At 71.7% G+C, this 55,634-nt stretch carries 57 protein-coding genes (2 of these 57 running past the window's edge); 41 read left to right on the forward strand and 16 right to left on the reverse strand.

What is annotated here, in order from left to right:
* Positions 1–720: the final stretch of a signal recognition particle protein gene (gene ffh, locus ACZ66Z_RS26625; protein WP_469937886.1), read on the forward strand. Its footprint begins 834 nt before the window's first position; the window shows 720 of its 1,554 coding nt (coding positions 835–1,554); the start codon falls outside the window, past its left edge; the stop codon is at positions 718–720.
* Positions 721–852: 132 nt separating this feature from the next.
* The gene (gene ftsH / locus ACZ66Z_RS26630) at positions 853–2,781 is read left to right on the forward strand and encodes an ATP-dependent zinc metalloprotease FtsH (RefSeq protein ID WP_469937887.1); all 1,929 of its coding nucleotides are present in this window, start codon (positions 853–855) and stop codon (positions 2,779–2,781) included.
* A 157-nt stretch (positions 2,782–2,938) separates the two neighbouring features.
* Here ftsH and ACZ66Z_RS26635 read toward each other — a convergent pair whose 3' ends face one another.
* The gene (locus tag ACZ66Z_RS26635; RefSeq protein WP_469937888.1) at positions 2,939–3,664 is read right to left on the reverse strand and encodes a methyltransferase domain-containing protein; all 726 of its coding nucleotides are present in this window, start codon (positions 3,662–3,664) and stop codon (positions 2,939–2,941) included.
* A gap of 375 nt (positions 3,665–4,039) precedes the next feature.
* Here ACZ66Z_RS26635 and ACZ66Z_RS26640 point away from each other — a divergent pair, with 375 nt between their 5' ends.
* From ACZ66Z_RS26640 to ACZ66Z_RS26720, 17 genes are all read left to right on the forward strand, one after another.
* The gene (locus tag ACZ66Z_RS26640) at positions 4,040–4,633 is read left to right on the forward strand and encodes a hypothetical protein (RefSeq protein ID WP_030690647.1); all 594 of its coding nucleotides are present in this window, start codon (positions 4,040–4,042) and stop codon (positions 4,631–4,633) included.
* 154 nt (positions 4,634–4,787) lie between these two features.
* The gene (gene rpsP, locus ACZ66Z_RS26645) at positions 4,788–5,231 is read left to right on the forward strand and encodes a 30S ribosomal protein S16 (protein ID WP_015036470.1); all 444 of its coding nucleotides are present in this window, start codon (positions 4,788–4,790) and stop codon (positions 5,229–5,231) included.
* Positions 5,232–5,233: 2 nt separating this feature from the next.
* Complete coding sequence (locus ACZ66Z_RS26650) at positions 5,234–5,473, forward strand: RNA-binding protein (protein ID WP_020868149.1); 240 nt, start codon at positions 5,234–5,236, stop codon at positions 5,471–5,473.
* Between the two features lie 111 nt (positions 5,474–5,584).
* Positions 5,585–6,163: a ribosome maturation factor RimM gene (gene rimM / locus ACZ66Z_RS26655; RefSeq protein ID WP_469937889.1), complete on the forward strand. Its 579-nt coding sequence runs from the start codon at positions 5,585–5,587 to the stop codon at positions 6,161–6,163.
* Complete coding sequence (trmD, locus tag ACZ66Z_RS26660; protein ID WP_469937890.1) at positions 6,160–6,981, forward strand: tRNA (guanosine(37)-N1)-methyltransferase TrmD; 822 nt, start codon at positions 6,160–6,162, stop codon at positions 6,979–6,981. The genes rimM and trmD overlap by 4 nt, the downstream gene beginning before the upstream one ends.
* A 127-nt stretch (positions 6,982–7,108) precedes the next feature.
* A complete protein-coding gene (gene rplS, locus ACZ66Z_RS26665) occupies positions 7,109–7,459 on the forward strand; it encodes a 50S ribosomal protein L19 (protein ID WP_015036473.1) in 351 nt (116 codons plus the stop codon).
* 69 nt (positions 7,460–7,528) lie between these two features.
* Positions 7,529–8,320 carry a signal peptidase I gene (gene lepB, locus ACZ66Z_RS26670; protein ID WP_469937891.1) on the forward strand — a complete coding sequence of 264 codons (792 nt, stop codon included), beginning with the start codon at positions 7,529–7,531 and terminating at the stop codon, positions 8,318–8,320.
* On the forward strand, positions 8,313–9,290 hold the full coding sequence (lepB, locus tag ACZ66Z_RS26675; RefSeq protein ID WP_469937892.1) for a signal peptidase I: 978 nt from the start codon (positions 8,313–8,315) through the stop codon (positions 9,288–9,290). Before lepB (ACZ66Z_RS26670) ends, lepB (ACZ66Z_RS26675) begins: the two co-directional genes overlap by 8 nt.
* The gene (gene lepB / locus ACZ66Z_RS26680; protein WP_469937982.1) at positions 9,259–10,194 is read left to right on the forward strand and encodes a signal peptidase I; all 936 of its coding nucleotides are present in this window, start codon (positions 9,259–9,261) and stop codon (positions 10,192–10,194) included. Before lepB (ACZ66Z_RS26675) ends, lepB (ACZ66Z_RS26680) begins: the two co-directional genes overlap by 32 nt.
* 74 nt (positions 10,195–10,268) lie before the next feature.
* On the forward strand, positions 10,269–11,036 hold the full coding sequence (gene lepB, locus ACZ66Z_RS26685; RefSeq protein WP_469937893.1) for a signal peptidase I: 768 nt from the start codon (positions 10,269–10,271) through the stop codon (positions 11,034–11,036).
* Positions 11,033–11,656 (forward strand): NUDIX hydrolase, encoded by a 624-nt coding sequence (locus ACZ66Z_RS26690; RefSeq protein WP_469937894.1) that lies wholly within the window; start codon positions 11,033–11,035, stop codon positions 11,654–11,656. Before lepB (ACZ66Z_RS26685) ends, ACZ66Z_RS26690 begins: the two co-directional genes overlap by 4 nt.
* A gap of 55 nt (positions 11,657–11,711) precedes the next feature.
* Positions 11,712–12,020, forward strand: coding sequence for a DUF2469 domain-containing protein (locus ACZ66Z_RS26695; protein WP_005311352.1), 309 nt, complete (start codon positions 11,712–11,714; stop codon positions 12,018–12,020).
* Between the two features lie 132 nt (positions 12,021–12,152).
* Positions 12,153–12,518: a YraN family protein gene (locus ACZ66Z_RS26700; RefSeq protein WP_469937895.1), complete on the forward strand. Its 366-nt coding sequence runs from the start codon at positions 12,153–12,155 to the stop codon at positions 12,516–12,518.
* On the forward strand, positions 12,518–14,131 hold the full coding sequence (locus ACZ66Z_RS26705; protein ID WP_469937896.1) for a YifB family Mg chelatase-like AAA ATPase: 1,614 nt from the start codon (positions 12,518–12,520) through the stop codon (positions 14,129–14,131). Before ACZ66Z_RS26700 ends, ACZ66Z_RS26705 begins: the two co-directional genes overlap by 1 nt.
* On the forward strand, positions 14,128–15,369 hold the full coding sequence (gene dprA / locus ACZ66Z_RS26710; protein ID WP_469937897.1) for a DNA-processing protein DprA: 1,242 nt from the start codon (positions 14,128–14,130) through the stop codon (positions 15,367–15,369). Before ACZ66Z_RS26705 ends, dprA begins: the two co-directional genes overlap by 4 nt.
* A gap of 251 nt (positions 15,370–15,620) precedes the next feature.
* A complete protein-coding gene (whiG, locus tag ACZ66Z_RS26715; RefSeq protein WP_190159812.1) occupies positions 15,621–16,457 on the forward strand; it encodes an RNA polymerase sigma factor WhiG in 837 nt (278 codons plus the stop codon).
* A 52-nt stretch (positions 16,458–16,509) separates the two neighbouring features.
* Positions 16,510–17,076 (forward strand): TetR/AcrR family transcriptional regulator, encoded by a 567-nt coding sequence (locus ACZ66Z_RS26720; RefSeq protein WP_469937983.1) that lies wholly within the window; start codon positions 16,510–16,512, stop codon positions 17,074–17,076.
* An 84-nt stretch (positions 17,077–17,160) separates the two neighbouring features.
* Here ACZ66Z_RS26720 and ACZ66Z_RS26725 read toward each other — a convergent pair whose 3' ends face one another.
* Positions 17,161–17,610 carry a murein hydrolase activator EnvC family protein gene (locus tag ACZ66Z_RS26725; protein ID WP_469937898.1) on the reverse strand — a complete coding sequence of 150 codons (450 nt, stop codon included), beginning with the start codon at positions 17,608–17,610 and terminating at the stop codon, positions 17,161–17,163.
* Between the two features lie 255 nt (positions 17,611–17,865).
* Between ACZ66Z_RS26725 and rpsB the strand changes: the two genes are divergently transcribed.
* The 10 genes from rpsB (at position 17,866) to ACZ66Z_RS26775 (ending at position 28,278) form a co-directional block, all read left to right on the forward strand.
* Entirely contained in the window at positions 17,866–18,762 is an 897-nt protein-coding gene (gene rpsB, locus ACZ66Z_RS26730) for a 30S ribosomal protein S2 (RefSeq protein ID WP_469937899.1), read from the forward strand.
* Between the two features lie 102 nt (positions 18,763–18,864).
* A complete protein-coding gene (gene tsf, locus ACZ66Z_RS26735; RefSeq protein ID WP_469937900.1) occupies positions 18,865–19,701 on the forward strand; it encodes a translation elongation factor Ts in 837 nt (278 codons plus the stop codon).
* Positions 19,702–19,864: 163 nt separating this feature from the next.
* Positions 19,865–20,629, forward strand: coding sequence for a UMP kinase (gene pyrH, locus ACZ66Z_RS26740; protein ID WP_469937901.1), 765 nt, complete (start codon positions 19,865–19,867; stop codon positions 20,627–20,629).
* A gap of 94 nt (positions 20,630–20,723) precedes the next feature.
* Complete coding sequence (frr, locus tag ACZ66Z_RS26745; RefSeq protein ID WP_026057589.1) at positions 20,724–21,281, forward strand: ribosome recycling factor; 558 nt, start codon at positions 20,724–20,726, stop codon at positions 21,279–21,281.
* Complete coding sequence (locus ACZ66Z_RS26750; RefSeq protein ID WP_469937902.1) at positions 21,281–22,369, forward strand: phosphatidate cytidylyltransferase; 1,089 nt, start codon at positions 21,281–21,283, stop codon at positions 22,367–22,369. The genes frr and ACZ66Z_RS26750 overlap by 1 nt, the downstream gene beginning before the upstream one ends.
* A 79-nt stretch (positions 22,370–22,448) precedes the next feature.
* Entirely contained in the window at positions 22,449–23,555 is a 1,107-nt protein-coding gene (gene rlmN / locus ACZ66Z_RS26755) for a dual-specificity RNA methyltransferase RlmN (protein WP_093873864.1), read from the forward strand.
* A 214-nt stretch (positions 23,556–23,769) separates the two neighbouring features.
* Positions 23,770–24,861: a thiamine ABC transporter substrate-binding protein gene (locus ACZ66Z_RS26760; protein ID WP_469937903.1), complete on the forward strand. Its 1,092-nt coding sequence runs from the start codon at positions 23,770–23,772 to the stop codon at positions 24,859–24,861.
* Positions 24,862–24,914: 53 nt separating this feature from the next.
* Complete coding sequence (locus ACZ66Z_RS26765; RefSeq protein WP_469937904.1) at positions 24,915–26,528, forward strand: ABC transporter permease; 1,614 nt, start codon at positions 24,915–24,917, stop codon at positions 26,526–26,528.
* The gene (locus ACZ66Z_RS26770; protein ID WP_469937905.1) at positions 26,528–27,550 is read left to right on the forward strand and encodes an ABC transporter ATP-binding protein; all 1,023 of its coding nucleotides are present in this window, start codon (positions 26,528–26,530) and stop codon (positions 27,548–27,550) included. The genes ACZ66Z_RS26765 and ACZ66Z_RS26770 overlap by 1 nt, the downstream gene beginning before the upstream one ends.
* A gap of 80 nt (positions 27,551–27,630) precedes the next feature.
* Entirely contained in the window at positions 27,631–28,278 is a 648-nt protein-coding gene (locus tag ACZ66Z_RS26775) for a dihydrofolate reductase family protein (protein ID WP_469937906.1), read from the forward strand.
* Between the two features lie 82 nt (positions 28,279–28,360).
* Here the strand turns inward: ACZ66Z_RS26775 and ACZ66Z_RS26780 are convergent, their stop codons facing one another.
* The 5 genes from ACZ66Z_RS26780 to ACZ66Z_RS26800 form a co-directional block, all read right to left on the reverse strand.
* Positions 28,361–29,497: an LOG family protein gene (locus tag ACZ66Z_RS26780; protein WP_469937907.1), complete on the reverse strand. Its 1,137-nt coding sequence runs from the start codon at positions 29,495–29,497 to the stop codon at positions 28,361–28,363.
* A gap of 65 nt (positions 29,498–29,562) precedes the next feature.
* Positions 29,563–30,714: a hypothetical protein gene (locus tag ACZ66Z_RS26785; protein WP_469937908.1), complete on the reverse strand. Its 1,152-nt coding sequence runs from the start codon at positions 30,712–30,714 to the stop codon at positions 29,563–29,565.
* Positions 30,696–31,424, reverse strand: a complete 729-nt coding sequence (locus ACZ66Z_RS26790) for an ABC transporter ATP-binding protein (RefSeq protein WP_469937909.1) — start codon at positions 31,422–31,424, stop codon at positions 30,696–30,698. Before ACZ66Z_RS26790 ends, ACZ66Z_RS26785 begins: the two co-directional genes overlap by 19 nt.
* A 232-nt stretch (positions 31,425–31,656) precedes the next feature.
* Entirely contained in the window at positions 31,657–33,036 is a 1,380-nt protein-coding gene (locus tag ACZ66Z_RS26795; protein WP_469937910.1) for an aspartate aminotransferase family protein, read from the reverse strand.
* Entirely contained in the window at positions 33,021–33,527 is a 507-nt protein-coding gene (locus ACZ66Z_RS26800; RefSeq protein ID WP_469937911.1) for an Lrp/AsnC family transcriptional regulator, read from the reverse strand. The genes ACZ66Z_RS26795 and ACZ66Z_RS26800 overlap by 16 nt, the downstream gene beginning before the upstream one ends.
* A 190-nt stretch (positions 33,528–33,717) precedes the next feature.
* On the opposite strand from ACZ66Z_RS26800, the gene ACZ66Z_RS26805 reads away from it, so the two are divergent.
* The 3 genes from ACZ66Z_RS26805 (at position 33,718) to ACZ66Z_RS26815 (ending at position 37,074) form a co-directional block, all read left to right on the forward strand.
* Positions 33,718–35,154, forward strand: coding sequence for a gamma-aminobutyraldehyde dehydrogenase (locus tag ACZ66Z_RS26805; RefSeq protein WP_469937912.1), 1,437 nt, complete (start codon positions 33,718–33,720; stop codon positions 35,152–35,154).
* A gap of 142 nt (positions 35,155–35,296) precedes the next feature.
* Positions 35,297–36,460, forward strand: coding sequence for a polyamine ABC transporter substrate-binding protein (locus tag ACZ66Z_RS26810; RefSeq protein ID WP_469937913.1), 1,164 nt, complete (start codon positions 35,297–35,299; stop codon positions 36,458–36,460).
* A gap of 77 nt (positions 36,461–36,537) precedes the next feature.
* Positions 36,538–37,074 (forward strand): hypothetical protein, encoded by a 537-nt coding sequence (locus ACZ66Z_RS26815; RefSeq protein WP_469937914.1) that lies wholly within the window; start codon positions 36,538–36,540, stop codon positions 37,072–37,074.
* Here the strand turns inward: ACZ66Z_RS26815 and ACZ66Z_RS26820 are convergent.
* The 6 genes from ACZ66Z_RS26820 to ACZ66Z_RS26845 form a co-directional block, all read right to left on the reverse strand.
* Positions 37,040–38,203 (reverse strand): serine hydrolase domain-containing protein, encoded by a 1,164-nt coding sequence (locus ACZ66Z_RS26820; RefSeq protein WP_469937915.1) that lies wholly within the window; start codon positions 38,201–38,203, stop codon positions 37,040–37,042. The two genes, ACZ66Z_RS26815 and ACZ66Z_RS26820, sit on opposite strands and share 35 nt — an antisense overlap.
* A gap of 96 nt (positions 38,204–38,299) precedes the next feature.
* The gene (locus ACZ66Z_RS26825) at positions 38,300–39,004 is read right to left on the reverse strand and encodes a response regulator (RefSeq protein WP_469937916.1); all 705 of its coding nucleotides are present in this window, start codon (positions 39,002–39,004) and stop codon (positions 38,300–38,302) included.
* A complete protein-coding gene (locus ACZ66Z_RS26830; RefSeq protein ID WP_469937917.1) occupies positions 39,001–40,155 on the reverse strand; it encodes a sensor histidine kinase in 1,155 nt (384 codons plus the stop codon). The genes ACZ66Z_RS26825 and ACZ66Z_RS26830 overlap by 4 nt, the downstream gene beginning before the upstream one ends.
* The gene (locus ACZ66Z_RS26835) at positions 40,155–40,940 is read right to left on the reverse strand and encodes an SAM-dependent methyltransferase (protein WP_469937918.1); all 786 of its coding nucleotides are present in this window, start codon (positions 40,938–40,940) and stop codon (positions 40,155–40,157) included. The genes ACZ66Z_RS26830 and ACZ66Z_RS26835 overlap by 1 nt, the downstream gene beginning before the upstream one ends.
* Entirely contained in the window at positions 40,937–41,626 is a 690-nt protein-coding gene (locus ACZ66Z_RS26840; RefSeq protein ID WP_469937919.1) for a glycerophosphodiester phosphodiesterase, read from the reverse strand. The genes ACZ66Z_RS26835 and ACZ66Z_RS26840 overlap by 4 nt, the downstream gene beginning before the upstream one ends.
* A gap of 19 nt (positions 41,627–41,645) precedes the next feature.
* Positions 41,646–42,677: an adenosine deaminase gene (locus ACZ66Z_RS26845; protein WP_469937920.1), complete on the reverse strand. Its 1,032-nt coding sequence runs from the start codon at positions 42,675–42,677 to the stop codon at positions 41,646–41,648.
* A 75-nt stretch (positions 42,678–42,752) separates the two neighbouring features.
* Between ACZ66Z_RS26845 and ACZ66Z_RS26850 the strand changes: the two genes are divergently transcribed.
* Positions 42,753–43,436, forward strand: coding sequence for a DUF4190 domain-containing protein (locus ACZ66Z_RS26850; RefSeq protein ID WP_469937921.1), 684 nt, complete (start codon positions 42,753–42,755; stop codon positions 43,434–43,436).
* 59 nt (positions 43,437–43,495) lie between these two features.
* Here the strand turns inward: ACZ66Z_RS26850 and ACZ66Z_RS26855 are convergent, their stop codons facing one another.
* Positions 43,496–44,044, reverse strand: coding sequence for an NADAR family protein (locus ACZ66Z_RS26855; protein WP_469937922.1), 549 nt, complete (start codon positions 44,042–44,044; stop codon positions 43,496–43,498).
* Between the two features lie 175 nt (positions 44,045–44,219).
* Here ACZ66Z_RS26855 and ACZ66Z_RS26860 point away from each other — a divergent pair, with 175 nt between their 5' ends.
* The 8 genes from ACZ66Z_RS26860 (at position 44,220) to ACZ66Z_RS26895 (ending at position 53,899) form a co-directional block, all read left to right on the forward strand.
* Entirely contained in the window at positions 44,220–45,734 is a 1,515-nt protein-coding gene (locus ACZ66Z_RS26860) for a gamma-aminobutyraldehyde dehydrogenase (RefSeq protein ID WP_469937923.1), read from the forward strand.
* Between the two features lie 49 nt (positions 45,735–45,783).
* Entirely contained in the window at positions 45,784–47,031 is a 1,248-nt protein-coding gene (locus ACZ66Z_RS26865; RefSeq protein ID WP_469937924.1) for an ABC transporter substrate-binding protein, read from the forward strand.
* A 43-nt stretch (positions 47,032–47,074) separates the two neighbouring features.
* A complete protein-coding gene (locus tag ACZ66Z_RS26870) occupies positions 47,075–48,244 on the forward strand; it encodes an ABC transporter ATP-binding protein (RefSeq protein WP_469937925.1) in 1,170 nt (389 codons plus the stop codon).
* The gene (locus tag ACZ66Z_RS26875; protein WP_469937926.1) at positions 48,241–49,167 is read left to right on the forward strand and encodes an ABC transporter permease; all 927 of its coding nucleotides are present in this window, start codon (positions 48,241–48,243) and stop codon (positions 49,165–49,167) included. The genes ACZ66Z_RS26870 and ACZ66Z_RS26875 overlap by 4 nt, the downstream gene beginning before the upstream one ends.
* A complete protein-coding gene (locus tag ACZ66Z_RS26880; protein ID WP_469937927.1) occupies positions 49,167–49,961 on the forward strand; it encodes an ABC transporter permease in 795 nt (264 codons plus the stop codon). The genes ACZ66Z_RS26875 and ACZ66Z_RS26880 overlap by 1 nt, the downstream gene beginning before the upstream one ends.
* A gap of 37 nt (positions 49,962–49,998) precedes the next feature.
* Positions 49,999–51,417: an NAD(P)/FAD-dependent oxidoreductase gene (locus ACZ66Z_RS26885; RefSeq protein ID WP_469937928.1), complete on the forward strand. Its 1,419-nt coding sequence runs from the start codon at positions 49,999–50,001 to the stop codon at positions 51,415–51,417.
* A gap of 113 nt (positions 51,418–51,530) precedes the next feature.
* Positions 51,531–52,004: a hypothetical protein gene (locus ACZ66Z_RS26890; RefSeq protein WP_469937984.1), complete on the forward strand. Its 474-nt coding sequence runs from the start codon at positions 51,531–51,533 to the stop codon at positions 52,002–52,004.
* Between the two features lie 92 nt (positions 52,005–52,096).
* On the forward strand, positions 52,097–53,899 hold the full coding sequence (locus tag ACZ66Z_RS26895) for a chitinase (protein WP_469937929.1): 1,803 nt from the start codon (positions 52,097–52,099) through the stop codon (positions 53,897–53,899).
* Here ACZ66Z_RS26895 and ACZ66Z_RS26900 read toward each other — a convergent pair.
* Together ACZ66Z_RS26900 and gabT are read right to left on the reverse strand one after the other, a co-directional pair.
* Positions 53,835–54,599, reverse strand: coding sequence for a phosphatase PAP2 family protein (locus ACZ66Z_RS26900; RefSeq protein ID WP_469937930.1), 765 nt, complete (start codon positions 54,597–54,599; stop codon positions 53,835–53,837). The two genes, ACZ66Z_RS26895 and ACZ66Z_RS26900, sit on opposite strands and share 65 nt — an antisense overlap.
* A 100-nt stretch (positions 54,600–54,699) precedes the next feature.
* Positions 54,700–55,634 carry the 3' portion of a 4-aminobutyrate--2-oxoglutarate transaminase gene (gene gabT / locus ACZ66Z_RS26905; protein ID WP_469937931.1) on the reverse strand. It continues 400 nt past the right edge of the window, so 935 of the gene's 1,335 nt are visible here — the last part of the coding sequence; the start codon falls outside the window, past its right edge; its stop codon occupies positions 54,700–54,702.

The raw sequence follows: 55,634 nt of genomic DNA on the forward strand, positions 1-55,634 counted from the left end.
GAGAAACTGGACGACTTCGACGCGTTCCACCCGGACCGCATGGCGTCCCGCATCCTCGGCATGGGCGACATGCTCTCCCTCATCGAGAAGGCGCAGCAGACCTTCGACGAGGAAGAGGCCGCCAAGATGGCCTCGAAGCTCGCCTCGAAGAAGGGCGAGGGCTTCACGCTCGACGACTTCCTGGCGCAGATGGAGCAGGTCCGCAAGATGGGCTCCATCTCCAAGCTCCTCGGGATGCTGCCCGGCATGGGCCAGATGAGGGAGCAGATCGCCAACATCGACGAGCGGGAGGTCGACCGCATCGGCGCCATCATCAAGTCGATGACCCCGGCCGAGCGGCAGGACCCGACCATCATCAACGGCTCCCGGCGCGCCCGCATCGCCAAGGGCTCCGGCGTCGAGGTCAGCGCGGTCAAGGGCCTGGTCGAGCGCTTCTTCGAGGCCCGCAAGATGATGTCCCGCATGGCGCAGGGCGGCGGCATGCCGGGGATGCCGGGCATCCCGGGCATGGGCGGCGGCCCCGGTCGGCAGAAGAAGCAGGTCAAGCAGGCCAAGGGCAAGCGCAAGAGCGGCAACCCGATGAAGCGGAAGGCCGAGGAGCAGGCCGCCGCCGAGCGCCGCGAGCAGGCGCAGGCGGGCGGCGCGTTCGGCCTCCCGGCGGCGGGGCAGACCCCCAAGGACTTCGAGCTCCCGGAGGAGTTCAAGAAGTTCATGGGCTGATCGGTCCGGTATGAGGGGCCCGGGACGGTGCGAAACCGCCCCGGGCCCCTTTTCATCCCTCCGGACTGCCCGCGATGCCCGCTTCGTCCCGCTCTTCGATACTGGGGCCACTGCCGCCCCGAGGAGAGCCACGTGGCCAACCCCGTACCCCCGCGCGACCGGACCGATCAGCCCTGGCGCTCGGAAGGGGCACCGCCGCCCCCGTCGCCGAAGAAGAGGATGCCGGGAGGCTGGGGCGGCCTCGTCCTCACCGCGCTCGTCGTGTACCTGATCGCCAACATCGTGCTGTCGTTCTTCAACGAGGGCGACGGGCCGACGATCTCGTACACCGAGTTCGACAAGCAGGTCGCCGCCGGGAACGTCACCAAGATCTACTCCAAGGGCGACGCGATCCAGGGGCAGCTGAAGAACAAGCAGCCCGTCCCCGACGGCGAGGGCGACTACACCAAGTTCCAGACCCAACGACCGGCCTTCGCCGACGACGACCTCTGGGCGCAGCTGACCAAGCAGAACGTCGTCGTCACCGCCCGGCCCGTCGTCCAGGAGCGCAGCTTCCTCGCCAACCTCCTGATCTCGCTGGCGCCGATGCTGCTGCTCGTCGTGCTGTGGGTCTTCATCGCCCGCCGGATGAGGACCGGCATGGGCGGCGCGGGCGGCATGCTCGGCCGCAAGCAGCCGCCGAAACCGGTCGAGCTGGAGGGCGGCAAGCGCACCACCTTCGAGGACGTCGCCGGCATCGACGAGGTCGAGGGCGAGCTCAACGACGTCGTCGACTTCCTGAAGAACCCGCAGGCCTACCGCGAGATGGGTGCCAAGATGCCCCGCGGCGTGCTCCTCGCGGGTCCTCCCGGCACCGGCAAGACCCTGCTGGCCCGGGCCGTGGCGGGCGAGGCCGGAGTGCCGTTCTTCTCGGCCTCCGCCTCCGAGTTCATCGAGATGATCGTGGGCGTCGGCGCCTCCCGGGTCCGCGAGCTGTTCGCCGAGGCCCGCAAGGTCGCCCCCGCGATCATCTTCATCGACGAGATCGACACCATCGGCCGGGCCCGGGGCGGCGGCTCCGGGATGGGCGGCCACGACGAGCGCGAGCAGACCCTCAACCAGATCCTCACCGAGATGGACGGCTTCACCGGCTCCGAGGGGGTCATCGTCCTCGCCGCCACCAACCGCGCCGACGTCCTCGACCCGGCCCTCACCCGGCCGGGCCGCTTCGACCGGATCGTCCACGTCAACCCGCCCGACCGGGGCGGCCGCGAGGCCATCCTGAGGATCCACACCCGGGAGATCCCGCTCGCCAAGGACGTCGACCTGGAGCACGTCGCCCGGACCACCCCCGGCATGACCGGCGCCGAACTCGCCAACCTCGCCAACGAGGCCGCCCTCCTCGCGGTCAAGCGCGACCAGAAGGCCGTCACCCGGTCCGATCTGTCCGACGCCCTGGAGAAGGTCCAGCTCGGCGCCGAACGGCCCCTCGTGATGCCCCTGGAGGAGCGCCGCCGGACCGCGTACCACGAGAGCGGGCACGCCCTGCTCGGCATGCTCCAGCCCGGCGCCGACCCGGTCCGCAAGATCACCATCGTGCCGCGCGGCCGGGCCCTCGGCGTCACCCTGTCGACCCCCGACGCCGACAAGTACGCCTACACCGAGGACTACCTGCGCGGCCGGATCATCGGCGCCCTCGGCGGCATGGCGGCCGAGCAGGTCGTCTTCGGCGTCATCACCACCGGCGCCGAGAGCGACCTCGAACAGGTCACCAACATCGCCCGGGGCATGGCGGGCCGCTGGGGCATGAGCGAACGCGTCGGCCGCCTCACCGCCATCCCGAGCGACGCCCAGCAGGCGTATGGACTCTCCGCCGCCCCCGCCACCCTCGACACCGTCGACGAGGAGATGCGCCGCATCGTCGACGAGTGCTACGAGAGCGCCGTACGACAGCTCCACGAGCACCGCGACCGACTCGACGCCCTGGCCGAGGCGCTCCTGGCCAACGAGACCCTGGAGGAGGGGGCGGCCTACCGCGCGGCGGGGATCGTGCGCCGGGAGCCGGGGGAGGAGCAGGACTGAGGGGGCGCGGGCTGGATCCTGGATCCCACATCCCGGCTCCGGTGCTCCGATCCGCCGTCCTGGGTCCAGCACCTTGGATCCAACGCCCTGGATCCGATGTCCGGGATCCGACATCGCGGATCCCGGAGCCGACGTCCCGAATCCAGCACCTGACGGACTACGACACCCTGGCGATCACGTACCGGAAGACGTTCGGCATCCACACCGTCCCGTCCGGGCGGACGTACGGGGCGAGCGCCTCCTCGATCTCCTTCTCCACCTGGGAGGACTCCGTCGCCCGGACCGCCTCGTCGAAGGCGCCCGTCGACAGCAGCCCGCGCACCGCGCTGGCGCCGTCCGCGTACCCGAAGGGGCAGGACACCCGGCCCGAGCCGACCGGCCGCAGCCCCGCTGCGGCGACCAGCGCGTCCAGGTCGGTCCCCGGCGCGGTGCCGCGGTCCGCGAGCCTGGCCGCGACCCGTAGCACCGGCACCGTGGCGCACCGCTCCGGCGGCCCCCAGTCGGCGAGGACGACGGCCGTGCCCGGTTGGGCCGTACGGGTGAGCGCCCGGAGCTCGGGGAGGAGGCCGTCCGTCGCGTGGAAGGCCGTGATCACGTCGTACGGCAGGTCCTCCGGGGGCTCCTCCGTGACCGTCACGCCCTCCGGCAGCCGCTCCCTCGCCAGCTCCGCGCGCGCGTGGTCCCGGTCCGCGCCGGCGACCCGTGCTCCCCGTGCCGCGGCCATCAGGAGGGCCAGGCCCGAGCCGCAGCCCAGGCCGAGCAGCCGGGAACCCGCGCCCACGTCCAGGCGGTCGTACACCGCCTCGTAGAGCGGGACCAGCATCCGCTCCTGGATCTCGGCCCAGTCGCGCGCGGGGTGGTGCGGGACGAGCGTAGGTGTCATGGAAAAGCGCCCCAATCCGTGCTCGGACGACAGCCCCCCGTAGTCAGGGAACTGCGCATCCCGGGCCGCGTCCAGTGCTCGCGCCGGACGATTCGTCCGGGAGGGCGGTGCGCCGCCTTGCGCCTGGACCCGGTAGTGTCCTCGCCACGGTTTCCCCGCGCCGCTCCGGCCCCTCCGAGGGGCGCGCGCACCACGGCCGCGCGCCGGGGCGTATGCGCCACTACGCACCGGCTTGACGTCCCCTGCGTGACTCCTCCGCAGATCGGGGCACTGGCCCCGCGTCGGGACACATCAATGCCAACTGACGGGTACGTGCAAAATATTTGGGATGCCCCGGAATGGAACCCGGGGGCGCTTCGGCTCGTTGTACGCGACGTGAGCACGACACCACCTGTTCTCGCCGCAGAGCTGGCACAGGCGTGGGCCGACATTCAGCGGCACCACCCCGAGCTGCCCGATCTTGCCGCGCCCGAGTCCCTGATCGGAGAGTCCTCGTCCGCCTGCGGCGCCGAGCTCTCCTTCGAGCGACTGCTCCACGAGGCAGTCCACGGCATCGCCGCCGCCCGAGGTGTCCGCGACACCTCCCGCGCCGGCCGCTACCACAACCGCAGATTCCTCGCGATCGCCGAGGAGATGGGCCTCGACCATCCCGAGGAGCCGCACGCCAGCAGCGGCTTCTCCCTGGTCACGCTCAACCCCGAGGCCAGGCGCCGCTACCGGCCCACCATCGAGCGGCTCCAACGAGCCCTCAAGGCGCACACGGTCGCCACGGCCGCCGACACCAAGCGCTCCTTCCGCGGACCGGCCGCCCGGCACGGCTCCTCGGGCGGCGGCGTGCGCGTCAAGGCCGTCTGCGACTGCGGACGGAACGTGCGCGTGGTGCCGTCGGTGCTGGCCCAGGCCCCGATCGTCTGCGGCGGCTGCGGCAAGCCCTTCCGCATCCCCGAGACGGTGGGCGCCGCCAACTGAGTCGGCGGCGTGTGGCACAATGGCTAGCTGTACTCGACAGTCGCACAGGACCCCTCTCTCCTCCGGCTGACGCGTCCATCGGGCATCCGAGTACCGCAACCCCACGTGGCATCTCAAGTGCCCAACCACGTCAAGACCAGGAGACACCACTCCAGTGGCAGTCAAGATCAAGCTCAAGCGCCTCGGCAAGATCCGCCAGCCGCACTACCGCATCGTCGTCGCCGACTCGCGCACCCGTCGTGACGGTCGCGCGATCGAGGAGATCGGCCTCTACCACCCGACGTACAACCCGTCGCGTATCGAGGTCGACTCCGAGCGCGCGCAGTACTGGCTGTCCGTCGGCGCCCAGCCGACCGAGCCGGTTCTCGCCATCCTGAAGCTCACCGGCGACTGGCAGAAGCACAAGGGTCTGCCGGCCCCCGAGAAGGCTCTGCTCGTCCCCGCCACGAAGGAGGCGAAGCGCGCCTCGTTCGACGAGTTCGCGAAGACCCTCGAGGGCGGCGACGACAAGGGTGAGGCCATCACCCCGAAGGCCAAGAAGGCCGACAAGAAGGCGGACGAGGCCGAGGCCGCGTCCACCGAGTCGACCGAGGCCTGATCATGCTCGAGGAGGCTCTCGAGCACCTCGTGAAGGGCATCGTCGACAACCCCGACGAGGTGCAGGTCGCCTCGCGCAACCTGCGCCGGGGCCGCGTGCTGGAGGTCCGGGTCCACCCCGACGACCTCGGCAAGGTGATCGGCCGCAACGGCCGCACCGCGCGTGCGCTGCGCACCGTCGTGGGCGCCATCGGCGGCCGGGGGATCCGCGTCGACCTCGTCGACGTGGACCAGGTCCGCTGAGCAGGTCGGCAGCATCACCTTAGTTGTGCCGGCACGGGCCGGGGAGGGCTGAAGAGCCCGCCCCGGCCCGTTGTCGTACGTACGAGCTGTGTGACAGGAGAGTGTGGAGCAGTGCAGTTGGTAGTCGCGCGGGTCGGCCGCGCCCACGGCATCAAGGGCGAGGTCACCGTCGAGGTGCGGACGGACGAGCCCGAGCTCAGGCTCGGCCCCGGTGCCGTACTGCTCACCGATCCGGCCTCCGCCGGGCCGCTGACCATCGAGACCGGCCGCGTCCACAGCGGCCGGCTGTTGCTGCGCTTCGAGGGCGTCCGCGACCGCAACGCCGCCGAGGCCCTGCGCAACATCCTCCTCATCGCCGAGGTCGACCCCACGGAGGTGCCCGAGGAGGAGGACGAGTACTACGACCACCAGCTGATCGACCTCGACGTCGTCCTCGCCGACGGCACCGAGATCGGCCGGATCACCGAGATCTCCCACCTGCCGTCCCAGGACCTCTTCATCGTCGAGCGCCCCGACGGCACCGAGCTGATGATCCCCTTCGTCGAGGAGATCGTCACCGAGATCGACCTGGAGGAGCAGCGGGCCGTGATCGACCCGCCGCCCGGCCTGATCGACGACCGCGCCGAGATCGTCTCCACCCGGGACGAGGGCGAGGAGCCCGGCGACGAGGCCGCCGAGGAGCAGGCATGAGGCTCGACGTCGTCACGATCTTCCCCGAGTACCTCGAACCGCTGAACGTCTCCCTCGTCGGCAAGGCGCGCGCGCGAGGACAGCTCGACGTCCACGTGCACCACCTGCGGGACTGGACCCACGACCGGCACAACACGGTCGACGACACCCCCTACGGCGGCGGCCCCGGCATGGTCATGAAGACCGAGCCCTGGGGCGACGCGCTCGACCAGACGCTCGCCGACGGCTACGAGGCCGGCGCGCACGGCCCGGTCCTCGTCGTCCCGACCCCCAGCGGCCGCCCCTTCACCCAGGAACTCGCCGTCGAGCTCTCCGAGCGGCCCTGGCTGATCTTCACGCCGGCCCGCTACGAGGGCATCGACCGCCGGGTCACGGACGAGTACGCGACCCGGATGCCGGTCTACGAGGTCTCCATCGGCGACTACGTCCTCGCCGGCGGCGAGGCGGCCGTCCTCGTCGTCACCGAGGCCGTCGCACGCCTGCTGCCCGGGGTCCTCGGCAACGCCGAGTCCCACCGGGACGACTCCTTCGCCCCCGGCGCCATGGCCAACCTCCTGGAGGGCCCCGTCTACACCAAGCCCCCCGAGTGGCGCGGCCGGGCCATCCCCGACGTCCTCCTCAGCGGGCACCACGGCAAGATCGCCCGCTGGCGGCGCGACGAGGCCTTCCGGCGCACCGCGGCCAACCGGCCCGACCTGATCGAACGCTGCGACCCCGCCGCCTTCGACAAGAAGGACCGCGAGGTCCTCTCGATGATGGGGTGGGCGCCCGAGCCCGGCGGCCGATTTTGGCGCAAGGTCGAGGGCGTGGAAGAATAGGCCGCTGTCGTCCGTCCGGCGCGCGCCCCTGCCACAGGGGGAACGACGCCGCCAGAAACGGACGACGCCCCGAATCGTTCGAACGTACCGCTGATGACCTGTGGCATCAGCGAGGAAAGAGACCTCCATGGCCTCCCTGCTCGACCAGGTCAACGCGGGTTCGCTCCGCTCCGACCTCCCCGCCTTCCGTCCCGGCGACACCGTGAACGTCCACGTGCGCGTCATCGAGGGCAACCGCTCCCGCATCCAGCAGTTCAAGGGCGTCGTCATCCGCCGCCAGGGCTCGGGCGTCAGCGAGACCTTCACGGTCCGCAAGGTCTCGTTCTCCGTCGGCGTCGAGCGCACCTTCCCGGTGAACAGCCCGATCTTCGAGAAGATCGAGCTCGTCACCCGCGGTGACGTCCGTCGCGCCAAGCTCTACTACCTGCGCGAGCTGCGCGGCAAGGCCGCCAAGATCAAGGAGAAGCGCGACCGCTGAGCCCCGGCTCCCGGCACGCCCCACGCTTCCGACTCCCCGCACAGACAGGCCGGATAGGCTCTGCCAGCGATGGACACCGAAGCACAGCACACGGAGCGCGACCCCTCCTCCGACACGGATTCGTCCGGCACGGAGGAAGGGTCGCGCTCCGCGCGCGTTCCCGACGACACCGGGCGCACCTCCTCCTGGCGGCGCACCGCCCTCGTGGGCGGCGCCTGCGTGGCCTTCCTGCTGCTCCTGAGCCACTTCGTCGTCCAGCCGTTCCTGATCCCCAGCGGCTCCATGGAGCCGACGCTCCAGGTCGGCGACCGGATCCTCGTGAACAAGCTGGCGTACCGTTTCGGCAATGAGCCCGCCCGGGGCGACGTCGTCGTCTTCGACGGCACCGGCTCCTTCGTGGACGGGCAGCCCCGGGGCAATCCCGTCACCGGACTCCTGCACGACGGAGCGGCCGCCCTCGGCCTCGCCGAGCCCGACGAGACCGACTTCGTGAAGCGGGTCGTCGGCACCGGCGGCGACCGGGTCGTCTGCTGCGACAAGGACGGCCGGCTCACCGTCAACGGCGTCCCCGTCGAGGAGCGGTACGTGATGCTCGGCGACCGCCCCTCCAGCGTGCCCTTCGACATCGTCGTCCCGCCCGACAGGCTCTGGGTGATGGGCGACCACCGCAGCCAGTCCAGCGACTCCCGCGACCACCTCGGCAGCGCCGGCGGCGGCATGGTCCCCGTCGACGAGGTCGTCGGCCGCGCCGACTGGATCGCCTGGCCCTTCGGCCGCTGGTCCACCGTGCCCGGCACCGACGCCTTCGCCGCCGTACCGGCCCCGCCGGCCGGCGGACACGGAGCGGGAACCCATGGGTAGCCGGGGCCGCCCGCCCGGCGGGTCCGCCACCGGACAGGGCACGGCGCTGCCCGGGCGGGCCGAGCGCCGCAGGCTCGCCCGCAGGGTCAGACGGCGCCGCCAGCGCTCCGCGATCCGGGAGATCCCGGTCCTGATCACGGTGGCCGTGCTCATCGCGCTCGTCCTCAAGACCTTCCTGCTCCAGGCGTTCGTCATCCCCTCCGGCTCCATGGAACAGACCATCCGGATCGACGACCGGGTCCTGGTCGACAAGCTCACGCCCTGGTTCGGCTCGCATCCGCAACGCGGCGACGTCGTCGTCTTCAAGGACCCCGGCAACTGGCTCCAGCACGAGACCGCGCCGGCCGCCGACGACCCGATCGGCGTCAAGCAGGTCAAACAGGCCCTGACCTTCATCGGCCTGCTGCCCTCGGCCGACGACCGGGACCTCATCAAACGGGTCGTCGCCGTCGGCGGCGACACCGTCCGCTGCTGCGGCGAGGACGGGCGGATCACCGTCAACGGCGTGCCGCTCGACGAGCCGTACCTGCACCCCGGGAACCCGCCGTCGAAGATCCCCTTCGAGGTGAAGGTCCCCCGGGGGCGCGTCTTCGTCATGGGCGACCACCGCTCCGACTCGGCCGACTCGCGCTTCCACCTCGACGAGAAGGACCACGGCACCGTCTCCGAGGAACAGGTCGTCGGACGTGCCGTGGTGATCGCCTGGCCCTTCGCGCACTGGCGCACACTGGAGCAGCGGGAGACCTTCTCCGCCGTACCGGACGGCGGAGCCGGGACCGGAACCGCATCGGGTCCGTCGCATAGTGTGTCCCCGCGCAATCTGAACGGATTGCCCGGGCTCCCGACCCCTGCGGAACTTCTGCTCGTTATGGGAGTGGTGGGCCTGTCCCTGACCCGGGGCAGGCGTTCGCACGGACTGAGGAGTGGATGTGGGGGATTTGGCCGTCGGCGCACGATCCGGACACGATGAGCCCGAGAAGAGGGCCGACGGGGCCTTCGGCGACGACACGGCGGGTGGCGACGTGACGGGTGACGAGCAGGCGCAGCCGCCGGGCGGCGGCACGCCGGGCGAGGGCGACGACGAAGCGGTCCGCGGACCCGGCAGGCCCCCGAAGAAGCCGCGTTCCTTCTGGAAGGAACTGCCCCTCCTCGTCGGCATCGCCCTGGTGCTCGCCCTGCTGATCAAGACCTTCCTGGTGCAGGCGTTCTCGATCCCCTCGGAATCGATGATGAACACGCTCCAGAAGGGCGACCGGGTACTCGTCGACAAACTGACCCCCTGGTTCGGCTCCGAGCCCGAGCGCGGCGAGGTCGTCGTCTTCCACGACCCGGGCGGCTGGCTGGAGGGCCAGGAGGCCCCCAAGCCGAACGTCGTGCAGAAGTTCCTCAGCTTCATCGGCCTCATGCCCTCCGCCGAGGAGAAGGACCTCATCAAGCGCGTCATCGCGGTCGGCGGCGACACCGTCTCCTGCAAGGAGGGCGGCAAGGTCGTCCTCAACGGCGTGGCGCTGGACGAGAGCGCGTACCTCGCCCCCGGCGCGGTGCCCTGTCAGGACTCCTTCGGTCCGATCAAGGTCCCCGAGGACCGGATCTGGGTCATGGGCGACAACCGGCAGAACTCCCTGGACTCCCGCTTCCACCAGCAGCTCCCCGGCGGCGGCACCGTCTCGAACGACGAGGTCGTGGGCCGCGCCGTCGTGGTCGCCTGGCCGGTCACCCGCTGGGCCACGCTCCCCGTCCCCGACGTCTTCGACCAGCCCGCGCTCAACAAGGCCATGGCCGCCGCCCCCCTCGGAGCGGCCGGTCTCGCCGGAGCGCTCCCGCTGGTGCTGTGGCGTCGGAAGAAGCAGGCGGCACGGCATACCGCCGAGTAGTGACCCGCGGGTAGGGTGCCGTCCCGGACCGTCGACAGACCCGCGGTCCGCCGACAGACCTGCGGGGTGCGCACATGAGCGGAACCATACGGACCAAGGGCGGCCGCGGCCGCCTCGGCAGCGTGCTGTCGGGGCTGGCCGTGGCCGTCGGCTGTGTGCTGTTCCTCGGCGGATTCGTCTGGGGGGCCGTGCTCTACCAGCCGTACACCGTCCCCACCGACTCCATGACCCCGACCCTCGACGTCGGGTCCAAGATCCTCGCCCAGCGGATCGACGGCGACGAGGTGCGGCGCGGCGACGTCGTCGTCTTCGACGACCCCCTCTGGGGTTCCTCACCCATGGTCAAGCGGGTCGTCGCCGTCGGCGGCGACACCGTCGCCTGCTGCGACCGGGACGGGCGGCTCACCGTCAACGGCGCGCCCGTCGACGAGCCGTACCTGCGATCCGGCTCCGGTGGCCGCACGACCGCCTCGGGCCGGGAGTTCTCCGTGACCGTCCCCCCGGGCAACCTCTTCCTGCTCGGCGACGACCGGCACATCTCGATGGACTCCCGCTCGCACATGGAGGACGCCGGTCGGGGCTCCGTGCCCCGCTCCATGGTCGTCGGCAGGGTCGACGCCGTCGTCTGGCCCGCCAAGGGGCTCCTGGAGCCGCCCACGGGCTTCGCCGGCCTCCCGGGCGGCATCTCGCGGCCGGGCCCCTTCGAAGCGCTCCTCACGGCCGTCGTGGCCGGCACCGTCCTGATCCTGGGGGGATCGGCGTACGGGCCGGTGGCGCGCCGCCTGACCCGCCGCGGGTCCGACGGGGCGAAGCCGGGCGCGCGCGAGAGGGTGGAGGCATGACGGACACGGAGACCCCGGAGCCGGGGGCTGCGCCTCCGGGACCCGCGCCGGAGGCGGTGCTTTCGGCGGGTCCGGAACCCGCGCCGGAGGCGGCGTTTTCGGCGGGTCGGGAACCCGCGCCGGAGGCGGGCTCCGGGCGGCGGCGGGTCGCCCGCGTCATCCTGCTCGACCCGGACGACCGCATCCTGCTCCTGCACGGCCACGAGCCCGACGACCCGGACGACGCCTGGTGGTTCACCCCCGGCGGCGGCGTGGAGGGCGACGAGACCCGGGAGGAGGCGGCACTGCGCGAACTCGCCGAGGAGACCGGCATCACCGAGGTCGACCTCGGCCCCGTGCTCTGGAAGCGGTACTGCTCCTTCCCCTTCGACGGGCGCCGCTGGGACCAGGACGAGTGGTACTACCTGGCCCGCGTCCGCGGGACGGAGGCCCCGACCCGGCCGCGGGCCCTCACGGAACTGGAGACCCGCAGCCTCGCGGGGCTGAGATGGTGGACCTCCGCCGAACTGTCGGCGGCCCGTGAGACGGTGTACCCGACCAGGCTCGCCGAGCTGCTGCGCACGCTGCTCGACGAGGGACCTCCGGGTGCGCCGGTGGTTCTCGCCCCGGAAATCGTTTAGGGGCGCGTACGGCTGGCGCACAATAGGGGGACGCACGGCTGAAGGGGAACATGCCATGAGCGCCGAGGACCTCGAGAAGTACGAGACCGAGATGGAGCTGAAGCTCTACCGGGAGTACCGCGACGTCGTCGGGCTGTTCAAATACGTGATCGAGACCGAGCGGCGCTTCTACCTCACCAACGACTACGAGATGCAGGTGCACTCGGTGCAGGGCGAGGTGTTCTTCGAGGTCAGCATGGCCGACGCCTGGGTCTGGGACATGTACCGGCCCGCCAGGTTCGTCAAGCAGGTCCGCGTCCTGACCTTCAAGGACGTGAACATCGAGGAGCTCAACAAGAGCGACCTCGAACTCCCCGGCAGCTGAGGCCGCCGCCCGCGCCCCACCGGCCCGAATCACCCTCAGGGGTGATCGGGTTCTCCACAGCCCCCCGGCCCTCCACAGCGTCGCACGCGGTCCGCCGCACCCCGTCACAGTCGGTGACGGAGGTGGTACCGCATGAACAGGACCCAAGCCCTCGGACGGTACGGAGAGGAGCTGGCGACCCGCCGGCTCACCGCGACCGGCATGCACATCCTCGCCCGCAACTGGCGCTGCGGCCGGACCGGCGAGATCGACATCGTCGCCCGCGACGGCGACACCCTCGTCATCTGCGAGGTCAAGACCCGGCGCGACGGCCCCTACGAGCACCCGATGGCCGCCGTCACCCCCCGCAAGGCCGAACGGCTCCGCCGCCTCGCCGCCTGCTGGCTCGACCGCAACGACACCCCGGCCCCCGCCGGCGGCGTCCGCATCGACCTCGTCGGCATCGTCCTGCCGCGCAAGGGCGCCCCCGTCCTCACCCACGCCCAGGGGGTGGCCTGATGGGATTCGCCCGCACCTGCTCCGTCGCCCTCGTCGGCGTCGAAGGCGTCGTCGTCGAGGTCCAGGCCGACCTCGAACCCGGCGTCGCCGCCTTCGCCCTCGTCGGCCTCCCCGACAAGAGCCTCAGCGAGAGCCGCGACCGGGTCCGCGCCGCCGTCGTCAACTCCGGCGCCGAATGGCCCCAGAAGAAGCTGACCGTCGGCCTCAGCCCGGCATCCGTCCCCAAGGGCGGCAGCGGATTCGACCTCGCCGTCGCCGCGGCGGTCCTCGGCGCCGCCGAGCGGATCGACCCGCGCACCATCGCCGACCTCGTCCTCATCGGCGAACTCGGCCTCGACGGACGCGTCCGACCCGTCCGCGGCGTCCTGCCCGCCGTCCTCGCCGCCGCCGAAGCCGGATACGGCCAGGTCGTCGTCCCCGAACAGACCGCCGGCGAGGCCTCCCTCGTCCCCGGCGTCTCCGTCCTCGGCGTCCGCACCCTCCGCCAGCTGATCGCCGTCCTCACCGACGAACCCGTCCCCGACGAGGAGGCCTGCGAGGAGGGCCGACCCGACGCCATGCTCGCCGGACTCCTCGTCCCCGGCGCCGGCATCGGCACCGGACTCGCCGCCGAACCCGCCGAAGGCCCCGACCTCGCCGACGTCGCCGGCCAGCACCGGGCCCGCCTCGCCCTGGAGGTCGCCGCGGCGGGCGGCCACCACCTGCTCCTCTCCGGCCCGCCGGGCGCGGGAAAGACCATGCTGGCCGAGCGCCTCCCCGGCATCCTCCCGCCCCTCACCCGACAGGAATCCCTGGAAGTCACCGCCGTCCACTCCGTCGCCGGCATCCTCCCGCCCGGCGAACCCCTCGTCCGCCGCGCCCCCTACTGCGCACCCCACCACTCCGCCACCATGCAGTCCCTCGTCGGCGGCGGAAACGGCCTCCCCAAACCCGGGGCCGTCTCCCTGGCCCACCGCGGCGTGCTCTTCCTCGACGAAGCCCCCGAGTTCTCCGGCAAGGTCCTCGACGCACTGCGCCAGCCCCTCGAATCCGGGCACGTCGTCATCGCCCGCGCCGCCGGCGTCGTCCGCCTCCCCGCCCGCTTCCTCCTCGCCCTCGCCGCCAACCCCTGCCCCTGCGGCCGGCACACGCTGTACGGCGCCGGATGCGAATGCCCCGCCTCCCTCGTCCGCCGCTACCAGGCACGGCTCTCCGGGCCCCTGCTCGACCGCGTCGACCTCCGCGTGGAAGCCGAACCCGTCACGCGCGCCGACCTCCTCGGACAGGGCGGCCGGGGCGAGACCACCGCCACCGTCGCCGCCCGGGTCCACGACGCCCGGGCCAGGGCCGCCGCCCGTCTCGCCGACACCCCCTGGAGGGTGAACAGCGAGGTCCCCGGACACGAGCTCCGCACCCGCCACCTCGCCGCACCCGGCGCCCTCGCCGCCGCCGAGCGCGACGTCGAACGCGGACTGCTCACCGCCCGCGGCCTCGACCGCGTCCTCCGCGTGGCCTGGACCGTCGCCGACCTCGCCGGACACGACCGACCCGACAGCCAGGACATCGCCCTCGCCCTCGAACTGCGCACCGGCGTGGCCCGAGGCGTGCCCGTCGGAGCGGGAGAGCCCGCATGACCCCCGACCCCGCCCCCACCGCCCCGAGCGACTCCACCGCTCCCGCCACTTCCACCGCCCCGAGCGCGCCCACCGCTCCCGCCGTCCCCACCGACGAACGGCTGGCCCGTGCCACCCTCAGCCGCGCCGTCGAACCCGGCGACGAGCACGCCGGCCGGTGGCTCCGTCAGTACGGCGCCACCGGCTTCCTCGACCGCCTGCTCCACGCCGGGGACGGAGCCGCCCCCTTCCCCGGCACCGGAGCCAAACGCGTCGCCTCCTGGCGACGACGCGCCACCGACGCCCGCCCCGGCCACGACCTCGACGCCGTCCACGGCCTCGGCGGCCGCTTCCTCGTCCCCGGCGACCCCGAATGGCCACGTCAACTCGACGACCTCGGAGACTCCCGCCCCCTCGGCCTCTGGGTCCGAGGACCGGCCGACCTGCGCACCTGGGCCCTGCGCTCCGTCGCCCTCGTCGGCGCCCGCGCCTGCACCCCGTACGGCGCCCACACCGCCGCCGACCTCGCCGCCGGCCTCAGCCGGCAGGGCTGGGTCGTCGTCTCCGGAGCCGCCTACGGCATCGACGGCGCCGCCCACCGGGGCGCCCTCGCCGCCGACGGCGCCACCGTCGCCGTCCTCGCCTGCGGCGTCGACACCCCGTACCCCCGCGGTCACGACCGACTCATCCGACGCATCGCGGAACAGGGCCTCGTCATCAGCGAGTTGCCGCCCGACAGCCACCCCACACCCAGCCGCTTCATCCTCCGGAACCGCGTCATCGCCGCCCTCACCCGAGGCACGGTCGTCGTCGAGGCCCAGCACCGCAGCGGCTCCCTCGTCACCGCCCGCGCCGCCGGGCGCCTCGGCCGCCACACCATGGGCGTCCCCGGCCCCGTCACCAGCGCCCTCTCCGCCGGCGTCCACGAACTCCTGCGCGGCGACGCCACCCTCGTCACCGATGCCGACGAGATCGTCGAACTCGTCGGCGACATCGGCCAGCTCGCCCCCGCGCGCCGCGGCCCCCTCCTGCCCCGCGACCTCCTCGCCCCCGCCACCGCGCACGTCCTCGAAGCGGTCCCTGCCCGCGGCCCCACACCGACCACCGTCATCGCCCGCCGCGCCGGCACCACCCCCGACGACACCCTCGCCAAGCTGTACGAACTCCACTCGCTCGGCTTCGTCGAGCGTCACGGGGAGGGATGGAGGTTGACGAACACCGCGACAGAAGCGTCGAACGCGCGGCGAGGCGGTCCTTGACCCGGAGCATTCGGGTGAAAGGCTGACGGAGATGAACAACCGAGTTCTCCCGGCCGCGTCCGGGGGGCCGACACGCGCCACGGCCCCGGTTCGAAGATGTGGCCGACGGCCTCCACCCGGAGCGGCGCGATCCGCCGATGTTCGCGCACTGCGACGGCGCACTCACGCTACGCTCACGAGGATTCCCTCCAGGACACCTTTCAGGACACCCACTCCGACACACCCGACAGCAGAACGGCTCAAGGCGACGCATGCCCCAGCACACCTCCGGGTCTGACCGCGCTGCGGTGCCCCCAGCAGCCCGGGGCACCGTGCGACCGTCCGCACCGACCTCGCTCGACGAGCTGTGGCGCTCGTACAAGGACACCGGCGACGAGCGGCTGCGGGAGCAGCTGATCCTCCACTACTCACCGCTCGTCAAATACGTCGCGGGACGGGTCAGCGTGGGGCTGCCGTCCAACGTGGAGCAGGCCGACTTCGTCTCCTCCGGGGTCTTCGGCCTCATCGACGCCATCGAGAAGTTCGACGTCGAGCGCGCGATCAAGTTCGAGACGTACGCCATCACCCGCATCCGCGGCGCCATGATCGACGAGCTCCGTGCCCTGGACTGGATCCCGCGCTCGGTCCGCCAGAAGGCCCGCAACGTCGAGCGCGCCTACGCCACCCTCGAAGCCCAGCTCCGGCGCACCCCCTCCGAGAGCGAGGTCGCCGCGGAGATGGACATCACGCTGGAGGAACTGCACGCCGTCTTCAGCCAGTTGTCCCTGGCGAACGTGGTGGCCCTGGAAGAGCTGCTGCACGTCGGAGGCGAGGGCGGCGACCGCCTCTCCCTCATGGACACCCTCGAGGACACCGCCGCCGACAACCCCGTCGAGGTCGCCGAGGACCGCGAGCTGCGCCGACTGCTCGCCCGCGCCATCAACACGCTTCCCGAACGGGAGAAGACCGTCGTCACGCTCTACTACTACGAGGGCCTGACCCTCGCCGAGATCGGCCACGTCCTCGGCGTCACCGAGAGCCGCGTCAGCCAGATCCACACCAAGTCCGTCCTGCAGCTCCGCGCCAAGCTGGCCGACGTCGGGCGCTGACCTTGCGGGCCGGTCGTACAGTGGAGCCGTGCCCAGGATTCGAGCGGCCTCGGTGGCCGAGCACCGGACGATGCAGCGCGGCGCCCTCCTGGACGCCGCGCGTTCCCTGCTGTCCGAGGGGGGTACGGAGGCGCTGACCTTCCCCGCCCTCGCCGAGCGCACGGGCCTGGCCCGCTCGTCGGTCTACGAGTACTTCCGGTCCCGCGCCGCCGTCGTCGAAGAGCTCTGCGCCGTCGACTTCCCCGTCTGGGCCGCCGAGGTCGAGGCCGCCATGGCCGGCGCGGAGACGCCGCACGGCAAGGTCGAGGCGTACGTCCGCACCCAGCTCGACCTGGTCGGGGACCGGCGCCACCGGGCGGTCGTCGCCATCTCGGCGAGCGAACTGGACGACGGCGCCCGCGAGAAGATCCGCGCGGCCCACGGCGGACTCGTCACCATGATCGTCGAAGCCCTCGCCGCCCTGGGTCAGCCCCAGCCCCGCCTGGGCGCCATGCTGCTCCAGGGCGTCGTCGACGCCGCCGTCCGCCGCATCGAGCTCGGCGCGGCCGAGGATCCCGCGGACATCGCCGAGGCGGCGGTCACGATGGCCCTCCACGGCGTCGCCGGCCCCCAGGCCTGACCGATCAATCAGCGGGGGGGGATCCCCCCCCCGCCCCCTCCCCCCACCCCTCCCTCCCCTCTCCCCCGCCCCTCCAGTTCGTGATCAGTTTCTGAGGGGGAGCAGGCGTGACGGGGGCCTCCTCGTCAGGAGGAGGGGGTTCAGGTACTCCTCGCCCCTGAGGAGGCCCCAGTGGAGGCAGGACGCCGGGCAGTGGGTGCCCTCCGCGACCCGGGCGATCGGTGTGCCCGGCGACACCCGGGTGCCGGGTGGTACCAGGGGGGTCACCGGGGTGAAGGTGGTGCGCAGCGGGGGAGTGCCGGTGCCCGGGAGGGTCAGGGTGACGGCGCCGCGGCCGCCCACCGGGCCCGCGAAGGCGATCGTGCCCGCGGCCGGGGCGAGCACCGGGGTGCCCGGGGGTGCGGCGAGGTCGACGCCGCGGTGACCGGCGGCGTACGGGCCGGGCGGGGGCTGCCAGCCGCGGAGGATCTCCGGCGGGGGAGGGCCCACCGGCCACAGGAGGGCCACGGCGAGGAACACGGTCGTCAGATGCATGGGGGAAGACTCTCCCGGCCGTGCGGGCCGGGAGGGGCGCGGGCGGTATCTGTGGATCGCTCGCCCGTTGTGGACAGCGTCGTCACCCAGTGCTCCCGGGGTCCCGTACACTTCCTATGGCGACTCGGGTCACCGGGTCGACTTCGCACGCCCCGCCATCCTTCCTCGAGGCGGGTGGCAGCGCCTTTCGGTCCTTCGCGGCACGGCGCGCCGGGGCGTCAGGAACACAACCGAGAAACTCAAGGAGATACGGCCATGGCCGTCGTCACGATGCGGGAGCTGCTGGAGAGCGGCGTCCACTTCGGTCACCAGACCCGTCGCTGGAACCCGAAGATGAAGCGCTTCATCTTCACCGAGCGCAACGGCATCTACATCATCGACCTGCTCCAGTCGCTGTCGTACATCGACCGCGCCTACGAGTTCGTCAAGGAGACCGTCGCGCACGGCGGCTCCATCATGTTCGTCGGTACGAAGAAGCAGGCCCAGGAGGCCATCGCCGAGCAGGCGACGCGTGTCGGCATGCCGTACGTCAACCAGCGTTGGCTCGGTGGCATGCTCACCAACTTCTCCACCGTCTACAAGCGTCTGCAGCGCCTCAAGGAGCTCGAGCAGATCGACTTCGAGGACGTCGCCGCCTCGGGTCTCACCAAGAAGGAGCTCCTGGTCCTCTCCCGCGAGAAGGCCAAGCTGGAGAAGACCCTCGGTGGTATCCGCGAGATGCAGAAGGTGCCGAGCGCCGTCTGGATCGTCGACACCAAGAAGGAGCACATCGCCGTCGGTGAGGCGCGCAAGCTCCACATCCCGGTCGTCGCGATCCTCGACACCAACTGCGACCCCGACGAGGTCGACTACAAGATCCCGGGCAACGACGACGCGATCCGCTCCGTCACCCTGCTCACCCGCGTGATCGCCGACGCCGTCGCCGAGGGCCTCATCGCCCGTTCCGGCGCCGCGACCGGCGACTCGAAGCCGGGCGAGAAGGCCCAGGGCGAGCCGCTCGCCGAGTGGGAGCGCGACCTGCTCGAGGGCGAGAAGAAGGCCGACGAGGCCGAGGCCCCCGCCGCCGAGGCCGCCCCGGCCGAGGCCGAGGCTGCTCCGGCCGAGGCCGAGGCTGCCGCCGAGGCTCCGGCCGCGGACGCCGAGCAGGCCTGACCCTCCAGGACCTTCGGGTGACGACGGCGGGGGCCCACGAAGCCCCCGCCGTCCACCCGTGGACCCGCCCGATCTTTCAGACTTCGAGAGAGAAACAGACTCATGGCGAACTACACCGCCGCTGACGTCAAGAAGCTCCGCGAGCTCACCGGCGCCGGCATGATGGACTGCAAGAAGGCCCTGGACGAGGCCGACGGCAACGTCGACAAGGCCGTCGAGGCGCTCCGCATCAAGGGTCAGAAGGGCGTCGCCAAGCGCGAGGGCCGCTCTGCCGAGAACGGCGCCGTGGTCTCCCTCATCGCCGACGACAACACCTCCGGCGTCCTCGTCGAGCTGAAGTGCGAGACGGACTTCGTCGCCAAGGGTGACAAGTTCCAGGCCGTCGCCGCCGAGCTGGCCAAGCACGTCGCCGCCACCGCCCCGGCCGACCTGGAGGCGCTGCTCGCCTCCGAGATCGAGGCCGGCAAGACCGTGCAGGCGTACGTCGACGAGGCCAACGCCAACCTCGGCGAGAAGATCGTCCTGGACCGCTTCGCGCAGTACGCCGACGGCTTCGTCTACGCGTACATGCACCGCACGATGCCGGACCTCCCGCCGCAGATCGGTGTCCTCGTCGAGTTCGACAAGGCCGCCGCCGAGGTCGCCAAGGGTGTCGCCCAGCACATCGCCGCCTTCGCGCCGAAGTACCTCACCCGTGAGGACGTCCCGGCCGAGGTCGTCGAGACCGAGCGTCGCGTCGCCGAGGAGACCACCCGCGCCGAGGGCAAGCCCGAGGCCGCGCTCCCGAAGATCGTCGAGGGTCGCGTGAACGGCTTCTTCAAGGACGCGACGCTGCTCGGCCAGCCGTACGCCCTTGACAACAAGAAGTCCGTCCAGCAGATCCTGGACGAGGCCGGTGTCACCCTGAAGCGCTTCACCCGCATCAAGGTCGGCATCTGAGTCCGTACGCGAACGCGACGGACACCGGACCCCGGTAGGGTCTGAAGCAGTCGTCCGCGCACGCGCAGGACGACCGCAGATCTGACGAGGAGGCCATTGCCGTACGGGATACCGCGAGGACCCAAGGCAATGGCCTCCTTCGTATGTGCACGAGGAGATCTCCATGAACCAGGGCGCCGTACAGGGCGACGACAACAACGGCAAGAAGGCCGGCCGCTACATGCTGAAGCTGTCCGGAGAAGCCTTCTCCGGCGGTACCGGCCTGGGTGTCGACCCCGACGTCGTGCACGCCATCGCGCGTGAGATCGCGGCCGTCGTCCGCGACGGCGCGGAGATCGCGATCGTGATCGGCGGCGGCAACTTCTTCCGCGGCGCCGAGCTCCAGCAGCGCGGCATGGACCGGGCCCGCTCCGACTACATGGGCATGCTCGGCACGGTGATGAACTGCCTCGCCCTCCAGGACTTCCTGGAGAAGGAGGGCATCGACTCCCGGGTCCAGACCGCCATCACGATGGGCCAGGTCGCCGAGCCGTACATTCCGCTGCGCGCCGTGCGCCACCTGGAGAAGGGCCGCGTGGTCATCTTCGGTGCCGGCATGGGCATGCCGTACTTCTCCACCGACACGACCGCCGCGCAGCGGGCCCTCGAGATCGACGCCGAGGCCCTGCTCATGGGCAAGAACGGTGTCGACGGGGTCTACGACTCCGACCCGAAGACCAACCCGGACGCGGTCAAGTTCGACGCGCTCGAGTACGGCGAGGTGCTCTCCCGCGACCTCAAGGTCGCCGACGCCACCGCCATCACCCTGTGCCGGGACAACGACCTCCCGATCCTCGTCTTCGAACTGCTCACCGAGGGCAATATCGCTCGCGCGGTGAAGGGTGAGAAGATCGGCACGCTCGTGAGCGACCAGGGCACCCGGGCCTGACCCGAACCGGGGAACCGCCCCGCAAGGGGATGGACAGAGCCCTGCCGGTCGTACACCGTGCAGGACACAACGCGACGACACGCAGGAGCAAGTGGTGATCGAAGAGACCCTCCTCGAGGCCGAGGAGAAGATGGAGAAGGCCGTCGTGGTCGCCAAGGAGGACTTCGCCGCGATCCGCACCGGCCGTGCGCACCCGGCGATGTTCAACAAGATCGTGGCCGACTACTACGGTGCCATCACCCCCATCAACCAGCTGGCGTCCTTCTCCGTCCCGGAGCCGCGCATGGCCGTGGTGACGCCGTTCGACAAGAGCGCCCTGCGCAACATCGAGCAGGCGATCCGGGACTCGGACCTCGGGGTCAACCCGAGCAACGACGGCAACATCATCCGGGTGGTGTTCCCCGAGCTGACCGAGGAGCGCCGCCGGGAGTACATCAAGGTCGCCAAGGGCAAGGCCGAGGACTCGAAGATCTCGATCCGCTCGGTGCGCCGCAAGGCCAAGGAGACCATCGACAAGCTCGTCAAGGACGGCGAGGTCGGCGAGGACGAGGGCCGCCGCGCCGAGAAGGAGCTCGACGACACCACCGCGAAGTACGTGGCGCAGGTGGACGAGCTGCTCAAGCACAAGGAAGCCGAGCTGCTCGAGGTCTGATGAACGACTCTTCCTGGGGGGCCCCGGCCGGTTCCGGCCGTGGGGGACCCGACCAGGGGCCTGCCCCGGCGGGTCCCGCATACGATAGGCATCAGGCGGCGCAGACTCGGCCCATGCCCATCGTGCCCGACGTTCCCGCCGGCGGATTCCAGGACGGTCACGGCCGGGGGGCCGCTCACCCGAGCGGTCCCCTGTTCCGCGACGAGACGCCGCACGAGCACCCGCAGGAGCCCATGTCCAGCCCCACCCCGCCTCCGCCGCCCCGGCAGAAGAAGAGCGCGGGCCGTGACCTGGGTGCGGCCATAGGGGTCGGGGTCGGTCTCGGTGCCGTCATCATCGCGTCGCTGTTCATCTGGAAGCCGGCGTTCGTCGGAGTGATAGCGGTCGCCGTGGTCGTCGGCCTGTGGGAACTCACCTCCCGCCTCCAGGAGCGCAAGGCGATCAGGGCTCCGCTGGTCCCGCTCGCGGTCGGCGGCGCGGCAATGGTCGTCGCCGGCTACGTCCGGGGCCCCGAGGGCGCCTGGGTGGCGATGGCGCTGACGGCGCTCGCGGTGCTCGTCTGGCGGATGACGGAGCCGCCCGAGGGCTACCTGAAGGACGTCACGGCGGGGGTGTTCGCCGCGTTCTACGTGCCGTTCCTGGCGACCTTCGTGGCGCTGCTGCTGGCCGCGGACGACGGGCCGCAGCGGGTGCTGACCTTCCTGATCCTGACGGTGGTCAGCGACACCGGGGCGTACGCGATCGGCTGGCGCTTCGGCAAGCACAAGCTGGCCCCGCGGATCAGCCCCGGCAAGACCCGGGAGGGTCTGGTCGGCGCGGTGACGTTCGCGATGGCGGCGGGCGCGCTGTGCATGGAGTTCCTGATCGACGGCGGTCTCTGGTGGCAGGGCCTGATCCTCGGTCTGGCGGTGGCGGCGAGCGCGACGCTCGGCGACCTCGGCGAGTCCATGATCAAGCGCGACCTGGGCATCAAGGACATGGGCACGCTGCTGCCGGGGCACGGCGGCATCATGGACCGACTGGACTCGCTGCTCCCGACGGCGCCGGTGGTGTGGCTGCTGCTGGCGTTGTTCGTGGGAACGGCCTGACCGGCGGTTTCGTGGAGAAGGGCCCGCCGTCCGGTTGACGGCGGGCCCTTCTCCGTACGTCTGCGACACTGGTAGCACCATGCCCAAGCCCGGAGAACTCACTTTCGTCGCCCCCCGCGGAGCCAAGAAGCCGCCGCGGCACCTGGCCGACCTCTCGCCCGCCGAGCGGAAGGAGGCCGTCGCCGCGATCGGCGAGAAGCCCTTCCGCGCCAAGCAGCTGTCCACGCACTACTTCGCGCGGTACGCGCACGACCCCGCCGAGTGGACCGACATCCCGGCCGCCTCGCGGGAGAAGCTGGCCGGGGAGCTGCTGCCCGACCTGATGTCCGTGGTGCGGCACATCTCGTGCGACGACGACACCACCCGCAAGACCCTGTGGCGGCTGCACGACGGCACGCTCGTGGAGTCGGTGCTCATGCGCTACCCGGACCGGGTGACCATGTGCATCTCCTCGCAGGCCGGCTGCGGGATGAACTGTCCGTTCTGCGCGACCGGGCAGGCGGGGCTCGACCGGAACCTGTCGACCGCCGAGATCGTGCACCAGATCGTGGACGGGATGCGGGCCCTTCGGGACGGGGAGGTGCCCGGGGGGCCGGCGCGGCTCTCCAACATCGTGTTCATGGGCATGGGCGAGCCGCTCGCCAACTACAAGCGCGTGGTCGGGGCGATCCGCAGGCTGACGGACCCCGAGCCGGACGGGCTCGGGCTCTCGCAGCGCGGCATCACCGTCTCCACCGTCGGTCTCGTGCCCGCGATGCTCCGCTTCGCCGACGAGGGCTTCAAGTGCCGGCTCGCGGTCTCGCTGCACGCGCCCGACGACGAGCTGCGCGACACCCTGGTGCCGGTCAACACGCGCTGGAAGGTCCGCGAGGTCCTCGACGCGGCCTGGGAGTACGCGGAGAAGTCCGGGCGCCGGATCTCCATCGAGTACGCCCTCATCCGGGACATCAACGACCAGGCCTGGCGCGGCGACCTGCTGGGCCGGCTGCTCAAGGGCAAGCGGGTGCACGTCAACCTGATCCCGCTGAACCCGACGCCCGGCTCGAAGTGGACGGCGTCCCGCCCGGAGGACGAGAAGGCCTTCGTCGAGGCGATCGCCCGCCACGGCGTGCCGGTGACCGTGCGGGACACCCGCGGTCAGGAGATCGACGGTGCCTGTGGACAGCTCGCGGCCACCGAGCGCTGACCTTGTAGTCTGAGCTCGAACACATCTCCATATTCCGACAGGGGAGCGCCACAGCGCTGAGAGTGCGGTAACCGTAGACCGCAGACCCTCTGAACCTCGCCCAGGTCATTCTGGGTAGGAAGTTCGGTCGTAACTCAAGCTGTTGCGCCCTGCCCGCGTCCCCGGACGCGGGCGGGGCCGCGTCTCTTCCTGGTCACACCCAGGAGGAATCTCAGTGAGCATCAAGAAGGCCGCCGCCGTCGCGATCGTCGCGGCGCTCGGCGTCACCGGCCTGGCCGCGTGCGGCAGCGAGGACGCCCCGGCGGCGGGCAAGAGCGGCGCGCCCGCGTCCAGGAGCGTCACCCTCGTGAGCCACGACTCCTTCAACGCCTCCAAGGAGGTGCTGGCGGACTTCACCGAGCGGACCGGCTTCACCGTCAAGGTGCTGAAGAGCGGCGACGCCGGCGAGGCCGTCAACAAGGAGATCCTGACCAAGGGCTCTCCGCAGGGCGACGTCTTCTTCGGCGTCGACAACACGCTGCTGTCCCGCGCCCTCGACAACGGGATCTTCGTCCCGTACGAGGCGAAGGGCCTGGACCGGGTCCCGGCCGCGTACCGGCTCGACGGGGAGCACCGGGTCACCCCGATCGACTCCGGCGATATCTGTGTCAACTACGACAAGAAGTACTTCGCGGACAAGAAGCTGGCGCCGCCGGTCACCTTCGACGACCTCGCGAAGCCGGCGTACAAGGACCTGCTGGTGGTGGAGAACCCCGAGCGGTCCTCCCCGGGCCTCGGTTTCCTGCTCGGCACGGCCGCGAAGTACGGCGACGGGGGCTGGCAGGACTACTGGAAGAAGCTCAGGGCCAACGGCGTGAAGACCGTCGACAGCTGGGAGCTCGCCTACAACCAGGAGTTCTCCGGCTCGGCCGGCGGCAGGCAGGCCAAGGGCGACCGGCCGCTGGTCGTGTCGTACGCCTCCAGCCCCCCGGTCGAGGTGCTCTACGGCGAGCCGCAGCCGAAGGTGGCGCCCACCGGCGTCTCCACCGGCACCTGCTTCCGGCAGACCGAGTTCGCGGGCCTGCTGAACGGCGCGAAGAACCCCGAGGGCGGCAAGGCGCTGATCGACTTCCTGATCTCCAAGGAGTTCCAGGAGGACATGCCGCTCCAGATGTTCGTCAACCCGGTGGCGAAGGACGCGGCCCTGCCGGAGCTGTTCACCGAGCACGGCGTGGTGATCGAGAAGCCGGAGACCATGGCGCCCGAGAAGATCGCCGAGAAGCGTGACCCGTGGATCCGGCAGTGGTCGTCGCTCGTCCTGAAGTAGCACGTCCCGGCGTGAGGCGCGACCTCCGGGGGAGCGCGACGAGGCTGGGGCTGATGGCCCTGCCCGTCGCGTTCTTCGGGATCTTCTTCGCCTGGCCCGTCGTGTCCATCGTGGACCGGGGGCTCCGCCCCGACGGCACCTGGCGGTTCGGCCGGATCGGCGAGACGCTGAGCCGGCCGGACGTCCTCGACGTGCTCGGCTTCACCGTCTGGCAGGCGCTCGCCTCCACCGGCCTCACCCTCCTGGTGGCGCTGCCGGGGGCGTACGTCTTCGCCCGTTTCGACTTTCCCGGCAAGGGCGTGCTGCGGGCCGTCGTCACGGTGCCGTTCGTGCTGCCGACCGTCCTCGTCGGCACGGCGTTCCTGGCGCTCGTCGGCCGGGGCGGGCTCACCGACGAGTTGTGGGGGGTGCGGCTCGACACCGGCGTGTGGGCGATCCTCCTCGCGCACGTCTTCTTCAACTACGCGGTCGTCGTCCGGACCGTCGGCGGCCTCTGGTCGCAGCTCGACCCGCGCCAGGAGGAGGCCGCCCGGGTCCTCGGCGCCTCGCGCTGGACGGCCTGGCGGACGGTGACGCTGCCCGCGCTCGTGCCGGCGGTGGCGGCGGCCGCCCTGATGGTCTTCCTCTTCACCTTCACCTCCTTCGGCGTCGTGCAGATCCTCGGCGGGGACGCGTACTCCACGCTGGAGGCCGAGATCTACCGGCAGACCGCCCGGCTGCTCGACCTGCCGACGGCGGCGGTGCTCACGCTCGTCCAGTTCGTCGCCGTCGGGGCGATCCTGGGCGTGCACGCCTGGACGGTACGGCGGCGGGAGACCGCCCTGCGGCTCGTGGCGCCGGAGCGGACCGCGCGCCGGCCGCGCGGCGCCGGTCAGTGGGCGCTGCTCGGCGGCGTCCTCCTCTCGGTGACGCTGCTGATCCTGCTGCCGCTGGGCGTCCTCGTGGAGCGTTCCCTCGCCGGGCCGCACGGGTACGGGTTCGGCTACTACCGGGCGCTCGGCTCGCTCGACGAGTCCGGGACCTTCCTCGTCCCGCCGCTGGAGGCGATCGGGAACTCGCTGCGGTACGCGGTGGCCGCCACCGCCGTCGCGGTGCTGATCGGCGGGCTCGCGGCGGCGGCGCTCACGAGGCGGGCCGGGCGCCTCACCCGGGGCTTCGACGCGCTGCTGATGCTGCCGCTCGGGGTCTCCGCCGTCACCGTCGGCTTCGGCTTCCTCATCACCCTCGACGAGCCGCCGCTCGACCTGCGGGCCAGCTGGATCCTCGTACCGCTCGCCCAGGCCCTGGTCGGCGTGCCCTTCGTCGTACGGACGATGCTGCCGGTCCTGCGCGCGGTGGACGAGCGGCTGCGCGAGGCGGCGGCCGTGCTCGGCGCGTCGCCCTGGCGGGCCTGGCGGGAGGTGGACCTGCCGCTGGTGCGGCGGGCGCTGCTCATCGCGGCCGGGTTCGCGTTCGCGGTGTCGCTCGGCGAGTTCGGGGCGACCGTGTTCATCGCCCGGCCCGACAGCCCGACGCTCCCGGTGGCGGTGGCCCGGCTGCTCGGCCGGCCCGGGGAGCTCAACTACGGCCAGGCGATGGCCCTCTCGACGATTCTGATGGTGGTGTGCGCGGTGTCCCTGCTGCTGCTCGAACGGCTCCGCACCGACCGGACCTCCGGGGAGTTCTGATGCTGTCGATCGAGGACGCGACCGTACGGTTCGGGGAGCGGGCCGTGCTCGACGCCGTGGACCTGGAGGTCGCCGAGCACGAGATCGTCTGTGTGCTCGGCCCGAGCGGCAGCGGCAAGTCCACGCTGCTGCGGGCCGTCGCCGGGCTCCAGTCGCTCGACGGCGGCCGGGTGCTGCTCGGCGGCGCCGACCAGGCCGGGGTGCCGGTGCACCGGCGGGGCGTCGGCCTGATGTTCCAGGACCACCAGCTCTTCCCGCAGCGGGACGTCGGCGGCAACGTCTCCTTCGGCCTGCGGATGCGGGGCGCGGGGAAGGCCGAGCAGGCGGAGCGGGTGCGGGAGCTGCTCGACCTCGTCGGCCTCCCCGGTGCCGAACGGCGGTCCGTCGCCGCGCTCTCCGGCGGCGAGCAGCAGCGGGTGGCGCTCGCCCGCGCGCTGGCGCCCCGGCCCCGGCTCCTGATGCTCGACGAGCCGCTCGGCCAGCTCGACCGGGGCCTGCGGGAGCGGCTCGTGGTGGAGCTGCGGCAGCTCTTCGGCCGGCTCGGGACGACGGTCCTGGCCGTCACCCACGACCAGGGCGAGGCCTTCGCGCTCGCCGACCGGCTCGTGGTCATGCGGGACGGCCGGATCGCCCAGTCGGGTGCGCCGGCCGAGGTGTGGCGGCGGCCCGCGTCGGAGTTCGTGGCGCGGTTCCTGGGCTTCGACAACGTGGTGGCGGCGCGGGTGACCGGTGCGGTCGCGCAGACGGCGTGGGGGAAGGTGCCGGTCCCGGACGGCTCCCCGGAGGGGGAGCGGCGGCTCCTCGTCCGTCCGGGCGGGGTGCGGCTCGTGGAGGACGGTCCCCTGTGGACGGTGGAGTCCCGGACCTTCCGGGGCAGCCGGGTCGTCGTACGGCTCCGTCCGGCCGGGGGGCCCGTGCTGGAGGCCGAGCTTCCGCTCCGGGAGGCGCCGGAGGAGGGCGCCGGGGTGGGCGTGGAGTTCCGGGCGGAGGACGTGGTGGTGCTGGGGGACGACGCTCCGTAGCGGGTGCGATGAGTTTTCCCCGCCGGGGGAGTCTCCTCGTCGTCCGTCGTCTTCTCGTCGACCACACAGGAGGAACAGCCGTGGACCAGTTGCTCAGAGTCCAGAACTTCATGGTCTCGTCCGACGGGTTCGGCACCGGTGAGGGCCAGAGCCTCGAGCGGCCGTTCGGGCACGCGGATCCCGGGGAGATGTTCTCCTGGGCGGGGGCCACGGCGAGCTGGCCGAACCGCACCGACCCCGGGGGCAGCCGCGGGCTCGACGACTACTTCACCCGGGACTTCGCACGGAACATCGGGGCCGAGATCATGGGCCGCAACAAGTTCGGTCCGCAGCGCGGGCCCTGGCGGGACGAGGAGTGGCGCGGCTGGTGGGGGGACGAGCCGCCGTTCCACACGCCCGTGTTCGTGCTGACCCACCATCCGCGCCCGTCGTTCACGCTCTCCGACACCACGTTCCACTTCGTCGACGCCGACCCCGCCACGGCGCTCGGGATGGCGCGGGAGGCGGCGCGGGGCAAGGACGTCCGGCTCGGTGGCGGAGCGACCACCATCCGGGAGTTCCTCGACGCCGACCTGGTCGACACCCTGCACGTCGCGGTGTCGCCGGTGAAGCTCGGGGCGGGGGTGAAGCTCTGGGACTCGCCCGACGAGCTGCTCGACCGCTTCCACCGCGACGTCGTGCCCAGCCCGGGCGGCACCGTCACGCACCACCTGTACTGGCGGAAGTGACGGCCGGCCCGCACCGGCCGCACGCCCGCCGGGCCGCCCGCCGGCAGGCGCGGGCGGCCCGGCGGCCCTGTGCGGGAGGCGGTTACTTCCCGAGGCGTTCCAGTGCCTCCGGGGCCTCGTCGATCGAGTCCACCAGGGCGATCCGGGCCGCCATCGGGCGGTCGGCGGCGAGGGCCTCCAGGAGGGGCCAGACCGGGAGGCGGGTGGTCCAGTGGGAGCGGTCCACCAGGACCATCGGGGTCGGCGCGCCCCGGGACCCGTAGTAGTTCGGGGTCGCGTCGTCGAAGATCTCCTGGACCGTGCCCGCCGCGCCCGGCAGGAAGACGACGCCCGCCGTCGAGCGGGCGAGGAGCCCGTCCTCACGGGTGGCGTTGGCGAAGTACTTGGCGATGCGGCCGGCGAAGGGGTTCGGCGGCTCGTGGCCGTAGAACCAGGTGGGGATGCCGACCGAGTCCCCGCCGCCCGGCCACCGGGCCCGGACCGCGAAGGCGGCGCGGGCCCAGTCCGTCACCGAGGGGGTGAAGGAGGGGACCCGGGCGAGCAGGTCGAGCGAGGAGGCGAGGGCCGCGTCGTCGAAGGGGGCGAGGTACGCGCCGAGGTTCGCCGCCTCCATCGCGCCCGGTCCGCCGCCGGTCGCCACGGTCAGCCCGGCGCGGGCCAGGGTCCTGCCGAGCCGGGCCGCACCCGCGTACGCCTCCGTGCCCCGGCCCGTCGCGTGCCCGCCCATGACGCCGACGACCCGGGACCCTTCGAGGAGTTCGTCGAGGGCGTCGGAGACGGCGTCGTCGTGCAGGGAGCGGAGCATCGAGGAGAGGATGTCGCCGTCGGCCCTGGTCCGGCCGAACCAGGCGTACGTACGCGCGTCCGGCGTCCCCTGGTACCCGGCGTCGGCGATCCCCTCGAAGAGCTCCTCGGGCGTGTAGAGCCGTGCCCGGTAGGGGTCGAAGGGCAGTTCGGGGACGGGCGGGAAGACGAGGGCCCCGTCGGCGCGGACCTTGGCGGCGGCCTCCGGCTCCATGGGGCAGCCGAGGAAGACGGCGTCGGTGCCGACGGCGGTGAGCAGGGCGAAGGTCCGGTCGGTGAGGTCGACCGACTGGATCCGCCGGCCGGCGAGCGAGCCGGGCCGGGCGAGCGCCGCGTCGAACTCGGCGAGGGTGTGGATCTCGCGGCCGTGCCCGCGCGGTCCGGGCGGGCGGTGTGCCGGGGGGAGCGTCGCCATGGGCCCACGATAGGGGCCGCCGCGGGGGGCGGCCCCTGGGGGGTGCCTTGCCGGCCGGGCCGGGTTCAGCCCTTCAGCGGCAGGGCGGCCAGTTCCGCGACCGCCCAGGTCAGCGGGAGGAAGACGGCGAGCAGCGCGCCGGCGCGCAGCAGGGCCGCCGTGCGCAGGACGGTGGGTGGGGCGCCGATGCGCAGGAGCGCCTCGGTGGTGTGGGCGCGGCCCTGCCGGGACTCCAGCGCGGCGGTCAGGAGGGTGGCGGTGGTGCAGGCCAGGATCAGGGCCGCGCCGAGGCCGGTGAGCGGGCCGAAGGCCTCGGAGCCCCCGTCCGCCGCGTACAGCTCCGCCGCCGCGAGGGTTCCGGAGAGCACCGCGCTGACCACCCCGAGCGGTCGGCCGATGCGGCGGGACTCGTCCATCAGGACGCGGCCCGCGAGCAGCCGGGCGGCGCCGGGCCGGACGGCCTGGAGGAGCCGCCCGCAGCCGTGCGCGATGCCCGGGCCGGCCAGGGCGAGGCCCGCGGCGGTGAGGACCCAGCCGGCGAGGACGCCCGCGGGGTTGCCGTCGAAGCCTCCCGGCAGCGGGAGGCCGCTCCCGGAACCGCTCCGGCTCGCGTACGTCTCGACCGCGAGGCCGACCGCGACCAGGGCGACCCCCCAGGGCAGTCCGGACGGCGTCGTCCTCTCGGCGCCCTCCGGCGCGGCGGGCGCGGTGCGGGGCCGCAGCGCCAGGCCGGCCGCCGTGGCGGCGGCGACCGGCAGGACGGCGAGCAGGGTGAGGGCGGCCGCGAGGGGGACCGGCTGGTCGGCGGCGAGGAGCCCGGCGGCCGCCCCGTCGAAGGGCAGGCCCGTGATGTCGCCGCGCAGGTGCAGGTAGAACAGGAGCGCGACCGTGGAGCCGAGCGTGCAGGCGACGGCCGTCGAGGCGGCGGCGATCGCCGTGAGCCGGGCGGGGCCGAGGCCGACGGCGGAGAGCCCGGGGCGCGGCCGGGTGCTGGGGTCGGTGCGGGCCACGGCGACGGCGAACTGGACGGTGGCGGCGAGCGGCAGGGCGCACCAGAGCAGCCGCAGCACGGAGGCCGAGGACCGGTCGGGGTGCCCGACGGCGTATCCGAGGGTGCAGAGCAGGAGGAAGCCCACCCCCGCGGCCGCGGCGGCGACGAGGAGCCGGCGCGTCAGGACGAGGGGGTGGGTCCCGCGGGCTAGACGGAGAGCGAGCACGCCGCGACGCCCTCCGCCCCTGACGCCGGGGGTACGGCGGCGACCCTGCGTCCGTCGAGGAGGGTGACGGCACGGTCGGCGAGCGCCGCGACCTCGCCGTCGTGGGTGGCGAGGAGCACGGTGATGTCGTGCGAGCGGGCCGCGGCCGTGAGGGTGCGCAGGACCTGCGCGCCGTCGGCCCGGTGCAGGGTGGCGGTCGGTTCGTCGGCGAAGAGGACCGACGGGGTGGTGACCAGGGCGCGGGCGATCGCGATGCGCTGGCGCTGGGACTGGGTGAGGGCGTGCGGCCGCTTGCGGGCGCAGCCGCCGATGTCGAGGCGCTCCAGCCACTCCAGGGCGGCGGTCTTCGCGGCCCGGTGGGAGGTTCCGCGGAGCAGCAGCGGCAGGGCGGCGTTCTCCCAGCCGGTGAGCTCGGGGACGAGGCCGGGCTCGGGGTCGATCCAGCCGAAGCGGTCGCGCCGGAGCCGTTCGCGCTGGGCGGGGCCCAGGGTGTGCACGGGGCCGCTGTTGAACCAGACCTCGCCCTCCTGGGCGACGAGCTGGCCGGAGAGGCAGCGCAGGAGGGTGGTCTTGCCGCTGCCGCGGGGGCCGACGACGGCGAGGATCTCGCCCTCGCGGACGCCGAGGGAGACGCCGCTGAGCGCCTCCGAACCGCCCAGGGAGCAGTGCAGGGAACGCGCCCAGAGCACGTCGTTGTCCGGTGGGGCCATCGCGTACACCTCGATGATCGGATCCGATACTCGCTGAGGGCCTGTCCTGCGGATCAGGCCCTGCCCCCGTCCGGGGGAACGAAGGGACGGGCCTGTCGGTCACTCGGCACCGTAAGGATCCATATCCGGTTGTACGGACAGCACACGGCCCGGGCCGCCGCCATCCACTCGGATGGCGGCACGCCCGGGCCGTGGGGTCACGCCGTGAGGGCGGCGTGATGCTCGCTGTCGATCAGAGCTTCGTCCACGCCTCGGTGAGGGTGGCGCGGAGGATCTGCTCGATCTCGTCGAACGTGGACTGGTCGGCGATCAGCGGCGGGGCCAGCTGGATGACCGGGTCGCCACGGTCGTCGGCGCGGCAGTACAGACCGTTGTCGTACAGCGCCTTGGAGAGGAAGCCGTACAGGACGCGCTCCACCTCGTCGTCGTTGAAGGACTCCTTGGTGACCTTGTCCTTGACGAGCTCGATGCCGTAGAAGAAGCCGTTGCCGCGGACGTCGCCGACGATCGGCAGGTCGTGCAGCTTCTGCAGCGTCGAGAAGAAGTTGCCCTCCTGGTCCAGCACGTGCTGGTTCAGGCCCTCCTTGTCGAAGATGTCGAGGTTCGCCAGGGCCACGGCCGAGGAGACCGGGTGGCCGCCGAAGGTGTAGCCGTGCAGGAAGGTGTTGTCGCCCTTGTAGAACGGCTCCGCGATGCGGTCCGAGACGATGCAGGCGCCGATCGGGGAGTAGCCCGAGGTCATGCCCTTGGCGCAGGTGATCATGTCCGGCACGTAGCCGAACTTGTCACAGGCGAACATCGTGCCGAGGCGGCCGAAGGCACAGATCGTCTCGTCCGAGACGAGCAGCACGTCGTACTGGTCGCAGATCTCGCGGACGCGCTGGAAGTAGCCGGGCGGCGGCGGGAAGCAGCCGCCGGCGTTCTGCACCGGCTCCAGGAAGACGGCCGCGACGGTGTCGGGGCCCTCGAAGAGGATCTGCTGCTCGATCTGGTCGGCGGCCCAGCGGCCGAAGGCCTCGGGGTCGTCGCCGTGGATCGGGGCGCGGTAGATGTTGGTGTTCGGCACCTTGTGCGCGCCGGGGACCAGCGGCTCGAAGGGGGCCTTGAGGGCCGGCAGGCCGGTGATGGACAGGGCGCCCTGCGGGGTGCCGTGGTAGGCGACCGCACGCGAGATGACCTTGTACTTGGTGTGCTTGCCCTGCAGCTTGAAGTACTGCTTGGCGAGCTTCCAGGCGGTCTCGACGGCCTCGCCGCCACCGGTGGTGAAGAAGACCTTGTTGAGGTCGCCCGGCGCGTAGTTCGCGAGGCGCTCGGCGAGCTCGACGGCCTTGGGGTGCGCGTACGACCACACGGGGAAGAACGCGAGCTCCTGGGCCTGCTTGTACGCGACCTCGGCCAGCTCCTGGCGGCCGTGTCCGGCGTTGACCACGAAGAGACCCGCGAGACCGTCGAGGTAGCGCTTGCCCTTGTCGTCGAAGATGTAGGTGCCCTCACCACGCACGATGGTGGGAACGGGCGAGTTCTCGTACGACGACATGCGGGTGAAGTGCATCCACAGGTGGTCGTACGCGGTCTTGGAGAGGTCCTGGGTCACGGTTATCGAGTTCCCCACATATAGGTCTGCTTCTTGAGCTTGAGGTAGACGAAGCTCTCGGTGGAGCGCACGCCGGGAAGGGTGCGGATGCGCTTGTTGATCACATCCAGCAGGTGATCGTCGTCCTCGCAGACGATCTCCACCATCAGATCGAAGGAGCCCGCGGTCATCACCACGTACTCGCACTCGGCCATGGCCGTCAGTGCCTCCGCGACCGGATCCAGGTCACCCTCGACGTTGATGCCGACCATCGCCTGCCGTCGGAACCCCACGGTGAGGGGGTCGGTGACGGCGACGATCTGCATGACGCCCTGGTCGAGCAGCTTCTGGACGCGCTGTCTCACGGCCGCTTCGGAGAGGCCGACGGCCTTTCCGATGGCGGCGTAGGGACGGCGACCGTCCTCCTGGAGCTGCTTGATGATCGCCAGGGAGACGGCGTCGATCGTCGGGGACGAACCGGTTCCGGTTCTGGAGTCTGTGCTTCGACTGGCCACGCCTTCACTGTGCACCGAGATTGTCAGTCGTGCAAGCCCGGACTGATGAAATTCGTTGTGAAGAGCTCCGGATCTCACCGAATCCGAAGTTGAGGGGGGTCAGGGCTGTTGAAAGCGTCAGTGAAGCGATTAGGCTGGGGTGTCTCGCCCATCGGGACACCGCACAAGGATGTGCGAAGACAGAACGTGACAGGAGGGGTGGCAAGTGACCACCGAGCTGCGCCGGCTGCGTAACTACATCAACGGGGAGTTCCGCGACGCGGCCGACGGCCGCACCATCGACGTGGTCAACCCGGCCACCGGCGAGGTGTACGCCACCTCCCCGCTTTCCGGGCAGGCCGACGTCGACGCCGCCATGGAGGCCGCCGCGGCCGCCTTCCCCGCCTGGCGTGACAGCACGCCGTCCGAGCGCCAGAAGGTGCTCCTCAAGATCGCGGACGCCTTCGAGGAGCGCGCCGAGGAGCTCATCGCCGCCGAGGTCGAGAACACCGGCAAGCCGGTCGCCCTCACCGCCAGCGAAGAGATCCCGCCGATGGTGGACCAGATCCGCTTCTTCGCCGGTGCCGCCCGGCTGCTCGAGGGCCGCTCGGCCGGCGAGTACATGGAGGGCATGACCTCCATCGTCCGCCGCGAGCCGGTCGGCGTCTGCGCGCAGGTCGCGCCGTGGAACTACCCGATGATGATGGCCGTGTGGAAGTTCGCCCCGGCGCTCGCCGCGGGCAACACCGTCGTCCTCAAGCCCTCGGACACGACCCCCGCGTCGACCGTCCTGATGGCCGAGATCATCGGTCAGATCGTCCCCAAGGGCGTCTTCAACGTCGTCTGCGGCGACCGCGAGACGGGCAAGGCCATGGTCGAGCACCCGACCCCGGCGATGGCCTCCATCACCGGCTCGGTCCGCGCCGGCATGCAGGTCGCCGAGTCGGCGGCCAAGGACGTCAAGCGCGTCCACCTGGAGCTGGGCGGCAAGGCCCCGGTCGTCGTCTTCGAGGACACCGACATCGACAAGGCCGTCGAGGACATCTCGGTCGCCGGCTTCTTCAACGCCGGCCAGGACTGCACGGCCGCGACCCGCGTCCTCGTGCACGAGGCCATCCACGACGAGTTCGTCGCCGCCCTCGCCAAGGCCGCCGCCGAGACGAAGACCGGCCAGCCGGACGACGAGGACGTGCTGTACGGCCCGCTCAACAACGCCAACCAGCTGAAGCAGGTCGCCGGCTTCATCGACCGCCTCCCGGCCCACGCCAAGGTCGAGGCCGGCGGTCACCGCGTCGGCGACAAGGGCTACTTCTACGCCCCGACCGTCGTCTCCGGCCTCAAGCAGGACGACGAGATCGTGCAGAACGAGGTCTTCGGCCCGGTCATCACCGTCCAGTCCTTCACGGACGAGGCCCAGGCCCTGGAGTTCGCGAACGGCGTCGAGTACGCCCTCGCCTCCTCCGTCTGGACCAAGGACCACGCGCGCGCGATGCGCATGTCCAAGTCCCTCGACTTCGGCTGCGTGTGGATCAACACCCACATCCCGCTCGTCGCCGAGATGCCCCACGGCGGCTACAAGAAGTCCGGCTACGGCAAGGACCTCTCCGCCTACGGCTTCGAGGACTACACGCGCATCAAGCACGTCATGACCTCCCTGGGCTGATCCCGCCCCGGACCCCGCGCGGCCCCGACACCTTGATCGACAGGGTGTCGGGGCCGCGCGCCGTCGCTCGACGGACCGTCCATTGCCGCAGGTCGCGGTGGGCCGGAATGCTGCTGGGGTGAGAGCGACAGCCAGGAAACACATGTCCCGCCGGTCCCTGCTGCGCGGCATCGGCGGTGCCGGGGCCGGGGCCCTGCTCGCCGGGTGCGGGGTCCCCGCCGCCTACGTCGAGGAGGGCGACCGGGCCGGCCGGGACCTCTCGGCGCGCGACCGGACGCTCGACTTCGCCAACTGGCCGCTGTACATCGACACCGATGACGACGACACGTCGAAGCGGCCGACCCTCGACGCCTTCCGGAAGCGGACCGGGATCTCCGTCCGGTACACCGAGGAGATCAACGACAACGACGAGTTCTTCGGCAAGATCAGTCCGTCCCTGATGAACCACCAGGAGACCGGGCGCGATCTGATCGTCGTCAGCGACTGGATGGCCGCCCGCTTCGTCCGCCTCGGCTGGGTCCAGGAGATGGACCGCGCCGCCCAGCCGAACGTCGCGCAGCACCTCGACCCGCAGCTGAACTCGCCCGCCTTCGACCCCGGCCGGCTGCACAGCGTGCCCTGGCAGTCCGGGATCACCGGCATCGCGTACAACCGGAAGAAGCTCGGCCGGGAGCTGCGCTCCACCGAGGAGCTGTGGGCCGACGACCTGCGCGGCAAGGTCACCCTGCTGTCCGGGCTCGACGAGTCCTTCGCCCTGCTGATGCTGGGCAGGGGCGTCGACGTGACCAAGTGGACCGGCGACGACTTCCACGGCCTGTGCGAGCAGATCGAGGGGCTCGTCCGGAAGAAGCACGTCCGGCGCTTCACCGGGAACGACTACATCAAGGACCTGTCCACCGGCGACGTCCTCGCCTGTCAGGCGTACTCCGGCGACGTCATCCAGCTCCAGGCCGACAACCCGGACATCGAGTTCGTCGTCCCCGAGGAGGGCGCCGAACTGTGGGCCGAGTCCCTCATGGTGCCCAACCTCGCCCGGCACAAGTCCAACGCCGAGAAGCTCGTCGACTACTACTACGAGCCCGAGGTCGCCGCCGGACTCGCCGCCTGGGTCAACTACGTCTGCCCCGTGCCGGCCGCGCGGGACGTCCTCGCGGACTCCGGCGACGAGGAGCTCGTGGCGCTCGCCGAGGACCCGCTGATCTTCCCGGACGCCGACATGCGCGGCCGGCTCGCCATCGCCCGGGACATCAGCACCGAGGAGCGCCAGGAGTTCGCGAAGCGGTGGAACGCGATCGTCGGACTGTGAACCCCCCTTCTTGAACGCGCTCAAAAAATATCGCCCCTGAGTTCTGAACGCGTTCAAGAAGGGCGTACGCTGGCCCCATGAGCGACACGAACGGGCCGAGAGCCCTTCTCCGGCACATCCGCGTCTGGCTGATCGTCTTCGTCGTCTGCCTGGTCCTGAGCGGGGCCACCGCCTTCCCGCTCGTCACCGAACTCCGCCTCCTCGACTCCGCCCTGGCCGGCTGGGCCTCGCCCGTGGCCGACCTGTTCCCGGGCCTCGCCGAGTGGATCCACCGGGTGCGGGAGGGGGTCGCCGCCGCCGACCGGCAGGCCCCGTACCTGCTCTACGGCACCGACTGGCTCGCCTTCGCCCACCTCGTCATCGCGGTCGCCTTCCACGGCCCCTACCGCGACCCCGTCCGCAACGTCTGGGTCGTCGAGTTCGGCATGATCGCCTGCGCCGGCATCATCCCGCTGGCCCTGATCTGCGGGCCGATCCGGGACATCCCCTTCTGGTGGTCGGTCGTCGACATGTCGTTCGGCGTCATCGGCGTCCTGCCGCTGCTCCACGTCCGCCGGATGATCAAGAGACTGGAGGCGCTCACTCCGACGGCGTACCGAATGTCGCCAGCATGAGGCGCAGGGCCGTCGGATTCATGTCCTGGCCCTTGGCGTCGGTGGAGTTGACGCTGTAGACGAGCGTGCGGGCGCCGTCGCGGGTCGAGGCGACGGCCGTGTTGTACCCCCAGCGGCCACCCGTCTTGCCCCACACCTCCCGGCCGCCGAGCCGCTTCATCGACAGGCCGACGGAGTACGCGGCCGGGTGGCCGGTCCCGAGGTCGGGGACCTTCGGGAGCGTGAACATCTCCTCCAGGAGCGGACCGCGCACCACACCTCCCGCGAACAGGACGCGGATGAAGCGCTCCAGGTCGGCGGTGGTCGAGACGAGGTCCCCCGCCGCCCAGCCGTCCGTCGTCCCCCACACCGAGACGTCCCGCAGGCCCGTCGTGCCGTCGTCGAGCCTCATCGTCTGGTAGCCGTGGTTGTACGGGCCGGTGATCTCCGGGTCCGCGCCCGGGAAGTACGTGTCCCGCAGCCCCAGCGGCCGCAGGATCCGCCGCTCCACCTGGTGCTCGTACGAGTCGCCCGTGACCCGCTCCACGATCAGGGCCGCGATCGTGTACCCGATGTTCAGGTAGTGCTGCTTCGTGCCCGGCCGGAACTCGCGCGGCTGCGCCGTCGCCGAGCGGACCATCTCCTCCGGGGTGTGGACGACGAAGCGGTTCGCGTACCACTCCTCGACCGTCTCGCCCGGCATGTCGGCGGCCGGGATGCCGTGGGTGTGGTTCAGGAGCTGACGCACGGTCACCCGGGCGTAGTGCCCGGGGATCAGGTCCGGGAGGTACGCGCGGGCCGGCCGGTCCAGATCGATCCGGCCCTCCGCGGCCAGTTGGAGGACGGTCGTCGCCGTGAACACCTTCGTCACCGAACCGGCCCGGAAGCGGGCGGCCGGGTCCGCCGGGGCGTTCGTCCCCAGGTCGTGCACGCCCGCGCTGCCCCGCCAGGAGCCCTCGGTGCCGCCGATCCGGACCAGCGCGGCCGTCGCGTCGGCGCGGGGGAGGCCCGCGATCACCGCCGACAGGTCGGGCGCCGAGGCCCGCGCGGCGGACCGGGACGTGACGGCGAAGGCGGGGGTGAGCGCGGGGCCGGCGGCGACGCCCAGGACCAGGGCGGCGGCGATCAGGGCGCGGGTGGACTTCCGCATGGTCAACTCCGGTGGTGTGAGACGTTGTTCTCGACGGCTCCATCCTGCTGACCGGCGGCGACCGGCGGATCGCCCGCACCGGCGGTCCTCGGCGGGTCAGTTCCTCCCCGGCGCGGGGGAGGGACCGGTGCCCGCGCCTCCCCCGGGCGGGGGAGAGCCCGCCGCGACCAGACCCGTCTCGTACGCGCAGATCACCGCCTGGATGCGGTCCCGCAGCCCCAGTTTGGCCAGCACGTTGCCCACGTGCGTCTTCACCGTGTGGTCGCTGACCACCAGCTCCGCCGCGATCTCCGCGTTCGACAGACCCCGGGCGAGCAGCAGCAGGGTCTCGCGCTCCCGCGCGGTGAGGACGCCGAGCCGGGGATCGGTCCTGCGCGGCCCGCCCGCCGTGTACTGCTCCACGAGCCGCCGCGCCACGGACGGGGCGAGGAGCGAGTCGCCCGCCGCCACCACCCGCACCGCGTGCACGAGGTCGTCCCGCCGCACGTCCTTGAGGAGGAAACCGCTCGCGCCCGCGTGCAGCGCCTCGTACACGTACGCGTCGGTGTCGAAGGTCGTCAGCATCACCGTCCGGCAGCCGGACTCCGCGCCGATCGCCCGGCAGGCCTCGATGCCGTCCGTCCGGGGCATCCGGATGTCGAGCAGCGCCACGTCCGGCGCCAGCCGCCGCACCGCCTCGACGGCCTCCGCCCCGTCCCCGGCCTCCGCCACCACCTCGATGTCCGGCTGCGCGTCCAGGATCATCGCGAAGCCGCTGCGCACCAGTTCCTGGTCGTCCGCGACCACCACCCGGATCGTCATGTCCCCACCTCCGTACGCGGCACGGGCAGCAGGACCCGCACCTCGAATCCCCGGCCGCCCGGACCCGGGCCCGTCTCCGCCGTCCCGCCGTGCGCGGCGGCCCGCTCCCGGACGCCCGTCAGACCGTGCCCGCCCGGACCGCCCTGCGGGCCGCGCCCGTCGTCGGTCACCGTGACCCGCAGGACGCCGTCGGCGTGGGCGAGCCGCACGTCGACCGTGCGGGCCCGCGCGTGCTTCACCACGTTCGTCAGCGCCTCCTGCACGATCCGGTAGACGCTCGCCCCGGTGGCCGCGGGCAGCGCCCGCACCCCGCCCTCTGTCGCGTACCCGACGGCCAGACCGCCGGCCCGCACCCGCTCCAGGAGTCCGGGGAGGTCCGCCAGGTCCGGCTGCGGCTCCCGCGGGGCCGTCGTCTCGCCGCCCTCGCGCAGCAGTCCCAGCATCCATCGCAGTTGGACCATCGCCTCCCGGCCCGTCTCCGAGATCGCCTCGAACGCGGCCTCCGCCCGCTCCGGCGCGGCCCGCACCGCGACCGGGCCCGCCTCCGCCTGGACCACCATCAGGCTCACCGCGTGCGACAGGACGTCGTGCATCTCCCGCGCGATCCTGGCCCGTTCCCGCGCCGCGGCCCGCTCGGCCTCCACCCGCTGCGCCCGCTGCCGGGCGTCCGTGAGCCGGCCGAAGACGTAGGCGGCGCCGAACACGAAGAGGGAGAAGGTGAGCTCGCGGGCCGACTGGGTGTTGAGCCACACCGAGACCGGCACCGCCACCACCAGCAGCCCCGCCGTCGCGAGCCGCTTCCACCCCGGCGACAGCGCGGCGATCGTGTAGACGCCGACGAGCCCGGTGTACGGCAGCGGCTGCCCGGGTCCCTCCAGGGCCAGCCTGTACAGCGCGCTCGCCGCCAGGATCGCCAGCAGGACGGCGAGCGGGGCGCGCCGCCGCCAGACCAGCGGCACCACGGTCAGCGTCGTCAGGCCGTACGCCGGCCAGGTCGCCGGTTCGAGCTCGGGCCCGCGCGGCACCACGAACGGCATCGTCATCGCCGCCTGCACCAGCAGCGCGATCCCGGTGTCCACCGCCCACGGGTTCGCCGCGGCCCAGGTCCGCGCCCGTTCCCACCCGCCGCGCACGTCCCCCCGTACGCCCATTACGGCTTGCGGCCCACCGCGCCGAACTGCGCCACCACGTGCGCCTCCCCGGAGGAGGGCCGCCAGCGGGAGCAGGAGACGATGCCCGGCTCCAGGAGGTCGAGGCCGTCGAAGAAGGAGGCGAACTCCTGGCGGGTGCGGGCGGTGATCGGCGGGGTCGCGTTCTCGTTCCAGAAGGCCATCGCGGCCTTGTTGCCCTCGCCGCCGAGCTCCGGCTCCAGCGTCGGGTGGGTCATCACCAGATGGCTGCCGGAGGGCACGGCGGCCATCAGGGTCCGCACGATCGACCGGGCCTCGTCGGTGTCCAGGACGAAGTTGAGGATGCCGAGCATCATCACCGCGACCGGGCGGGACGGGTCCAGGGTGCCGGCGGCCGCCGCGACGATCCGCTCCGGGTCGTGGGCGTCGGCGTCCACGTACTCGGTGACGCCCTCCGGCGCACTGGTCAGGAGCGCGCGGGCGTGCGTCAGGACGATCGGGTCGTTGTCGACGTAGACGATCCGGGCGTCCGGGGCGATCCGCTGCGCCACCTCGTGGGTGTTGTCCGCGGTCGGCAGGCCCGTGCCGATGTCCAGGAACTGGCGGACGCCCGCCTCGGCCGCCAGGTGGGTCACCACCCGCCCGAGGAACGCCCGGTCCGCGCGCGCCACTTCGCCGATGCTCGGGTAGAAGCCGGTGACGGTGTCGCCGACCGCGCGGTCCACCGGGTAGTTGTCCTTGCCGCCCAGCCAGTAGTTCCACACCCGGGCGTTGTGGGCGATGTCGGTCCTGATCCGGTCGTTCACGCGCGAGCCTTTCGCAACAGGGCGGCGAGGGTGTCGACCCGATTCGTGGTGATCGCGTCGACCCCGGTCAAGATCAGCTTACGCATGGTGCGCGCGGTGTCCGCCGTCCAGGTCGAGACGAGCAGCCCGTCTCGGTGGACCCGCTCGGCCAGCTCCCGACTTACCAGCCCGAAGCGGTAGTTCAGCCACCGCGGTCGTACGGCGTCGAGCAGCACCGGCCGGGGCGGGGCGAGCGTGGTCCAGGTCAGGGCGATCTCGGCGGCCGGATCGGCGGCCCGCACCTGGAGCATGGCGACGGCGCCCGCGCAGTAGTAGACGCGCTCCCCGGCCCCGCACTCGCGGACCGTGCCGACGATCCGGCGGACCGACTCCTCGTTCCCGCCCGGCAGGTCCAGCATCAGCCGGCGGTCCCCGGCGACGAGCAGCGCGTCGCGGAGGGTCGGCACCTCGCCGCGCGTCAGCTCGCGCAGCCGCTCGTGCGTGAGGCCGGCGAGCGGCCGGTCGTGGCCCCACAGGCGCTTCAGGGTGTCGTCGTGGAGCAGGACGGGCACCCCGTCCTTCGTCAGCCGGACGTCGACCTCGACGGCGTCCGCCCCCCGCTCGATCGCCGAGACGATCGAGGGGAGCGTGTTCTCACGGACGCGGTACGGGTCGCCGCGATGGCCTACGACAGTGACGGAGCGCATGGCCCCATTCTCGTCACCGTCAGCGCGCCAGCCAGTCGTTCGTGTACGTGTCGATCTCGGCGGCGATCCGGGCCTTGCCGGCCGCGTCGAGGAACGAGGCCTCCACCGCGTTCTTGGCGAGGGCGGCGACACCGCGCTCGTCGAGGCCGAGGAGACGGGCGGCGACGGCGTACTCGGTGTTGAGGTCCGTGCCGAACATCGGCGGGTCGTCGCTGTTGATCGTGACGAGGACCCCGGCGTCGACGAACCGCCGGATCGGGTGCTCCTCCAGGGTGGCGACGGCCCGGGTCGCGATGTTCGACGTCGGGCAGACCTCCAGGGCGATGCGGTGCTCGGCGAGGTGGGCGAGCAGCTCGGGGTCCTGGGCGGAGCTGGTGCCGTGACCGATGCGCTCGGCGCCCAGCTCGCGGATCGCGTCCCAGACGGTCTCCGGGCCGGTCGTCTCGCCCGCGTGCGGGACGGAGTGCAGTCCGGCCGCGCGGGCCAGGTCGAAGAACGGCTTGAACTGCGGGCGCGGCACGCCGATCTCCGGGCCGCCGAGACCGAAGGAGACCAGGCCCTCCGGGCGCAGCCCGTCGGTGGTGGCGAGCCGTGCGGTCTCCTCGGCGGAGACGAGGCCGGCCTCGCCGGGGATGTCGAAGCACCAGCGCAGGACCGTGCCGAACTCGGCCTCGGCGGACTTGCGGGCGTCCTCGATCGCCGCCATGAAGGCGCGCTCGTCGATGCCGCGGCGGGTGGAGGAGTACGGGGTGATGGTCAGCTCGGCGTAGCGGATGTTCTGCCGGGCCATGTCACGGGCGATCTCGAAGGTGAGCAGCCGGACGTCCTCCGGGGTGCGGACCAGGTCGACGACCGACAGGTAGACGTCGATGAAGTGCGCGAAGTCCGTGAACGTGAAGTAGTCGACGAGTGCCTCCGGGTCCGTGGGGACCTTGGAGTCCGGGTGCCGGGCCGCGAGCTCGGCGACGATCCGGGGCGAGGCGGAGCCGACGTGGTGGACGTGCAGCTCGGCCTTGGGGAGCCCCGCGATGAAGGGGTGGAGATCGGTCATCCGATCATCGTAGGCCGGGCTGATCCCTCGCAGGGGCGAGGCCGTAGCATGACGTGACCACGATGGGGGAGGCCCATGTCTGACAATCGAGACCAGTCGCGGGGCGGGTACGACCCGACCGACCCGTGGGCTCCGCCGAACCGCGACGGGGTGGAACTGAGCAAGCCGGCGACGCCGTCGCCCCCGCCGGTGCACGACCAGCCGACCATGACGTCCTTCCCGGCCGCGCCGGGCGGCCCCGGCGGGGACGTCCCGCCGCCCCCGGTCGCCCCCGGCGGCCCGGCGGCCACGCCCGGGTACGGCTACCCGGCGGCCGCGCCACCGGCCGGTGGCTACGGCTACCCGGCGGCGGCCCCGACCCCGGCGCCGTCCCCGGCCACGTCGGGCTACGGATACCCCTACGGCTCGGGGTACGCGCAGCCCGGCTGGCAGCAGGCCCCGTCCAACGGCATGGGCACGACCGCGATGGTGCTCGGCATCATCGCCGTCGCGGGCTTCTGCATGTACGGCCTCGGGGTGATCCTGGGCATCCTGGCGCTGATCTTCGGCGTCATCGGCCTGAAGAAGGCCGGCCGGGGCGAGGCGACGAACCGGGGCATGGCGCTCGCGGGCGTCGTGCTCGGCTCGATCGGCATCCTGGTCAGCGCCGTCTTCCTGGGCTTCATGATCTGGGCGATCTCCCAGGACTCCTCGTCCTTCGACGACTCGTCCGACGAGGACCCGTTCGCGTCGAGCCTCGTCGTCGAGAGCGGCCGCTGACGCCCGTACGGACAGAGGGCCCCGCACCTCCCCGAGGGGGTGCGGGGCCCCTGCGCGTCTCAGGCGGTCCGCAGCCGCTCCCGCGCCTCCATCAGGGCGAAGCCCAGCAGGTTGAGGCCGCGCCAGCGGGCCGGGTCGTGGGCGCGGGGGTCGTCGGCGGCGAGCCCGATGCCCCAGACGCGGTCCAGCGGGCTGGCCTCCACCAGGACGCGCCCGCCCGTGCCGAGCAGGTACGCGCGCAGGGCCCCGTCCGAGGAGAACTTGTGGACGCTGCCCTCCACGACGATCCCGAAGCGCTCCCGCTCCCAGACGGCGTCGTCGAAGCCGCGCACCAGCCGGCCGGCCTTCTTGGCCTCCGCCGGGGTGGGGGCGGCCAGCGCGGCCCGCTCGGCGTCCGGGTCCCGGAAGAGGCGGGCCTTGGCGGCCATCATCCAGTGCTCGGCCGTCGCGTAGGCCACGCCGTCGACCACGAAGGGCGCCGGCCACCACTGGCTCAGACAGCTCGCCGACAGGCGCCCGTCGGGGTGCGGACGGTGCCCCCAGAAGTGCAGCCATTTCACTCGGTCACCCCTGGTGACCTGCTGTGTCAGCTCTTCGATCTTGGTCATACACGCGAGTCTGGCATCCGCCACGGACACTCCGTACGGAGATTTTCCGGCCCTCTCGACACATGGTCGACCGATTCCGTCGCGTAACCAAAAGGCAACAACGGAATCACTTGTTGGACCACTATCCCCATGTCAGGATCGGCACTCAAATCGAGCTGGGACAACGGAGAGCGTCATGACCAACCGCTTCCAGGTGACGGACCGCTTCGCGGACGGCGCGCAGTACATCGGCGGAAGGCTCCGCGCCGGAACCTCGGATCGGGAACACAGCGTGATCGACCCGGCGACGGGCAAGAGCGTGTACACGTACGCGCTCGCCTCCACCGCCGACGTGGACGAGGCCGTCGCCGCCGCCAAGGCCGCCTTCCCGGGCTGGGCGGGAGCCACCCCGGGCGAGCGCTCCGACGCGCTGCACCGCCTCGCCGGGGTCCTCGCCGAGTGGGCGGAGGACATCGCGGCGGTCGAGTCCCTCCAGTGCGGCAAGCCGCTCAAGCTCACCACCGAGTTCGACGTGCCGGGCACGATCGACAACGCGGCCTTCTTCGCGGGGGCCGCCCGCCACCTCCAGGGCCAGTCGGCCGCCGAGTACAGCGGCGACCACACCTCGTACATCCGGCGCGAGCCCCTCGGCGTCGTCGGCTCCATCGCCCCCTGGAACTACCCGCTCCAGATGGCCGCCTGGAAGATCCTCCCGGCGATCGCCGCCGGCAACACGATCGTTCTGAAGCCGGCCGAGCTCACCCCGCTGACCTCCCTGATGTTCGCGCAGGCCGCGAAGGAGGCCGGCATCCCCGACGGTGTGATCAACATCGTCAGCGGCTCCGGGCGGGTCGTCGGCGAGCACCTCGTCGGTCACCCCGACGTCGTCATGACCTCCTTCACCGGCTCCACCCCGGTCGGCAAGCGCGTCGCCGAGGTCGCCACCGCCACCGTGAAGCGGCTCCACCTCGAACTCGGCGGCAAGGCCCCGTTCCTCGTCTTCGACGACGCCGACCTGGAGGCCGCCGCCCACGGCGCCGTCGCCGCCTCCCTCATCAACAGCGGCCAGGACTGCACCGCCGCCACGCGCGCGTACGTCCAGCGACCGCTCTTCGACGCCTTCGTCGCCCGGGTCGCCGAGCTCATGGAGACCGTCGTCGTCGGCGACCCCTTCGCGCCGGGCACCGACCTCGGCCCGCTCGTCAGCCACCGCCACCGCGACAGCGTCGCCGGCTTCGTCGAGCGCGCCCGCGGCTACGCCACGGTCGTCACCGGTGGCGAAGCCCCTGGTGGAGAGCTCGAGAACGGCGCATACTACCGTCCCACCCTGATCACCGGCGCCGCTCAGGACAGCGAGGTCGTGCAGTCGGAGATCTTCGGCCCGGTCCTGGTGGCCCTGCCCTTCGACGGCGACGACGAGGGCATCCGGCTCGCCAACGACACCCCCTACGGCCTTGCCGCCTCCGCGTGGAGCCGTGACGTCTACCGGGCCAACCGTGCCACGCGGGAGATCAAGGCGGGATGCGTGTGGGTCAACGACCACATCCCGATCATCAGCGAGATGCCCCACGGCGGCACCAAGGCCTCCGGCTACGGAAAGGACATGTCGGCGTACTCCTTCGAGGAGTACACGCAGGTCAAGCACGTGATGTTCGACAACACCGCGGTGGCGGCGAAGGACTGGCACCGCACGATCTTCGGGGACCGATAGCAATCAGCCGCCCGACCAGCGGCCCACCCATCCCGAAAGGGCACAGCGCATGGAGCAGTACGAGCCCGACACCCTGTCCGCCGCGCAGCTGGCGGCGATACGGCGCAGCATGACGAGCGGCCGGGGCGCCCTCAGCCGCCGTTCGATGCTGCGCGCGGGCGGCGTCGGCGCGCTCACGGTCGGCGGCCTCGCCGGCCTGAGCGCCTGTGGCATCCCGCCGGCCAAGCGGGAGGGCCAGGGTCCCGCCTCCACCGACGCCTCGGCCAAGGAGAAGACCGTCGCCTTCTCCAACTGGACCGAGTACATGGACGTCAGCGAGGACGAGAAGTCCCGCCCGACCCTGGAGGCGTTCGCCCGGCGCACCGGGATCAAGGTCAAGTACACCGAGGACATCAACGACAACGTCGAGTTCTTCGGCAAGATCAAGCCGCAGCTCGCGGCCGGCCAGGACACCGGCCGCGACCTGATCTGCGTCACCGACTGGCTCGCCGCCCGCATCATCCGGCTCGGCTGGGCGCAGAAGCTCGACCCGGCGAACCTGCCCCACGCGTACGCGAACCTCTCCGCCCAGTTCCGCAGCCCCGACTGGGACCCGGGCCGGTCCTACTCGTACCCCTGGACGGGCATCTCGACCGTCATCGCCTACAACGTCAAGGCGACCGGCGGCAAGAAGGTCGACTCGGTCACCCAGCTCCTCGACGACCCCTCGCTCAAGGGCCGGGTCGGCTTCCTCACCGAGATGCGCGACTCCGTCGGCATGACCCTGCTCGACATGGGCAAGGACCCGGGGAACTTCACGGACGCCGACTACGACGCGGCGATCGGACGCCTCCAGAAGGGCGTCGACAAGAAGCAGATCCGCCGCTTCACCGGCAACGACTACACCTCCGACCTGGACAAGGGCGACATCGCGGCCTGCCTCGCCTGGGCCGGCGACATCATCCAGCTCCAGGCGGACAACCCGGACATCGAGTACACCATCCCGTCCGCCGGTTACATCACGTCCAGCGACAACCTGCTCGTCCCCGCGCAGGCCCGGCACAAGACGAACGCCGAGAAGCTCATCGACTACTACTACGAGCTTCCGGCCGCCGCCCGGCTCGCCGCGTACATCAACTACGTCTGCCCCGTCGACGGGGTGAAGGAAGAGCTCTCCAAGATCGACCCCGAGCTCGCGAACAACACGCTGATCCTCCCGGACAAGGCCATGGCCAAGAAGTCGCACGCCTTCCGCTCGCTCAGCAGCGCGGAGGAGACGGCGTACGAGGAGAAGTTCGCCAAGCTCATCGGCGCCTGAGTCCGGCCTCGTCCACCTCTCTCACTCCCCGGGACCACAACCCATGACTGACAAGACTGCTCACACCGGAAAGAACACTGGCGGCGGCGACGTCCGTCTCACCGGGATCAGCAAGTCGTACGGCTCGTTTACCGCCGTCCACCCGCTGGACCTGACCGTCCCGCAGGGCTCCTTCTTCGCCCTGCTCGGCGCCTCCGGCTGCGGCAAGACCACCACGCTGCGCATGATCGCCGGCCTGGAGGACCCGAGCACCGGCACCGTCTTCCTCGGCGACAAGGACGTCACCGACCTCCCGCCCTACAAGCGGCCGGTCAACACCGTCTTCCAGTCCTACGCGCTCTTCCCGCACATGGACATCTCCGAGAACATCGCCTTCGGCCTGCGCCGCCGCGGCATCAAGTCGGTGAAGAAGCAGGTCGACGACATGCTGGAGCTCGTCCAGCTCGGCGACAAGGCCCACCACAAGCCCCACCAGCTCTCCGGCGGCCAGCAGCAGCGCGTCGCCGTGGCCCGCGCCCTCATCAACCACCCGCAGGTCCTCCTCCTCGACGAGCCGCTCGGCGCCCTCGACCTCAAGCTGCGCCGTCAGATGCAGCTGGAGCTCAAGCGGATCCAGACCGAGGTCGGCATCACCTTCGTGCACGTCACCCACGACCAGGAGGAGGCCATGACGATGGCCGACCAGGTCGCGGTGATGAACGGCGGCCGGGTCGAGCAGCTCGGCGCCCCCGCCGACCTGTACGAGAACCCGAAGACCACCTTCGTCGCCAACTTCCTCGGCACCTCGAACCTGATCGAGGCCGAGGTCCTGGAGACCGGCTCCGAAGTGGTCGTCACGGCGGGCGGCGGCAAGCTCCGCCTCCCCGGCGACCGCTGTACCTCCGCCGTCCACCGGGGCGGCCAGGTGCTCGTGGGCGTCCGCCCCGAGAAGATCTCGCTCGCGCACGCCGACGACGCGGGCACGATCGCCGAGGGCCGCAACCGGGTGACCGGCCGGATCGCCGACTCCTCCTTCATCGGCGTCTCCACCCAGTACGTGGTGAACTCGCCGGCGGGCGCGGAGCTCCAGGTGTACGAGCAGAACATCGAGAGGGACGCGCGCCTGCGCCCCGGCGCCGAGGTCGTCCTGCACTGGAACCCGGCCCACACCTTCGGCCTCGACGCGACGCAGGCCATCGACGCGGGCGTGGAGACGGTGGAGGACGCCGGATGAGCGCCACCCTGACGAAGACCGCGCCCCCGACGGAGGAACCGGTTCTGCGCAAGCCCTCCACCCGCAAGCGGCTCGTCCCGTACTGGCTGCTGCTGCCCGGCATCATCTGGCTGCTCGTCTTCTTCGCGCTGCCGATGGTCTACCAGGCCTCGACCTCGGTGCAGACCGGCTCCCTGGAGAAGGGCTTCGAGGTCACCTGGCACTTCCAGACCTACTGGGACGCCTTCCAGGAGTACTGGCCGCAGTTCGTCCGCTCCCTGCTGTACGCCGGGACCGCGACCCTGCTCTGCTTGCTGCTCGGCTACCCGCTCGCGTACCTCATCGCCTTCAAGGCCGGCCGGTGGCGCAACCTGCTCCTCGTCCTCGTCATCGCACCGTTCTTCACCAGCTTCCTCATCCGCACGCTCGCGTGGAAGACGATCCTGGCCGACGACAGCGTCGTGGTCGACGCGCTGAACGCCCTGCACTTCCTGGACGTCACCAGCTGGCTCGGCTGGACCGAGGGCGACCGCGTCCTCGCCACCCCGATGGCGGTGGTCACCGGTCTCACGTACAACTTCCTGCCCTTCATGATCCTGCCCCTCTACACCTCCCTGGAGCGGATCGACGGCCGGCTGCACGAGGCCGCGCAGGACCTGTACGCCTCCCCGTCGACCACCTTCCGCAAGGTGACCTTCCCGCTGTCGATGCCCGGCGTCGTCTCCGGCACCCTGCTCACCTTCATCCCGGCGAGCGGCGACTACGTCAACGCCGAACTGCTCGGCTCGACCGACACCAAGATGGTCGGAAACGTCATCCAGTCGCAGTTCCTGCGGGTGCTCGACTACCCGACGGCCGCCGCGCTCTCCTTCATCCTCATGGCGATCGTGCTGGGCATGGTCACCGTGTACATCCGCCGCGCCGGAACGGAGGACCTGGTCTGATGCGCTGGATCCGCAAGAACCTCGTCGTCGTCGCGGGCCTGCTGACGCTCGCGTACATGATCCTGCCCAACCTCGTCGTGATGGCGTTCTCCTTCAACAGGCCGAAGGGGCGCTTCAACTACTCCTGGCAGGAGTTCTCGCTCGACGCCTGGAAGGACCCCTGCGGGGTCGCCGACATGTGCGAGTCGCTCTCGCTCTCGCTCCAGCTCGCCGCCTGGGCGACGCTCGGAGCGGTCCTCCTCGGCACGATGATCGCCTTCGCGCTGGTCCGCTACCGCTTCCGGGCGCGCGGCGCGATCAACTCGCTGATCTTCCTGCCGATGGCGATGCCCGAGGTCGTCATGGCCGCCTCCCTGCTCACGCTCTTCCTCAACATGGGGATCGAGCTGGGCTTCTGGACGGTCCTGATCGCCCACATCATGTTCTGTCTGTCGTTCGTCGTGACGGCGGTCAAGGCCCGGGTCATGTCCATGGACCCGCGCCTGGAGGAGGCCGCGCGCGACCTCTACGCGGGACCGACGCAGACCTTCCTGCGGGTGACCCTGCCGATCGCCGCGCCCGGCATCGCGGCCGGCGCGCTGCTCGCCTTCGCGCTCTCGTTCGACGACTTCATCATCACCAACTTCAACGCGGGCTCCACCGTCACCTTCCCCATGTTCGTCTGGGGCTCGGCGCAGCGCGGAACCCCCGTTCAGATCAACGTCATCGGCACCGCGATGTTCGTCCTCGCGGTACTGATGGTCATGGCCGGGCAGATCATCACGAACCGGCGCAAGAAGACAGCAACAGCCTGAGCGGAAGCCGCCCCAGGCACCGAAGGAGTTGGAAACCATGGCCCCAGTCGCCATGCGTCTCGCTGCACAATCTCTCTCCGACGCCCAGCCCGTCCCCTTCTGGCTGGAAGACCCCGGCAAGCCCGGAGCCCTGCCCGCCCTCACCGGCACCGAGAAGTGCGACCTCCTCGTGGTCGGCGGCGGATACAGCGGCCTGTGGACCGCGCTCCTCGCCAAGGAGCGCGACCCCTCCCGGGACGTCGTGCTGATCGAGGGCCGCGAGGTGGGCTGGGCCGCCTCGGGCCGCAACGGAGGCTTCTGCGCGGCCTCCCTCACCCACGGCTTCGGCAACGGACTCGCCCGCTGGCCGGGCGAGCTGCCGAAGCTGGAGCGGATGGGCGAGCGGAACCTCGACGCCATCGAGGCGACCGTCGCCCGCTACGGGATCGACTGCGAGTTCGAGCGCACCGGCGAGATCGACGTCGCCACCGAGCCGTACCAGGTGGAAGAGCTCCACGAGGTGTACGAGGAGGCGAACCGCCTCGGTCTCGCCGGGGGCCTGGAGTTCCTGGACCGGGACGCCGTACGGGCCGAGGTCGACTCGCCCACCTTCCTCGGCGGCCTGTGGGACAAGCGCGGCGTCGCCATGCTCCACCCCGCCAAGCTGGCCTGGGGCCTGAAGCAGGCCTGCCTCGACCTGGGCGTCCGGATCTTCGAGAACACCCCCGGCCTCCACCTGGTGTCGCTCGGCGCCGGGATGGGCGTCCGCACCCCGTACGGCAAGGTCGTCGCCGGCCGGGTCGCGCTCGGCACCAACGTCTTCCCCTCGCTGGTCAAGCGCGTCCGCGCGTACACGGTCCCGGTCTACGACTACGCCCTGATGACCGAACCGCTCAGCCCCGAGCAGCTCTCCTCGATCGGCTGGAAGAACCGGCAGGGCCTCGGCGACTCCGCGAACCAGTTCCACTACTTCCGGATCACCGCCGACCACCGCATCCTGTGGGGCGGTTACGACGCCGTCTACCCGTACGGCGGCAAGGTCAGCGCCGAGATGGACCACCGCCCGGAGACGTACCTCAAGCTCGCCGAGCACTTCTTCCACTGCTTCCCGCAGCTGGAGGGGCTCCGCTTCAGCCACGCCTGGGGCGGCGCGATCGACACCTGCTCGCGCTTCTCCGCCTTCTTCGGCACGGCGCACCAGGGGAAGGTGGCGTACGCGGCCGGGTTCACCGGCCTCGGCGTCGGCGCCACCCGCTTCGGCGGGGACGTGATGCTCGACCTGCTCGCCGGGGAGCGCACCGAGCGCACCGACCTGGAGATGGTCCGCTCCAAGCCGCTGCCGTTCCCGCCCGAGCCGGTCGCCTGGGCCGGCATCGGCATCACCAAGTGGTCGCTCGCCCGCGCCGACGGGAACGGTGGCCGGCGCAACCTGTGGCTGAAGGCCATGGACCGGCTCGGCCTCGGCTTCGACAGCTGAGGACGGGTGTGACGCGGATCACTTCCGCCGCGTAGGCGAAGTCGCGTAAGAGGAGCCCCCGTACCCGCTCTCTCCGGGTGGACACCGTGTCCACACGGAAGGAGATCGTCGCGATGACCGGTACGGGGGCTTCTGGCGTCAGGGCCGCGGTGGAATGGCTGGCCTCGGTCGCACCGGATCCCGACGCCTGCCGCTGGGAGTGGGAGCGCAACCCCCACGGGGTCGCGCTGCTGCCCGCCGGCAGGCGCTGGGACGTGCTGATCCTGCCGGGGGAGCTCGGCCGCACCGCGCTCGACGTGCTGACCCGGCTCGTGGACCGGCCGGGGCCGGTCCTGGTCGACTTCGGCGACGCCCGGACGGGCTTCTTCGTCCCGCCGGGAACCGCCGCCCGCTGGCTCGGCACCGGCGTGCGCGGCGCGGGCTCCGGCACCTGGATCGTCGCCCCGTACCCGGGGCGGGTCGTCGGCCGGGTGCGCTGGCTGGTGGCGCCGGACGGCCTGGGCACCCTCACCGACGCCTCCCTCCTGGAGCTGGCGATGCACGAGGCGGCGGGCCGACTGGCCAGGGGGGAACGGGGGTCCGGCTGACGGGCCGGATCGTACAGAGGTCTTGACCACTCGATTGGTCTGGACCATGCTGTGGCGCGCTCCACCTCGATTCCCCCCATCCGGAGGCAGTTGTGGACCGCACCAGACCCCTCACCCTGCTCCTCGCGGGCTCCCTCGCCGCCGGCGGGCTCCTCGCACTCACCCCCGCCGCCCAGGCCGCCGACACCGAACTCGCCCGCAACGGCGGCTTCGAGGCGGGCCTCGACGGCTGGACCTGCTCGGCGGGCAGCGGCGCCGTCGTCCCGTCACCCGTGCACGGCGGGACGAAGGCGCTCCAGGCCACCCCGGCGGGCAGCGACAACGCCAAGTGCTCCCAGACCGTCACCGTGAAGCCCAACTCCAGCTACACGCTCAGCGGCTGGGTCCGCGGCAGTTACGTCTACCTCGGCGCCTCCGGCACCGGCACCACCGACGTCTCCACCTGGACCGGCTCCGCCCCCGACTGGCAGAGGCTCACCACCTCGTTCACCACCGGCGCCTCGACCACCTCGGTCACGATCCACACCCACGGCTGGTACGGCACCCCCGCCTACCAGGCCGACGACCTCTCCCTCTACGGCCCCGGCGGCGACCCGGTCCAGCTCCCGGCCGCCCCCACCGGCCTCACCGCCGGCTCCCCGACCTCCACCTCCGTGCCCCTGAGCTGGACCGCGGTCCCCGGCGCCACCTCCTACCACGTCTACCGGGGCACCACGAGGATCCAGACGGTCACCGGCACCACGGCCACCGCGACCGGACTCACGGCCTCCACCCCGTACACCTTCCAGGTCACCGCCGCGAACAGTGCCGGCGAGTCCCCGAAGTCGGCCGCCGTGACCGCGACCACCACCTCCGGCGGCGGGGGCGGGGGCGGCGGACTGCCCGCGCACGCCCTCGTCGGCTACCTCCACGCGAGCTTCGCCAACGGCTCCGGCCACACCCGCATGGCCGACGTCCCCGACTCCTGGGACGTCATCGACCTCGCCTTCGGCGAACCGACCTCGGTGACCTCCGGCGACATCCGCTTCGACCTCTGCCCGGCGACGGAATGCCCCGGCGTCGAATCACCCGCCGAGTTCAAGGCGGCGATCAAGGCCAAGCAGGCCGCCGGCAAGAAGGTCCTCATCTCCATCGGCGGCCAGAACGGCCAGGTGCAGCTCGCCACCACCACGGCCCGCGACACCTTCGTCTCCTCCGTCTCGAAGATCATCGACGAGTACGGACTCGACGGCCTCGACATCGACTTCGAGGGCCACTCGCTCTCGCTCCAGACCGGCGACACCGACTTCCGGAACCCGACCAGCCCCGTCGTCGTCAACCTGATCCAGGCGGTGAAGACCCTCAAGGCCAAGTACGGCGCCGGCTTCGTCCTCACCATGGCCCCGGAGACCTTCTTCGTCCAGCTCGGCCACCAGTACTACGGCTCCGGCCCCTGGGGCGGCCAGGACCCGCGCGCCGGCGCCTACCTGCCGGTCATCCACGCCCTGCGCGACGACCTGACCCTGCTCCACGTCCAGGACTACAACTCGGGCTCGATCATGGGCCTCGACGGCCAGTACCACTCGATGGGCGGCGCCGACTTCCACATCGCCATGACCGACATGCTGCTCACCGGCTTCCCGGTCGCGGGCAACGCCGACCGCTTCTTCCCGCCCCTGCGCCCCGACCAGGTCGCCATCGGCCTCCCCGCCTCCACCCAGGCGGGCAACGGCCACACCGCCCCGGCCGAGGTGAACAAGGCCCTGGACTGCCTCACGAAGAAGGCGAACTGCGGCGGCTACCAGACCCACGGCACCTGGCCGGCCCTGCGCGGCCTGATGACCTGGTCGATCAACTGGGACCGCTACGGACAGTGGGCGTTCTCGAAGAACTTCGACGCGTACGGCTGGAGCTGACGCCCAGGACCAGCAACGACAGGCAGAGACTGGCGAACACGTCGAGCGGCCAGTGGAAGCCCCGGAGGACCAGGCCGGTTCCCGTCGCCGCCGTCAGGACGGCGGCGACGGGAACCAGGCGGTTCGAGACGAGGAGGGCCGCGCCGAAGTAGGCGACCGCGGCGGTCGCCGTGTGGCCCGAGGGGTAGTAGCCCTGGGCCCAGGGCTCCAGCGGGCCCGGGCGGGCCGTCCACTCCTTCAGCGGAATCACCAGAAGCGGCACGGCTGCCATGGCGAGGCCCGCGTGCAGGGCGGCGGCACGGCGGCCGCGCCACACCGCGTACGCCATCGCGCAGCCGAGGACCGGGAGGGCGACCGCCATGTCGCCGAGGTCGGAGGCGAGTTCGCCCAGCCACCGGGGGACCGTGCCCACCAGGGAGCGGGACACCCGCTCGTCGAGCCTGGCCAAGGGGCCGTGGACGAGCACCTGCCAGGTCACGACGGCGAGGGCGACGAGCGCCGAGAAGAGAGCCGGCCGCCCTGGAACAGGGGGGGTGGTTCCAGGGCGGCCGAGGGGATCGGGCTGCCGCGCGCCCCGGGGGGTGTGGGGCGGGCGGCCATCCGATCGGTGAGGAGTCCCGGTGCACGAGGCGCCGGTGGTGTGCTCGAAGGCACGGTGTGGACGGGGCTGGGGAGGCTCCGCCCGGGGTGTTTCTCTCATCTGCGGAAACCGTACGCCACGGAACGGGGGGCCGACAGCGGGAAACGCGTCCCGCCATCGGCCCCCCACAGAGTCTTCACACCGTGTGCCGGATCGGTCCTCAGACGGTCGCGAGCGCGGCCTCGATGACGTCCAGGCCCTCGTTGAGCAGGTCCTCGCCGATGACCAGCGGCGGCAGGAAGCGCAGCACGTTGCCGTAGGTGCCACAGGTCAGGACGAGCACGCCCTCGTTGTGGCAGTACTTGGCGAGCGCGGCGGCGGCCTCGGCGTGCGGCTCCTTCGTCGCCGGGTCCTTCACCAGCTCGATGGCGATCATGGCACCGCGGCCGCGGATGTCGCCGATGACCGGGAACTTCTCCTGCATGGCGGTGAGGCGGGTCTTCATGACCTCCTCGATGCGCTTGGCCTTGCCGTTGAGGTCGAGCTCCTTCATCGTCTCGATGGCGCCGAGCGCACCGGCGCAGGCCACCGGGTTGCCGCCGTAGGTGCCGCCCAGACCGCCGCCGTGGACGGAGTCCATGATCTCGGCGCGGCCGGTGACGGCGGCGAGCGGCAGACCGCCCGCGATGCCCTTGGCGGTGGTGATGAGGTCCGGGACGATGCCCTCGTCCTCGCAGGCGAACCACTGGCCGGTGCGGCAGAAGCCGGCCTGGATCTCGTCCGCGACGAAGACGATGCCGTTGTCGTTGGCGAACTTCACGATCGCCGGCAGGAAGCCCTTGGCCGGCTCGATGAAGCCGCCCTCGCCGAGGACCGGCTCGATGACGATCGCGGCGACGTTCTCGGGGCCGATCTGCTTGGTGATGTTGTCGATCGCCTGGGCGGCGGCCTCGGGGCCGCAGTTCTCGGCACCCGTGGGCCAGCGGTAGCCGTAGGCGACCGGCACGCGGTAGACCTCGGGCGCGAACGGGCCGAAGCCCTGCTTGTACGGCATGTTCTTCGCCGTCATGCCCATGGTGAGGTTGGTGCGGCCGTGGTAGCCGTGGTCGAAGACGACGACGGCCTGGCGCTTGGTGTACGAGCGGGCGATCTTGA

The sequence above is a fragment of the Streptomyces sp. NPDC107498 genome (assembly GCF_055582805.1).

Bases quoted from the DNA above. Each gene is read 5' to 3' on its own strand.
- ACZ66Z_RS26635 (WP_469937888.1), bottom strand. From the start codon at position 3,664: ATGACACCTACGCTCGTCCCGCACCACCCCGCGCGCGACTGGGCCGAG.
- ACZ66Z_RS26650 (WP_020868149.1), top strand. From the start codon at position 5,234: ATGCTCGAGGAGGCTCTCGAGCACCTCGTGAAGGGCATCGTCGACAAC.
- trmD (WP_469937890.1), top strand. From the start codon at position 6,160: ATGAGGCTCGACGTCGTCACGATCTTCCCCGAGTACCTCGAACCGCTG.
- rplS (WP_015036473.1), top strand. From the start codon at position 7,109: ATGGCCTCCCTGCTCGACCAGGTCAACGCGGGTTCGCTCCGCTCCGAC.
- lepB (WP_469937891.1), top strand. From the start codon at position 7,529: ATGGACACCGAAGCACAGCACACGGAGCGCGACCCCTCCTCCGACACG.
- lepB (WP_469937892.1), top strand. From the start codon at position 8,313: ATGGGTAGCCGGGGCCGCCCGCCCGGCGGGTCCGCCACCGGACAGGGC.
- lepB (WP_469937893.1), top strand. From the start codon at position 10,269: ATGAGCGGAACCATACGGACCAAGGGCGGCCGCGGCCGCCTCGGCAGC.
- ACZ66Z_RS26690 (WP_469937894.1), top strand. From the start codon at position 11,033: ATGACGGACACGGAGACCCCGGAGCCGGGGGCTGCGCCTCCGGGACCC.
- ACZ66Z_RS26695 (WP_005311352.1), top strand. From the start codon at position 11,712: ATGAGCGCCGAGGACCTCGAGAAGTACGAGACCGAGATGGAGCTGAAG.
- ACZ66Z_RS26700 (WP_469937895.1), top strand. From the start codon at position 12,153: ATGAACAGGACCCAAGCCCTCGGACGGTACGGAGAGGAGCTGGCGACC.
- ACZ66Z_RS26705 (WP_469937896.1), top strand. From the start codon at position 12,518: ATGGGATTCGCCCGCACCTGCTCCGTCGCCCTCGTCGGCGTCGAAGGC.
- dprA (WP_469937897.1), top strand. From the start codon at position 14,128: ATGACCCCCGACCCCGCCCCCACCGCCCCGAGCGACTCCACCGCTCCC.
- whiG (WP_190159812.1), top strand. From the start codon at position 15,621: ATGCCCCAGCACACCTCCGGGTCTGACCGCGCTGCGGTGCCCCCAGCA.
- ACZ66Z_RS26725 (WP_469937898.1), bottom strand. From the start codon at position 17,610: ATGCATCTGACGACCGTGTTCCTCGCCGTGGCCCTCCTGTGGCCGGTG.
- rpsB (WP_469937899.1), top strand. From the start codon at position 17,866: ATGGCCGTCGTCACGATGCGGGAGCTGCTGGAGAGCGGCGTCCACTTC.
- tsf (WP_469937900.1), top strand. From the start codon at position 18,865: ATGGCGAACTACACCGCCGCTGACGTCAAGAAGCTCCGCGAGCTCACC.
- pyrH (WP_469937901.1), top strand. From the start codon at position 19,865: ATGAACCAGGGCGCCGTACAGGGCGACGACAACAACGGCAAGAAGGCC.
- ACZ66Z_RS26750 (WP_469937902.1), top strand. From the start codon at position 21,281: ATGAACGACTCTTCCTGGGGGGCCCCGGCCGGTTCCGGCCGTGGGGGA.
- rlmN (WP_093873864.1), top strand. From the start codon at position 22,449: ATGCCCAAGCCCGGAGAACTCACTTTCGTCGCCCCCCGCGGAGCCAAG.
- ACZ66Z_RS26765 (WP_469937904.1), top strand. From the start codon at position 24,915: ATGGCCCTGCCCGTCGCGTTCTTCGGGATCTTCTTCGCCTGGCCCGTC.
- ACZ66Z_RS26770 (WP_469937905.1), top strand. From the start codon at position 26,528: ATGCTGTCGATCGAGGACGCGACCGTACGGTTCGGGGAGCGGGCCGTG.
- ACZ66Z_RS26780 (WP_469937907.1), bottom strand. From the start codon at position 29,497: ATGGCGACGCTCCCCCCGGCACACCGCCCGCCCGGACCGCGCGGGCAC.
- ACZ66Z_RS26790 (WP_469937909.1), bottom strand. From the start codon at position 31,424: ATGGCCCCACCGGACAACGACGTGCTCTGGGCGCGTTCCCTGCACTGC.
- ACZ66Z_RS26810 (WP_469937913.1), top strand. From the start codon at position 35,297: ATGTCCCGCCGGTCCCTGCTGCGCGGCATCGGCGGTGCCGGGGCCGGG.
- ACZ66Z_RS26815 (WP_469937914.1), top strand. From the start codon at position 36,538: ATGAGCGACACGAACGGGCCGAGAGCCCTTCTCCGGCACATCCGCGTC.
- ACZ66Z_RS26820 (WP_469937915.1), bottom strand. From the start codon at position 38,203: ATGCGGAAGTCCACCCGCGCCCTGATCGCCGCCGCCCTGGTCCTGGGC.
- ACZ66Z_RS26825 (WP_469937916.1), bottom strand. From the start codon at position 39,004: ATGACGATCCGGGTGGTGGTCGCGGACGACCAGGAACTGGTGCGCAGC.
- ACZ66Z_RS26830 (WP_469937917.1), bottom strand. From the start codon at position 40,155: ATGGGCGTACGGGGGGACGTGCGCGGCGGGTGGGAACGGGCGCGGACC.
- ACZ66Z_RS26840 (WP_469937919.1), bottom strand. From the start codon at position 41,626: ATGCGCTCCGTCACTGTCGTAGGCCATCGCGGCGACCCGTACCGCGTC.
- ACZ66Z_RS26845 (WP_469937920.1), bottom strand. From the start codon at position 42,677: ATGACCGATCTCCACCCCTTCATCGCGGGGCTCCCCAAGGCCGAGCTG.
- ACZ66Z_RS26850 (WP_469937921.1), top strand. From the start codon at position 42,753: ATGTCTGACAATCGAGACCAGTCGCGGGGCGGGTACGACCCGACCGAC.
- ACZ66Z_RS26855 (WP_469937922.1), bottom strand. From the start codon at position 44,044: ATGACCAAGATCGAAGAGCTGACACAGCAGGTCACCAGGGGTGACCGA.
- ACZ66Z_RS26860 (WP_469937923.1), top strand. From the start codon at position 44,220: ATGACCAACCGCTTCCAGGTGACGGACCGCTTCGCGGACGGCGCGCAG.
- ACZ66Z_RS26865 (WP_469937924.1), top strand. From the start codon at position 45,784: ATGGAGCAGTACGAGCCCGACACCCTGTCCGCCGCGCAGCTGGCGGCG.
- ACZ66Z_RS26870 (WP_469937925.1), top strand. From the start codon at position 47,075: ATGACTGACAAGACTGCTCACACCGGAAAGAACACTGGCGGCGGCGAC.
- ACZ66Z_RS26875 (WP_469937926.1), top strand. From the start codon at position 48,241: ATGAGCGCCACCCTGACGAAGACCGCGCCCCCGACGGAGGAACCGGTT.
- ACZ66Z_RS26880 (WP_469937927.1), top strand. From the start codon at position 49,167: ATGCGCTGGATCCGCAAGAACCTCGTCGTCGTCGCGGGCCTGCTGACG.
- ACZ66Z_RS26885 (WP_469937928.1), top strand. From the start codon at position 49,999: ATGGCCCCAGTCGCCATGCGTCTCGCTGCACAATCTCTCTCCGACGCC.
- ACZ66Z_RS26890 (WP_469937984.1), top strand. From the start codon at position 51,531: ATGACCGGTACGGGGGCTTCTGGCGTCAGGGCCGCGGTGGAATGGCTG.
- ACZ66Z_RS26900 (WP_469937930.1), bottom strand. From the start codon at position 54,599: ATGAGAGAAACACCCCGGGCGGAGCCTCCCCAGCCCCGTCCACACCGT.